General features: G+C 69.7%; 43 protein-coding genes, 1 tRNA gene, 1 pseudogene and 1 riboswitch (1 of these 46 cut by a window edge). Of the genes and pseudogenes, 24 read left to right on the top strand and 21 right to left on the bottom strand.

The window, feature by feature from the left end; all coding sequences use genetic code 11:
* Window positions 1-110: 110 nt before the first annotated feature.
* From LR948_RS06515 to rocF, 3 genes are read right to left on the bottom strand one after another with little or no spacing between them, the layout of a single operon-like run.
* Window positions 111-1,169, bottom strand: coding sequence for an ornithine cyclodeaminase (locus LR948_RS06515; RefSeq protein ID WP_232753167.1), 1,059 nt, complete (start codon window positions 1,167-1,169; stop codon window positions 111-113).
* Entirely contained in the window at window positions 1,166-2,092 is a 927-nt protein-coding gene (ctlX, locus tag LR948_RS06510; protein WP_232753166.1) for a citrulline utilization hydrolase CtlX, read from the bottom strand. Before ctlX ends, LR948_RS06515 begins: the two co-directional genes overlap by 4 nt.
* A 1-nt stretch (window position 2,093) precedes the next feature.
* Window positions 2,094-3,014, bottom strand: a complete 921-nt coding sequence (gene rocF, locus LR948_RS06505) for an arginase (protein WP_232753165.1) — start codon at window positions 3,012-3,014, stop codon at window positions 2,094-2,096.
* A 119-nt stretch (window positions 3,015-3,133) separates the two neighbouring features.
* Here rocF and LR948_RS06500 point away from each other — a divergent pair, with 119 nt between their 5' ends.
* Window positions 3,134-3,577 carry an Lrp/AsnC family transcriptional regulator gene (locus tag LR948_RS06500; protein WP_232753164.1) on the top strand — a complete coding sequence of 148 codons (444 nt, stop codon included), beginning with the start codon at window positions 3,134-3,136 and terminating at the stop codon, window positions 3,575-3,577.
* Between the two features lie 186 nt (window positions 3,578-3,763).
* On the opposite strand, the gene LR948_RS06495 is transcribed toward LR948_RS06500, so the two are convergent.
* Together LR948_RS06495 and LR948_RS06490 are read right to left on the bottom strand one after the other, a co-directional pair.
* On the bottom strand, window positions 3,764-4,222 hold the full coding sequence (locus LR948_RS06495; RefSeq protein WP_232753163.1) for a disulfide bond formation protein B: 459 nt from the start codon (window positions 4,220-4,222) through the stop codon (window positions 3,764-3,766).
* Window positions 4,219-4,797, bottom strand: coding sequence for a YqaA family protein (locus LR948_RS06490; RefSeq protein ID WP_232753162.1), 579 nt, complete (start codon window positions 4,795-4,797; stop codon window positions 4,219-4,221). Before LR948_RS06490 ends, LR948_RS06495 begins: the two co-directional genes overlap by 4 nt.
* A gap of 113 nt (window positions 4,798-4,910) precedes the next feature.
* Between LR948_RS06490 and LR948_RS06485 the strand changes: the two genes are divergently transcribed.
* Window positions 4,911-4,996, top strand: a tRNA-Leu gene (locus LR948_RS06485).
* Between the two features lie 184 nt (window positions 4,997-5,180).
* On the opposite strand, the gene LR948_RS06480 is transcribed toward LR948_RS06485, so the two are convergent.
* Genes LR948_RS06480 through LR948_RS06465 form a run of 4 tightly spaced genes read right to left on the bottom strand, consistent with a single transcriptional unit; the run spans window position 5,181 to window position 8,293 of the window.
* Entirely contained in the window at window positions 5,181-6,227 is a 1,047-nt protein-coding gene (locus tag LR948_RS06480; protein WP_232753185.1) for an iron ABC transporter permease, read from the bottom strand.
* A gap of 4 nt (window positions 6,228-6,231) precedes the next feature.
* Window positions 6,232-7,170 carry an ABC transporter substrate-binding protein gene (locus LR948_RS06475; RefSeq protein WP_232753161.1) on the bottom strand — a complete coding sequence of 313 codons (939 nt, stop codon included), beginning with the start codon at window positions 7,168-7,170 and terminating at the stop codon, window positions 6,232-6,234.
* Entirely contained in the window at window positions 7,167-8,000 is an 834-nt protein-coding gene (locus LR948_RS06470; RefSeq protein ID WP_232753160.1) for an ABC transporter ATP-binding protein, read from the bottom strand. The genes LR948_RS06475 and LR948_RS06470 overlap by 4 nt, the downstream gene beginning before the upstream one ends.
* Window positions 7,997-8,293, bottom strand: a complete 297-nt coding sequence (locus LR948_RS06465) for a hypothetical protein (protein WP_232753159.1) — start codon at window positions 8,291-8,293, stop codon at window positions 7,997-7,999. Before LR948_RS06465 ends, LR948_RS06470 begins: the two co-directional genes overlap by 4 nt.
* Before the next feature lie 126 nt (window positions 8,294-8,419).
* A riboswitch (cobalamin riboswitch) is annotated at window positions 8,420-8,632 on the bottom strand.
* Between the two features lie 261 nt (window positions 8,633-8,893).
* Here LR948_RS06465 and LR948_RS06460 point away from each other — a divergent pair.
* The 5 genes and pseudogenes from LR948_RS06460 (at window position 8,894) to LR948_RS06440 (ending at window position 12,498) form a co-directional block, all read left to right on the top strand.
* Window positions 8,894-9,562, top strand: a complete 669-nt coding sequence (locus tag LR948_RS06460; RefSeq protein ID WP_232753158.1) for a DUF2796 domain-containing protein — start codon at window positions 8,894-8,896, stop codon at window positions 9,560-9,562.
* Window positions 9,559-10,245 carry an ABC transporter ATP-binding protein gene (locus LR948_RS06455; protein ID WP_232753157.1) on the top strand — a complete coding sequence of 229 codons (687 nt, stop codon included), beginning with the start codon at window positions 9,559-9,561 and terminating at the stop codon, window positions 10,243-10,245. The genes LR948_RS06460 and LR948_RS06455 overlap by 4 nt, the downstream gene beginning before the upstream one ends.
* On the top strand, window positions 10,242-11,492 hold the full coding sequence (locus LR948_RS06450) for an ABC transporter permease (protein WP_232753156.1): 1,251 nt from the start codon (window positions 10,242-10,244) through the stop codon (window positions 11,490-11,492). The genes LR948_RS06455 and LR948_RS06450 overlap by 4 nt, the downstream gene beginning before the upstream one ends.
* Window positions 11,489-11,995 (top strand): annotated as a pseudogene (locus tag LR948_RS06445) (DUF3299 domain-containing protein). Before LR948_RS06450 ends, LR948_RS06445 begins: the two are co-directional and overlap by 4 nt.
* Window positions 11,992-12,498: a DUF3299 domain-containing protein gene (locus tag LR948_RS06440; protein WP_232753155.1), complete on the top strand. Its 507-nt coding sequence runs from the start codon at window positions 11,992-11,994 to the stop codon at window positions 12,496-12,498. The pseudogene LR948_RS06445 and the gene LR948_RS06440 overlap by 4 nt, the downstream one beginning before the upstream one ends.
* Window positions 12,499-12,594: 96 nt before the next feature.
* Here LR948_RS06440 and merA read toward each other — a convergent pair whose 3' ends face one another.
* Together merA and merF are read right to left on the bottom strand one after the other, a co-directional pair.
* Window positions 12,595-14,007: a mercury(II) reductase gene (merA, locus tag LR948_RS06435; RefSeq protein ID WP_232753154.1), complete on the bottom strand. Its 1,413-nt coding sequence runs from the start codon at window positions 14,005-14,007 to the stop codon at window positions 12,595-12,597.
* Between the two features lie 12 nt (window positions 14,008-14,019).
* A complete protein-coding gene (gene merF, locus LR948_RS06430) occupies window positions 14,020-14,247 on the bottom strand; it encodes a mercury resistance system transport protein MerF (RefSeq protein ID WP_232753153.1) in 228 nt (75 codons plus the stop codon).
* Between the two features lie 265 nt (window positions 14,248-14,512).
* Here merF and LR948_RS06425 point away from each other — a divergent pair, with 265 nt between their 5' ends.
* On the top strand, window positions 14,513-14,965 hold the full coding sequence (locus tag LR948_RS06425; protein WP_232753152.1) for a helix-turn-helix domain-containing protein: 453 nt from the start codon (window positions 14,513-14,515) through the stop codon (window positions 14,963-14,965).
* 117 nt (window positions 14,966-15,082) lie between these two features.
* Here the strand turns inward: LR948_RS06425 and LR948_RS06420 are convergent, their stop codons facing one another.
* Both LR948_RS06420 and LR948_RS06415 read right to left on the bottom strand, forming a co-directional pair.
* Window positions 15,083-16,111, bottom strand: a complete 1,029-nt coding sequence (locus LR948_RS06420; protein WP_232753151.1) for a proline racemase family protein — start codon at window positions 16,109-16,111, stop codon at window positions 15,083-15,085.
* A 236-nt stretch (window positions 16,112-16,347) separates the two neighbouring features.
* On the bottom strand, window positions 16,348-17,940 hold the full coding sequence (locus LR948_RS06415) for an alpha-glucosidase (RefSeq protein WP_232753150.1): 1,593 nt from the start codon (window positions 17,938-17,940) through the stop codon (window positions 16,348-16,350).
* A 108-nt stretch (window positions 17,941-18,048) separates the two neighbouring features.
* On the opposite strand from LR948_RS06415, the gene LR948_RS06410 reads away from it, so the two are divergent.
* Both LR948_RS06410 and LR948_RS06405 read left to right on the top strand, forming a co-directional pair.
* Window positions 18,049-19,008: a LacI family DNA-binding transcriptional regulator gene (locus LR948_RS06410; protein ID WP_232753149.1), complete on the top strand. Its 960-nt coding sequence runs from the start codon at window positions 18,049-18,051 to the stop codon at window positions 19,006-19,008.
* Window positions 19,009-19,124: 116 nt separating this feature from the next.
* Window positions 19,125-20,486, top strand: a complete 1,362-nt coding sequence (locus LR948_RS06405) for an ABC transporter substrate-binding protein (protein ID WP_232753148.1) — start codon at window positions 19,125-19,127, stop codon at window positions 20,484-20,486.
* Between the two features lie 143 nt (window positions 20,487-20,629).
* Here the strand turns inward: LR948_RS06405 and LR948_RS06400 are convergent, their stop codons facing one another.
* The 5 genes from LR948_RS06400 to LR948_RS06380 form a co-directional block, all read right to left on the bottom strand.
* Window positions 20,630-22,522, bottom strand: coding sequence for a bifunctional sugar phosphate isomerase/epimerase/4-hydroxyphenylpyruvate dioxygenase family protein (locus tag LR948_RS06400; RefSeq protein WP_232753147.1), 1,893 nt, complete (start codon window positions 22,520-22,522; stop codon window positions 20,630-20,632).
* 19 nt (window positions 22,523-22,541) lie between these two features.
* On the bottom strand, window positions 22,542-23,816 hold the full coding sequence (locus LR948_RS06395) for a TRAP transporter large permease (RefSeq protein ID WP_232753146.1): 1,275 nt from the start codon (window positions 23,814-23,816) through the stop codon (window positions 22,542-22,544).
* Window positions 23,817-23,819: 3 nt separating this feature from the next.
* Complete coding sequence (locus LR948_RS06390; RefSeq protein WP_232753145.1) at window positions 23,820-24,344, bottom strand: TRAP transporter small permease; 525 nt, start codon at window positions 24,342-24,344, stop codon at window positions 23,820-23,822.
* Window positions 24,345-24,415: 71 nt separating this feature from the next.
* A complete protein-coding gene (locus tag LR948_RS06385; protein ID WP_232753144.1) occupies window positions 24,416-25,426 on the bottom strand; it encodes a DctP family TRAP transporter solute-binding subunit in 1,011 nt (336 codons plus the stop codon).
* A 23-nt stretch (window positions 25,427-25,449) separates the two neighbouring features.
* Entirely contained in the window at window positions 25,450-26,346 is an 897-nt protein-coding gene (locus tag LR948_RS06380; protein ID WP_232753143.1) for a shikimate dehydrogenase, read from the bottom strand.
* Window positions 26,347-26,487: 141 nt separating this feature from the next.
* Here LR948_RS06380 and LR948_RS06375 point away from each other — a divergent pair, with 141 nt between their 5' ends.
* Together LR948_RS06375 and LR948_RS06370 are read left to right on the top strand one after the other, a co-directional pair.
* Complete coding sequence (locus tag LR948_RS06375) at window positions 26,488-27,147, top strand: TetR/AcrR family transcriptional regulator (RefSeq protein WP_232753142.1); 660 nt, start codon at window positions 26,488-26,490, stop codon at window positions 27,145-27,147.
* Between the two features lie 169 nt (window positions 27,148-27,316).
* Window positions 27,317-28,768, top strand: coding sequence for a fused MFS/spermidine synthase (locus LR948_RS06370; protein WP_232753141.1), 1,452 nt, complete (start codon window positions 27,317-27,319; stop codon window positions 28,766-28,768).
* A gap of 30 nt (window positions 28,769-28,798) precedes the next feature.
* Here LR948_RS06370 and LR948_RS06365 read toward each other — a convergent pair whose 3' ends face one another.
* Complete coding sequence (locus LR948_RS06365) at window positions 28,799-29,479, bottom strand: GntR family transcriptional regulator (RefSeq protein WP_232753140.1); 681 nt, start codon at window positions 29,477-29,479, stop codon at window positions 28,799-28,801.
* A gap of 194 nt (window positions 29,480-29,673) precedes the next feature.
* On the opposite strand from LR948_RS06365, the gene LR948_RS06360 reads away from it, so the two are divergent.
* The 11 genes from LR948_RS06360 to LR948_RS06310 all read left to right on the top strand — a co-directional run bounded on the left by LR948_RS06360 (window position 29,674) and on the right by LR948_RS06310 (window position 43,511).
* Window positions 29,674-30,984, top strand: a complete 1,311-nt coding sequence (locus LR948_RS06360) for a M20/M25/M40 family metallo-hydrolase (protein ID WP_232753139.1) — start codon at window positions 29,674-29,676, stop codon at window positions 30,982-30,984.
* Window positions 30,985-31,053: 69 nt separating this feature from the next.
* Window positions 31,054-31,899 carry an ABC transporter substrate-binding protein gene (locus LR948_RS06355; RefSeq protein ID WP_232753138.1) on the top strand — a complete coding sequence of 282 codons (846 nt, stop codon included), beginning with the start codon at window positions 31,054-31,056 and terminating at the stop codon, window positions 31,897-31,899.
* A gap of 67 nt (window positions 31,900-31,966) precedes the next feature.
* Window positions 31,967-32,695: an amino acid ABC transporter permease gene (locus LR948_RS06350; protein ID WP_232753137.1), complete on the top strand. Its 729-nt coding sequence runs from the start codon at window positions 31,967-31,969 to the stop codon at window positions 32,693-32,695.
* A gap of 25 nt (window positions 32,696-32,720) precedes the next feature.
* Entirely contained in the window at window positions 32,721-33,533 is an 813-nt protein-coding gene (locus LR948_RS06345) for an amino acid ABC transporter ATP-binding protein (RefSeq protein WP_255702843.1), read from the top strand.
* Window positions 33,534-33,544: 11 nt separating this feature from the next.
* Window positions 33,545-34,567, top strand: a complete 1,023-nt coding sequence (locus tag LR948_RS06340; RefSeq protein WP_232753136.1) for a hypothetical protein — start codon at window positions 33,545-33,547, stop codon at window positions 34,565-34,567.
* Entirely contained in the window at window positions 34,564-35,457 is an 894-nt protein-coding gene (locus LR948_RS06335; RefSeq protein WP_232753135.1) for a dihydrodipicolinate synthase family protein, read from the top strand. Before LR948_RS06340 ends, LR948_RS06335 begins: the two co-directional genes overlap by 4 nt.
* A 5-nt stretch (window positions 35,458-35,462) precedes the next feature.
* A complete protein-coding gene (locus tag LR948_RS06330) occupies window positions 35,463-38,285 on the top strand; it encodes an FAD-dependent oxidoreductase (protein WP_232753134.1) in 2,823 nt (940 codons plus the stop codon).
* Between the two features lie 13 nt (window positions 38,286-38,298).
* The gene (locus tag LR948_RS06325; protein WP_232753133.1) at window positions 38,299-38,712 is read left to right on the top strand and encodes a DUF3830 family protein; all 414 of its coding nucleotides are present in this window, start codon (window positions 38,299-38,301) and stop codon (window positions 38,710-38,712) included.
* Window positions 38,713-39,079: 367 nt separating this feature from the next.
* Window positions 39,080-39,421, top strand: coding sequence for a hypothetical protein (locus LR948_RS06320; RefSeq protein ID WP_232753132.1), 342 nt, complete (start codon window positions 39,080-39,082; stop codon window positions 39,419-39,421).
* 224 nt (window positions 39,422-39,645) lie between these two features.
* Window positions 39,646-42,318, top strand: a complete 2,673-nt coding sequence (locus tag LR948_RS06315) for a Hint domain-containing protein (RefSeq protein ID WP_232753131.1) — start codon at window positions 39,646-39,648, stop codon at window positions 42,316-42,318.
* A gap of 530 nt (window positions 42,319-42,848) precedes the next feature.
* Window positions 42,849-43,511, top strand: a complete 663-nt coding sequence (locus tag LR948_RS06310) for a Hint domain-containing protein (RefSeq protein WP_232753130.1) — start codon at window positions 42,849-42,851, stop codon at window positions 43,509-43,511.
* A 240-nt stretch (window positions 43,512-43,751) separates the two neighbouring features.
* On the opposite strand, the gene LR948_RS06305 is transcribed toward LR948_RS06310, so the two are convergent.
* Window positions 43,752-44,378, bottom strand: a complete 627-nt coding sequence (locus LR948_RS06305; protein WP_370634881.1) for an NTP transferase domain-containing protein — start codon at window positions 44,376-44,378, stop codon at window positions 43,752-43,754.
* 226 nt (window positions 44,379-44,604) lie between these two features.
* Between LR948_RS06305 and LR948_RS06300 the strand changes: the two genes are divergently transcribed.
* A complete protein-coding gene (locus LR948_RS06300) occupies window positions 44,605-45,750 on the top strand; it encodes a sensor histidine kinase (protein ID WP_232753129.1) in 1,146 nt (381 codons plus the stop codon).
* Here LR948_RS06300 and LR948_RS06295 read toward each other — a convergent pair.
* A protein-coding gene (locus tag LR948_RS06295) for an HlyC/CorC family transporter (RefSeq protein ID WP_232753128.1) crosses the window boundary here: on the bottom strand, window positions 45,692-46,316 show its end. It continues 692 nt past the right edge of the window; the window shows 625 of its 1,317 coding nt (coding positions 693-1,317); its start codon lies off the right edge, out of view; it ends in the stop codon at window positions 45,692-45,694. The genes LR948_RS06300 and LR948_RS06295 overlap by 59 nt on opposite strands.

The raw sequence follows: 46,316 nt of genomic DNA, 5'->3' as shown, positions 1-46,316 counted from the left end.
GCGGGGCGGGGGGCTGTCTGCCCCCGGACCCCCGAGAGGTATTTAAGGCCCGGTCAAGCCTGTGTGGCGTGGCGCGCGGGCCCTGGCGAGGCGCGCGGGATCCCGGCGGGTCAGGCGGCGGGGGTGGGCGTGGCGCGCATCAGCATGCCGTAGAGGTCGCGCGGCTCGTCGGGGTCGGCCAGAAGGTCGAGCGGCGTGTAATAGGGCGTGCCCTCGATGGCGTTCCGCACGAAGCGCAGGGCGGAGAAATCCTCGATCGCGAAGCCCACGCTGTCGAAGAGCGTGACCTCGGCGCTGCCCTGCCGGCCCGGGATCTCGCCCGAGAGGACCCGCCAGAACTCCTGCACCGGGTGGTCGGGATCGAGCTGCTGGATCTCGCCCTCGATGCGGGTCTGCTCGGGGTATTCCACGAAGATCGTCGAACGGGTCAGGATGCCCGGCGCCAGCTCGGTCTTGCCGGGGCAATCGCCGCCGATGGCGTTCACATGCACGCCGCTGCCGACCATGTTGTCCGACAGGATCGTGGCATATTGCTTGTCCGCGGTGCAGGTGGTGAGGATCTGCGCGCCCTCGATGGCCTCCTCGGCGGTCGCGCAGGAGACCACGCGCAGCCCGCTGCCCGCGAGGTTGCGCGCGCATTTCCTGGTAGCCTCGGCGTCGATGTCGTAGAGGCGGACCTCCTCGAGGCCGACCAGCGCCTTCATGGCGAGGCTCTGGAACTCGGCCTGGGCGCCGTTGCCGATCATCGCCATCACCCTGGCGTTCTTCGGCGCGAGATGCTTGGCCGCGAGGCCCGACATGGCGGCGGTGCGCAGCGCGGTCAGCAGGGTCATCTCGGTCAGGAGCTTCGGATAGCCGGTGTAGACATCGGCCAGGAGCCCGAAGGCGGTGACCGTCTGCAGCCCCTCGCGGGTGTTCTTGGGGTGGCCGTTGACGTATTTGAAGCCGTACATCTCGCCGTCGGAGGTGGGCATGAGCTCGATCACCCCCACCGCGCTGTGGCTCGCCACCCGCGGGGTCTTGTCGAAGCTCTCCCAGCGCAGGAAGTCTTCCTCGATATGGGCGGCGAGGCCGCGGATCGTCTCTTCGATGCCGAGGTGATGCACGAGGCCCATCATCTGGTCGACGGAGACGAAGGGCACGAGGGCCTTGTCGGACGGGGTGGTCATCGGGAATCCTCCGGGCTGTGGCGGCGCGCGAGATGCAGCCCGGCGATCATGCACCGGACCGAGCCGCCCGCGGTTTCAATGGTGGGAATGGAGAGCGGCAGGATGCGCGCATCATCCTCGATGCAGGCGATCTGCTCGGGGGTGAGCGCGGCCAGCGCCCTGGCGGACAGCGCCAGGAGGCGCCCTTCGCGGCCCGCAAGCTCGATGGCATTGCCGGCGAAGGCCTCGATCTGCCGCTCGGAAAGCGCGATCACGTCGCGGCCGGTCTCGGTCAGCCGGTCGCGGACCATGGCGCGGCGCGCGGGGTCGCGGATCATCTCGAGCCCCACCAGCGCCACCCGGGTGCCGATCGCCATGAGCACGTTGGTGTGATAGACCGGCCGGCCCCGCGCGTCCTCGGCCTCGAAGGCGATGGGCTCGAAGTTGAAATGCGTGCAGAAGCGTTCGAGCAGCACCGGGTCGGCGCGATGCGAGCGCGCCACGTAAGCGACCCGGCCGATGTGGTCGAGCACCATGGCGCCGGTGCCCTCGAGCGCCAGCCCGTCGTGTTCGAGCCCCGAGTAGTCGATCACGTCCTGCACCCGGTAGCGCGCCTTCAGCATCTCGATCACATCCGCGCGGCGCTCGCGGCGGCGGTTCTCGGCATACATCGGGTAGAGCGCCACATGGCCGCCCGCATGGGTCGAGAACCAGTTGTTGGGAAAGACGCTGTCGGGGGTCTCGGCGCCGTGGTCGTCGAAGTCGTGCACGGTCACCCCCGCGGCGCGCAGGGCCGCGACGACGCCGTCGAACTCGGCCCGGGCGGCGGGGCCCTGGTCGGCGCCGCCGGCCTTCTGGAAGGCGTTGTCTGCGCGGGTCTCGGGATTCGAGCGGAAGTGATGCGGGCGGATCATCACCACGTCGCCCGGGCTTTGCACCTGCATCTCAATACCCCCGGGTCGGGCGGTCGAAGACCCGCCGGCCCAGCGCCGAGGCGGCGAGGTCGACCATGAGCTGCGCGGTGCGCCCGCGTTCGTCGAGCATCGGGTTCAGCTCCACCAGGTCGAGCGAGGTCATCAGCCCGCTGTCGTAGAGCATCTCCATCACCAGGTGCGCCTCGCGCACGGTGGCGCCGCCGGGCACCGTGGTGCCCACCGCGGGCGCCACGGCGGGATCGAGGAAATCCACGTCGAGCGAGACATGCAGCGCGCCGCCCGCCGCGGCCACCCGGTCGAGGAAGGCCGAGAGCGGCTTGCCGATGCCGTTCTCGTCGATCTCGCGCATGTCGGCGCGCATTACGCCCGCGGCGTCGAAGGCCTCGCGCTCGGGGCCGTCGACCGAGCGCAGCCCGATCACGCAGACCTGGTCGGCGGGCACCGGGGCGGGCACATCGGGAAAGCCCGGGAAGCCCGCGCGCCCGGTGGCATAGGCCAGGGGCGTGCCGTGCAGGTTGCCGCTGCCGGTGGTCTCGAGGGTGTGGAAGTCCGAATGGGCGTCGAGCCAGAGGACGAACTGCGGCCGGCCCTCGCGGGCGGCATGGGCCGCGACGCCGGGCAGGGTGCCGAGCGAGAGCGCGTGATCGCCGCCCATGAAGATCGGCAGGCCGCGGGCCATGGCCTTCTCGGCCTCGCGCATGAGCGCCCGGGTCCAGCCCACGGTCTCGGGCAGGGCGTAGAGATGCGAGTCCTCGGCGATGTCGGTGACATCGGCGGGCACATTGCCGAGGTCGATGACCTCGTGGCCGAGATCGGAGAGGGCGCCCGGCAGGCGGGCGGTGCGATAGGCGTCGGGGCCCATCAGGCAGCCCCGGCTGCGCTTGCCGGAATCCACCGGCGCGCCGATGAGAAGGATGGTCTTCGCGGTCATGTCGTGCCCCCTTTGCTGCCCGTCTTGCGCGAATTATGCGGCGATGTGAGAAGGGGTAAAGGTGACAGATCGGACAAAATGTTCGAGACTTGGCCGAAACGGAGGCAAAGGGTGGCGATATGGACGAGACGGACCAGCGGATCCTGGCGGCGCTGAGGCGCGACGCGCGGGCCTCCTATTCGGACCTCGCGGGGCTATTGGGGCTGTCGCGGACCACGGTCCGGGCGCGGGTCGAACGGCTGCGCGAGGCCGGGCAGATCCTGGGTTTCACCGTGGTTCTGAAGGAGGACGTGCGCCAGGACCCGGTGCGGGCCCTGATGATGATCGGCATCGAGGGGCGCGGCACCGACCGCATCCTGCGCCAGCTCGGCGGCTTCCCCGAGATCCGCGGGCTGCACACGACCAACGGGCGCTGGGACGTGATCGCCGAGCTCGGCACGCAGGACCTCGAGGCGCTGGACGGGGTGCTGCACCGGATCCGCGCGCTTGGCGGGGTGACGACCTCGGAGACCTCGCTTCTGCTCTCGACGAAGCGCAGCGCGGGGGCGCAGAAGGGGCGTTAGGCGGGTAGCGTTGGGTGCGCGCCGGGGGCGTGTGCGTGTTGGGCGCTACGGGCGAGATGGGAGGGCAGGGCCTTGGCCGGGGCGTTGTGACCCCCGAGGGCGCAGCAGGGGCTCCGCGTTGGACCTCCCGAAAAGCCGGGCAGGGCGCACGCACCGGTCTTCCCGGCCGCGCGCCCCGCGCCTCCCTCAGAGCTTGCGATACGCCGCGATCCAGAGGCCCGCCAGCGCCAGCGCGGCCAGCATGTTCCAGCTCGCCATGGAGAGCGTCAGGAACTCCCAGGCGATCTCGTCGCAGCGCACCATGGGCGCGGCCATGATCTGGTCCATCAGCTCGTCGGTCGAGAGCCCGCCGATGGCGCCCGAGGTGCAGGTCGAGGGGCCCTCCCACCAGGCCTTCTCGACCCCGGTGTGATAGAGCCCGACCGCCGCCGTCGTCAGCGCCGCCAGCGCCCCGAGTGCCGCCAGCGCCCGGCGGGGCAGCGCCAGGGCCACCGCACCGATCAGCACGGCGACGACATGCGGATAGCGCTGCCAGTAGCAGAGCTTGCAGGGCGGCAGCCCCCCGAGGTGCTGGAAGCCCAGCGCGGCGATCAGAAGCGCGGCGGAGCCGGCGGCGGCGGCGAGGATCAGGATGCGGGCACTCATATCACGCGCAGAACCATGAAACCGCCGATCAGCGCAATGCAGAAGAGCGTGAAGACCAGCCCGAGGCGGCGCTCGATGAAGTCGCGGATCGGCCGCCCGAAGAAATAAAGGAGCCCCGCCACGATGAAGAACCGCGCCGCCCGCGCGATCAGCGCCGAGACGAAGAAGGGCAGAAGCGGCATGGCGGTCCAGCCCGAGAGGATGGTGATCACCTTGAAGGGGAAGGGCGTGAGCCCCGCCACCAGAACCGCCCAGATCCCGTAGGTGTTGAAGGTCTCGTTGAAGGCCGCGATCTTCTCGCCCTTGCCGAGCGCCTCGAGGACCGGCGCGCCGATGCCCTCGTAGAAGAAGGCGCCGATGATGTAGCCGAGCCCCGCGCCCGCCACCGAGGACAGCGTCGCCACCAGCGCGATCAGCCAGGCCTTGCGTGGTGCTGCGAGGATCATCGGGATCATCATCACGTCGGGCGGGATCGGGAAGACCGAGCTCTCCACGAAGGAGACGAGGGCCAGAAGCCAAAGCGCGCGCGGATGGTCGGCCAGCGCCATGGTGCGGTCGTAGGTTGTGCGGAGCATGCTGCCTGTCCTCGGGGCTCTTCGGCACTTCTCAGCACGGGGCGCGCATGGGGTCAAGAAAGCCGCGATCCCCGCTGGACGCGCGCCGCCCCGAACGGTAGAGGAGTGGCCGGGCCCAAGTGGCGGAATGGTAGACGCAGGGGATTCAAAATCCCCCGGTCGAAAGATCGTGTCGGTTCGAGTCCGACCTTGGGCACCAATGATTTCAAGGGGTTGGGTGATGGGCGCCTGAGGGCGTGGGCTTCTGGTCGCTGTCGCGGCCCACACCCTGTGCCTACTTTTTCTGACCCCTTATTTGAGCCATGCTCACTTCCTGCGCTTCGGTGCGGATTTCGATAACCCTACGCGGCTGGCCTTCTCCCGATACTGCGCCCCGCCGTCCTTCACCGCCGCCGCCCGAGCAGCCACACGAAGAAGATCCCGCCGATCAGGCCGGTGACGATCCCGATGGGCATGTCCTCTGGCGCCATCACGGTCCGCGCGGCGATGTCGGCCCAGAGAAGGAACACCGCACCGCCGAGCGCGGAGAGGGGCAGCACCCGGGCGTAGTCTCCGCCCGCCAGCAGGCGCACGATATGCGGCACCATCAGCCCGACGAAGCCGATGATCCCCGAGAAGGCCACCATGACCCCGGTGATCAGCGCGCCGACCCCGAAGACGGCCAGCCGGAAGCGCGCCACCGGGATGCCGAGGGTCGCGGCGGTCTCGTCGCCCACGGTCATGGCGTTGAGCGCGCCGGCGCGGCTCAGGAGCCAGGCCCCGGAGCCCGCCAGGATCACCAGCGGGTAGATGAGCTGGTCCCATTGCGCCAGGCCGAGACCGCCCAGCATCCAGAAGACCACCGTATGCGAGGCGCGCGGATCGCCGAGGAAAATCAGCACATTGGCCGCCGCCATGACGATGAAGGACACCGCGACACCGGCGAGGACCAGCCGGTCGGCGCTGGTCGCCTCGGTCAGGCGCGACACCGCCAGCACGATGCCGGTGGCCAGGAGCGCGCCCAGAAAGGCCAGGACCGGGACCGTCAGCAGCCCCAGGAACAGCCCCGTGTGCAGAAGCGCCAGGATCGCGCCGAAGGCCCCGCCCGAGGAGATCCCCAGGAGATGCGGATCCGCCAGCGGGTTGCGCGTCACCGCTTGCAGGCTGGCGCCGACCAGCGCGAGGCCTGCGCCGACCATCATGGCCAGAAGCGCCCGGGGAAACCGGATCTCCCAGATGATCGCGGCCTGGCCCTCGGACCATTGCGGGGTGATGCTGCCGGGCGCGACTCTCTCGGCCAGCACGCCCCAGACCGTGGTGAAACCGACCGGGACCGCGCCGACCGAGATGGCCACGGTCAGGGAGGCCACAAGGACCGCCACCCCGGCGACGAGCAGCAGGGGCAGCCTCGACCGGGCGCCTGGGTCTGCATGGAGATCGGTTCCGCGGATCACCTCACTCTCCCCAGAAGCTCTCGGCGAGCGTCTTGACCGCCGCGATGTTGCGCGGACCGGGGGTCGCCTCGACGTAATCGAGCGTGACGAAACGGTCATTCTTCACCGCCGCGATCCCGGCGAAGGCCGGGTTGGACACCAGGAAGGCGCGCTTTTCCTCCGCGGTGACCTCACCGTAGTCCACGATCACCACGATCTCGGGATCGCGCGCGACGACCTCCTCCCAGGAGACGGTGGCCCAGCTTTTCTCGAAATCATCCATGATGTTGCGCCCGCCCGCGGCCTCGATCAGCGCGGTCGGCATGGCGTAGCGCCCGGCGGTGAAGGGCGTGTCCTGCCCGCTGTCGTAGACGAAGACCCGCGGGGGCGCGCCGGTCTCCAACTCGGCGGTGATCTCGGCAAGCTCGGCGCGGTATCCCGCGACCAGCGCCTCGGCGCGGGCCTCCACCGCAAAGATGCGGCCGAGGTTCGTGAGGTCGGCATACATGTCCTCGAGGCTGGCCTTGCCCTTCTCCATGACATGCGTGCAGCTCTCGGTCAGCTCGTAGACCTGGATGCCGAAGGGCGCGAGCGTCTCGGGCGTCACCGCGCCGCCGACCGACATGCCGTAGTTCCAGCCGGCGAAGAGGAAGTCGGCCTCGGCGCCCAGCAGGATCTCCTTGGTGGGCTTGCGGGCGGCCAGTTCCGGCAGCGCCGCGACCCCGGCGCGCATCCCGGCGTCGAGGGATTTCCAGCCGGAGATACCGGTGTAGCCCACCATGCGGTCGGCCAGCCCCAGGACCAGCATCATCTCGGTCAGGTTGACGTCGTTGGAGACCGCGCGCTCGGGCGGGGTCTCGAAGGTGACGCGGCGGTCGCAGCTCTGGACGGTCGTCTGCGCGGAGGCGGTGCCGGCGGTGCCGAGCAGGGCGGCGAGCAGGGGGAGATGGAGGAGTGTCATGCCTGTTCCAGGTCTCGTGTCAGGTGAAAGGAGAGATGATCCGCGCCGCTGTGCGACAGGGTTTCCCGGCGCGTGCGGACCTCGAAGGCGCGCGCGACGCCGGCTTCGGTCAGCACCCGGTCCGGCGGGCCGAAGCCGCAGGTCCGGCCCTCTTTCAGCAGCAGAACCTCGTCGCAGTGGCGCAGCGCCATGTTCAGGTCGTGCAGCGAGGTCACGATGGTCATCGGCAGGTCGCGGATCAGCCGGAGCACCTCGAGCTGGTGGCGGATGTCGAGGTGGTTGGTCGGCTCGTCGAGGATTAGGAGGCGCGGCTCCTGCGCCAGGGCGCGGGCCACCATGACCCGCTGCCGCTCGCCGCCCGAGAGGGTGCCGAGGTGCCGATGGGCAAGCCCGCAGAGTTCCATGCGCGTGAGGGCGTCCTCGACGATCGCCCGGTCGGCTGCGCCGGTGCCGCCGCCGAAGCCGCCCCCGAAGCCACGGCGATGCGGGGTGCGCCCGAGTGCCACGATCTCCTGGACGGTCAGGGCGAAATCGGTCGGCTGCTCCTGCAGGACGGCGGCCACGCGGCGCGCCACGGCCTGGGCGGAGAGCTGCCAGATGTCCCTGCCGTCGAGACACACACTGCCGCTCTGCGGGCGGAGAAACCGGTAAAGGAGCCGCAGAAGCGTGGTCTTGCCCGCGCCATTCGGACCCACGACCCCGAGCACCCGCCCGGGGGGCAGGGAAAAGCTGGTCTCGTGCAGGACCCTCTGGCGGCCACCCCGGGGCGCCCAGGACACCCGGTCCAGCGTCAGCGCGGCGGCGGAGAAGGGCGCGGATGCCCCGCTCATGTCATGAGCCTGCGGGCCTTCGCCCCGCCGCGCCGCACGCGCTTCGGGACCGAGAGCGCAAGGGGTGCGAGAGGTGTCACGAGCGACTCGCTCAGGAGCCTGCAGAATCGCGCCACGGCGGGAGAGCTCGCGGCCAGCGGCAGCGCCACTGCGCGGGCCCGGAGCGCCTCCTGCCGGTATCCCGCGTCGCCGGGCAGGGCGCCCAGCCATTGCAGGTAGCCGAGCTGCGCCATCTCTTCCGCCCGGTCGGGCGGCAGCGGTCCTACGTCGAGTTGCCGTAAGGTCTGTGCCAATAACATCGCGCCCTCCGCGCTTTATCGCGGAGCGAGCGGGATACCGGCGATGTCACAAGCTCTGTCGGGTCCATCTCTGGCACTCCTCCCACGGCACCCCGCCTGGGTTGAAGGTGACTGCAGGGCCCGTCGGGCCCCGGAGATGGCAGGTCTCCTGACTTGCGGGTCGTCGCTGTCCCGAACCTTCCCGAGCCGTATGAGCCCAGTGGTCAACCTCGGGGTGCTCGCCGCCTACAGTTGCGGGGGCAGTCACGGAATTGGCGCCCGAGGCGCCGCACCGCGTTCCCTTTTCATCTCTCGGGCCGTCAGCCGTCGAGAACCATCGCGGGCCACAAGCGCAGATCGGGCGCTGGGGGTCAATGGCGGATCGGGGGTGCGGTGCTTGTCGGCGCGCGGTGAGTGGCCCGGGCCGGGGCGCGCGCGTGAGGGGCGCTCCAGGTCGCGGATCAGGGCAGTGCGGTCGGGTCCGGGCATCTCCAGCACGGTGTCGCGCGCGGCCTGCGCCACGCAACCGACCGCTCTATGCACATCCAACTCCGCGGCGTGGGCCTTGCCATGGCCTGCGCATTTCATCATCCATATCGGGGTAAAGGAGCGCCCATGAAACCGACCGTTCTGACCCTCGTCCTCGCATCGACCGCCGCCTCTGCCGCGACCGCCACATCCGCGCAGGAGGCCCGCGAGATGGGCGCACATGTGCATGGCGTCTCCACGGCTGAAATCGCAGTCGAACACGGCCGGGTGGAGATAACCCTCTATTCGCCGGGCGCGGACATTGTCGGCTTCGAATACCCGGCGCGGTCGGCCGAGGAGAAGGACGCCGTTGCCGCGGCGATCCGCCAGTTCCTTCAACCCGAGACCATTGTGACCCTGCCGGAACCCGCGGGCTGCCGGCTGACCGAGGTCGCGGCGCGCCTGCATGGCGGCGGGCATGACGATGCGCATGGTTCGGACCACGCCGAGAGCGAGGATCACGACCACGACGCGCACGAGGAGCACGAGGACCACGCGCACGAGGCGGGCGAGGATCACGACCACGACGCGCACGGCGACGACCACGACCACGCCGAAGAGCACAGCGCGGACCACAGCGAGTTCCACGTCACCTACGGCTTCACCTGCGACGACGAGGACGCGCTCACGACCCTGGGCTTCCCCTTCTTCGAGACCTTCGGCAAGGCCCGGGAGATCGAGGTGCAATACGTCACCGAGGCGGGCGCCGGTCTGGCGGAGCTGACCCCCGGCGCCGCCGAGCTCACGCTCGAATGACCGAACCGGCGCTGGCGCTCGAGGCTCTGCGCTTCCGCTGGCCGGGGCGGGGATCCTTCGGGCTGTCGGTGCCGGGCTTCACCATGGCGGCGGGCGAGCGGGTCCTGCTTCTGGGCGAGAGCGGCTCCGGCAAGTCGACGCTGCTCTCGCTGATCTGCGGCATCGTCACGGCGGGCTCGGGCCGCGTCCGCGTCGGCGGGCAGGACCTCGCGGCGCTTGGTGCGGGCGCGCGGGACCGGTTCCGGGCGGAGCGCGTCGGCGTCATCTTCCAGCAGTTCAACCTGCTGCCCTATGCCAGCGTGGCGGACAACATCCTGCTGCCGCTGCGCTTCGCGCCGGAGCGCCGCGCGCGGGCCGCCCGGGGCGAAGCCCGCGAACTCTGCGCGGCGCTGGCGTTGCCCGAGCGCGTGCTGGGCAGCAAGGCCGGGCGGCTCTCGGTCGGCCAACAGCAGCGCGTCGCGGTGGCCCGGGCGCTGATCGGCCAGCCGCCGCTGATCGTCGCCGACGAGCCGACCTCGGCGCTCGATGCCGCGACGCAGGACAGCTTCCTGGGCCTGATGTTCGACCGGCTGGAGGCGACCGGGGCCTCGCTCCTGATGGTCAGCCATGACGAACGCCTCGGCACCCGCTTCGACCGGGTGGTGCGGCTGGCAGAGATCGCCCGCATCGAGGCGCCCGCATGATCCTGCGCCTGGCCTTCGCCTCGCTCCTGGCGCGGGCCCTGACCGTGGGCATGACGGTGCTCGCCATCGCGCTGTCGGTGGCGCTGTTCCTCGGCGTCGAGAAGGTGCGGACCGGCGCGCGGGCCAGTTTCGCCGACACGATCTCGGGCACCGACCTGATCGTCGGGGCGCGCTCGGGCTCGGTGCAACTGCTACTCTACTCGGTCTTCCGCATCGGCAATGCCACCAACAACGTCACCTGGCAGAGCTATCAGGACATCGCCGCGCGCCCCGAGGTCGACTGGATCGTCCCGATCTCGCTCGGCGACAGCCACCGCCAGTTCCGCGTCATGGGCACCACCGGGGCCTTCTTCGAGCACTACCGCTACCGCGGCGGGCGCGCGCTGGAGATCGCCCAGGGGCAGGGCCTGGGCGACCTCTACGACGCGGTGATCGGCGCCGAGGTGGCCGCGGCGCTGGGATACGCGGTGGGCGATCCGATCGTGGTCAGCCACGGGCTCGCGTCGTTCACGGATCACGGCGACCAGCCGTTCCGGGTCGCGGGCATCGTGGCCCGCACCGGCACGCCGGTGGACCGGACGGTGATCGTCAGCCTCGAGGCGATCGAGGCGATCCATGTCGACTGGCGCTCGGGCGCGCAGCGGCCCGGGCCCGCGACCCCGGTGGAGCGCATCCGCGAGATGGATCTGACGCCCTCGGCGGTGACGGCGGCCTTGGTCGGCACGCAGTCGCGGTTGCAGGTCTTCGGCCTGCAACGCTGGATCAACCAATACCCCGAGGAGCCGCTTCTGGCGGTGCTGCCGGGCGTCGCGCTGCAGGAGCTCTGGCAGATCGTCGGGGTGGCCGAGACGGCGCTGATCGGTGTCTCCGCCATGGTCGTGGTCACCGCGCTTCTGGGCATGATGGCGATGATCTTCTCCTCGCTGAACGAACGCAGGCGCGAGATGGCGATCTGGCGGGCCATGGGCGCGCGACCGGCGACGATCCTCGGGCTTCTGGTGCTGGAGGCCGCGCTGATGGCGGCCCTCGGCGCGGGCCTCGGGCTGGCATTGCTATACGCCGGGCTCGTCATCGCGCAACCGCTGGTCGACAGCGCCTTCGGGCTCTGGCTGCCGATCGCGCCGCCGACGCTGCGCGAAGCGGCGGTTCTCGCGCTTGTGATCGCCGCGGCGGCGCTGACCAGCCTTCTGCCGGCGCTTCGGGCCTACCGCCTCTCCCTGGCCGATGGCATGATGGTGCGGACATGACACCCGCCCGTCTTTCCCGGCGCCGGCTTCTGGCGCTTTCCGCGGCCTGCCTCGTTCCGGGGCCGGCGCAGGCGGCCAAATACCGGGCGCTGGCCTGGGACGACCTGATGCCGCCCGGTCTGCCCTACGGCGAGATCGTCGGGCCCGGCTTCATCGACGAGGCCAACGACATCTGGAACCCGCAGTATGACGCCAACGGGCTGCAGGTGCGCCGCGATCTCGACGGGGTGCGGATCCGGCTTCCGGGCTACATCATCCCCTTCGAGACCGCGCGCGGCGGCGTGACCGCCTTCATGCTGGTGCCTTACGTCGGCGCCTGCATCCACACCCCGCCGCCGCCCCCGAACCAGCTGGTCTTCGTGCGGACCGACAGGCCCTGGCCCAACTGATCCATGTGGGACCCGGTCTTCGTCTTCGGGCGGCTCTCCGCCAAACCCATGGCGACGCAGATCGCGGACGCGGGCTACCAGATGAGTGCCGAAAGGATCGAGAGCTACCGATGACACCTCCCAGACCCTGCCGGCGGGCGGTCCTGCTTGGCCTCTCTGCATTTGCCCTGGCCGCCCCGGCGCGGGCCGAGACCGTGAACGATCTGACCTGGGACGACCTGCGGCCCGAGGGCGACAGCGCGCCGCCGGCCTTCCTGCGGGACGTGCTGCCGCACGACGAAAGTGCGATGGCGGCCGGGCAGCCGCAGTCCACGGGGATCCGGACGGATTGGAACGGGGCCATCGTGCGGATGTCCGGCTTCGTCGTGCCCATCGACCAGCGCGCCACGGGCGTCACCGCCTTCATCCTGGTGCCCTATGTCGGCGCCTGCGTGCATGTCCCGCCGCCGCCGGCCAACCAGCTTGTCTTCGTGACCACCGAGACCCCCTATGAGACCTCGGGCCTTTTCGAGGCGGTCACCGTCACCGGCATGTTCGGCACGGCCGCGACCTCGACCCAGCTCGCCGAGATCGGCTACGCGCTCTCGGCGGACGAGATCCGGCCGTATCGGCGGTAGGGGGCGTGGTGAGGGGCCGTTCGGGGCGATGAGCTCAAGCGGCTGAGCGCGGGCGGTTTCGCTTCGCGCGTCCTGAGACAGCGGCGAGCCCCACCGTCACCCGGCACAACAACTGAGCGCGGCCACATCCTTCTCGAAGGTCTGGGCGGCGAGCTTCAGCCCTTCGACCGTGGTGAGATAGGGCATGATCGTCTCGCCCAGCTCCTCATATGTCAGCCCCGCCTTCAGCGCCATCACCGCCGTCTGGATGCTGTCGGCGCCCTCGGGGGCGAGGATCTGCGCGCCGAGGAGCCGCTTGCTGCGGGCCTCCGCCACCAGCTTGATAAGCCCGCGCGTGTCGCGCGCGGCGAGCGCGCGGGGCACGGCGTCGAGCGGCAGGACCGAGGTGACCACGTCGTGCCCGGCCGCCCGGGCCTGCGCCTCGCTCAGGCCCACGCCCGCGACCTGCGGATCGGAGAAGACCACCCAGGGCATCGTGGCGTTGTCATAGCTGCGCGCCTCATCCGCCACCGCGTTCCGGGCCGCGAGTTTGGCGCCATAGGCCGCCATGTAGACGAACTGGTCGCGCCCGGTGACATCGCCCGCGGCCCAGACCGTGGGGTTGGCGGTGCGCATCTGCGCGTCGGTCACGATCCCGCCGCGCGCGTCGGTCTCGATGCCCGCGGCGCCGAGATTCAGACCGTCGCTGTTCGGCACCCGTCCGGTGGCGCGCAGCAGGCGCTCGGCTTCGAAGCTCTGGCCGTCCGTTGCGGTCAGCCGCACGGCATTGCCGTTGCGTTCTACGCGCTCGTAGCCCGAGACCCGCGCGAGGCGAATGCCCTCGTCGCTCAGGTAGTGCTTCAGCGCCTCGGAGACCTCGGGCTCGGCCTCCGGCAGCACGCCCCGACGGCTGACCAGCGTCACCGCGACACCGGCCCGGGCGAAGAGCTGCGCCAGCTCCACGCCGATATAGCCGGCGCCCAGGACCAGCAGCGAGGCGGGCAGGGCGGTCATCTCCAGGGCTACGGTGCTGTCGAGGGCCTTGCTCTCCTCGATCCCGGGGATCGTCGGCACATGCGGGCGCGACCCGGTGGCGAGGACGATTTTCCGCGTCGGAAAAGCCGCGCCGTCCACGGTCAGGCGGCCCTCATCGTCGAACCGGGCCCGGCCCGCGATATAGTCGATGTTCTCGTGCCGCGGCAGGACGTCGGCATATTTCGCCGCACGCATCTCCTGCACAAGCTCTTGTTTCTGCGCCATGGTCGCGGCCCAGTCGGTGATCCGGGCCTCTGCCGCGATGCCCTCGAAGCGGCGTGCGGCGCGGGCCTGGTGCAGGCCCTCCACCGCGCGGATCAGCGCCTTCGAGGGCACGCAGCCCGTGTTGACGCAGGTGCCGCCAAGGGTGCCCGTGCCGATCAATGCCACGCGCGCCCCGGCCTCGGCGGCGGTGATGGCGGCGGAAAAGCCGGCGGACCCGGCGCCGACGACGGCCAGGTCGTAGGCGGATTTGTGGGTGTGGGTGTCACTCATGTCTGCCTCCCCTCAGGTCCTGCGCGCGCGCCGCCAGAGCGCGTAGAGCGTGAGGCCGATGAAGCCCGCCAGCGCGGGCAGGAGCACCAGGTCGAGCCAGCCCAGCATGGCGGAGAGCCCCAGGGCGCCCAGCAGGATCACCAGGACCGGCGTGAAGCAGCAGAGCGCCAGAATGACGGTGCCGATCAGGCCATAGGACAGGAGGCGGTCGGTCTTTTCGGAGCGGGGCGTGCGGTTCATTGGGGCCTATCCTCGGTAAGGGGTGCATCGCAGTCGGCGCCCGCGAAGGTGATCCGCGCCTCGGAGCCCGTGAAGGGCCCAGCAAGGTCACCGCCCATGCGCCACGCGCCGTGGCGGCTTGCAGCAGCCTTCCCGGTCCTCTCACTTATTGTCCGGGCCTGCCGCCCCGTCTTCTTCGTCTGCACCGTCATCGCGTCATCCTCGTTGTGGCTCGATGACCGTCAAGATAGGGTCTGTAGCAACTACAGGATCAAGGACAAATCTGATGCCTGACCTTCACGCCACCGCGAGCGCGCTGAGGCGCTCCGATCTCGCCCGGCGGACCGGCTGCAACCTCGAGACCATCCGCTATTACGAGAGCGTCGGCCTGATGCCCGATCCGCCGCGCACCGCGTCGGGGCATCGGCGCTACGGGCCGGCCCATGTGGAGCGGCTGAGCTTCGTGATGCGGGCCAGGGATCTCGGCTTCACGATGGAAGAGATCCGCGGCCTCCTGTCCCTCGTCGATCGCGGCAGCCACACCTGCGCCGAGGTCGCGCGCATGGGGCGGCACCACCTCGAGGTGGTGCGCGCCAAGATCCGCGATCTTCAGGCGATCGAAGCGGTTCTCTCGGGGACCATTTCGCGCTGCACCGGGGCCGACACGCCCGACTGCCCGCTGCTGGATGTTCTCAATGAAGGGCAGGCGGCGGAGATGCCCGCAGGTGGTGCGGAATAGGGTTCATTCGAGGGAGGCGGGGCGGTCCGCCGGGAGGCAGGACCTGCGGTCTACGCGTCGGGCGAACCGCGCGGGCCACATCCGCAGCCCACGTCCGCAATCACCCTCCGCGCCCCGTCACCGAGCGCCCCAGGTGTCCGACAGCCGGTAGCCCTCGGGCCAGGGGTCGGAGGGGTCGAGCATGTGCTGGTGCACGCCGGTGATCCAGCCGCGGCCGGAGATCTCCGGGCGCATCGCCGGGTGGCCCGCGAGCGTGGTCTCTCCGAGGATCTTCCCGGAAAAGGTCGAGCCGATCACCGAGCGCGCGGTGAGCCTCTCGCCGGTCGTCATCACGCCCCGCGCCTGCAGGACGGCCATGCGCGCCGAAAGCGCGGTGCCGGTGGGCGAACGGTCGACCTTGCCGGGCTGGATCGCAACCGCGGAGCCGGTCTCCAACCCCTCGGGGCCGTCGGTCAGCGGCCCGGCGAAAAGGCAGAAGGAGATGTGCCGCCAGTCCGGGTTCTCGGGGTGTTCGAAGCCGAGCTGCGCGTTGGCGGCATTGGTAATCCGCACGCCGAGGGTCGCGAGGTCATGCGCCTCGTCCTCCTTCAGCGTGAAGCCGAGCGCCGCGGCGTCGACGATCACGAAGCTGTCGCCGCCGTAGGCGGTGTCCACCGTCAGGGTGCCCAGCCCCTCGACCTCGAGCGTCGCGTCGAGCCGGGCGGCGAAGGAAGGCACGTTCTCCACGAAGATCCGCTCGGCCTTGCCGTCCCGGCACTCCGCGCGCACCCGGACGAGGCCGCCGGGCGCTTCCATCACCAGATGCGTCTCGGGTTCCTGCATCGGGACCAGCCCGCCGTCGAGCAGCACCGTGGCGACGCAGATCGAGTTCGAGCCGGACATCGGCGGCGTGTCCTCCGGCTCCATGATGATCCAGGCGGCCTGCGCCTCGGGGTGCTTCGGCGGGACCAGCAGGTTCACATGCCGGAAGACCCCGCCGCGCGGCTCGTTCAGGACGAAGTTGCGCAGGGTCTCGTCGCGGGCAATCCAGCGGCTCTGTTCCCAGAGGGTGTCGCCGGGCGGCGGCAGGACACCACCGACGATGACGTCGCCGACCTCGCCCTCGGCGTGGGCGGAGATCACGTGGATGGTCTTGCTGGAGCGCATGGCGATGGGTCCTGGTGGGTTGCGGCAGGGCGATCATGGGCGGCGGGAGGGGGCATGCCAACAGGTGGCGGGATGATACTTTGGGATTAGAGGATCGGGGGGCGGTCCCGGGGGCGGGATGGCACCTGCGCAGGCGGCGCGGGGCAGGGCTCTCGCATTCACCCGGGGGCACGGCCGACGGACCAGCATCGCCACTGTCGTCGGCCCGTCGAGGCGACGCCCCACCACCCCCCCGATCAGGCGACCCGGGCGAGCCGGAACCCGTTGGCGCCGAGGCTCACGGTGCGGCCCGCGACTTCGGCACCTTCGGCGCAGAGCTCCTCTCCGGCGCTCTCGACATCGACCGAGACCGGCGTCGTGCCGAGATTGAAGAGGCAGAGGACCTCGCCGCCACGCATGTAGCCAAGCACCGGCTCGGGCATATCGAGGAAGGTCATCTCGCCGGCCCTCAGGGCCTCTGTCCGAGCGCGCAGCGCGATCATCTCGCGGTAGAAGGCCAGCACGCTGTCGCGTCCGCTCTGGGTGTCGACCGCCCGCGCGGCCTCGGGCGGCTTGACCGGCAGCCAGGTCTCCGCGGAGGTCGAAAAGCCCGCCTGCGCCGCATCCGCCTGCCAGGGCATCGGCGTGCGCGACCCGTCGCGGCCGGGGTTGTCGGGCCAGAAGGTCTTGCCCTCGGGGTCGACCAGCTCGTCGTAGGCCAATTCGGACTGCGCCAGCCCCAGCTCCTCGCCCTGGTAGAGGCAGACCGAGCCGCGCAGGCTCAGCAGGAGCGCCGCGGTCATCTTGGTGAAGCCGTCCGGGGTGGCGGCGTGATCCGCCCAGCGGCTGACATGGCGCGGCACGTCGTGGCTCGAGAAGGCCCAGTTCGGGCAGCCCGCGTAGCCATCGGCGAACATCGCCTCGATCTGCCGGCGGAAGAATGCCGCGCCGTAGGGCTTGTGCATCAGCGCCGTGTGATAGGCCTGATGCAGCCGCCCGGGCCCGGTGTATTCCTGCAGCCGTTCGATGGGGAAATGGCCCTCGCCGATCTCGCCGATCAGGGTGCGGGCCTCGTAGCGGTCGGTCAGGGCGCGCACCCGCTCCATGAAGGCCAGGTTCTCGGGCCGGTTCTTGGAGTGCACCGGATACTGCATCTCGTAGGTCTTGTAATCGGGCTCGGTCTTCTCGCGGAAGTCCGGCGGGTTGTCGCGCAGCAAGGCGTCGTGGACGTAGTGGTTCACCGCATCGAGCCGGAAGCCGTCGACCCCCTTGTCGAGCCAGAAGGCCAGCGTCTCCAGCGCCCAGTCCTGGACCTCGGGGTTGTGGAAGTTGAGGTCGGGCTGCTCCTTCAGGAACTGGTGGAAGTAGTACTGTCGGCGGCGCACGTCCCAGGTCCAGGCGGGCCCGCCGAAGATCGACTGCCAGTTGTTCGGCGGCGAGCCCTCGGGCTTGGCGTCGGCCCAGACGTACCAGTCGGCCTTGGGATTGTCGCGCGAGGCGCGGCTTTCGGTGAAGAAGGGGTGGCGGTCCGAGGAATGCGACAGCACCTGGTCGATGATCACCTTCAGGCCCAAATCATGGGCGCGGGTCACCAGCGCCTCGAAATCCGCCATGGTCCCGAAGGAGGGATCGACGTCGCGGTGATCGGCGACGTCATAGCCCATGTCGATCATCGGCGAGGTGAAGAACGGCGAGATCCAGATCGCGTCGACGCCGAGGTCGGCGACATGTCCCAGCCGCCGGGTGATTCCCCTGAGGTCGCCGATCCCGTCGCCGTTGTCGTCCTGAAAGCTGCGCGGATAGATCTGGTAAGTGACTGATCCGTTCCACCAATCCTGTGTCGCATCCATGTCGAGCCCTCCCGGCAGTTGTGATCCGAAACGTTTCGGTTATTCTGTTTGTTGACCATGACGGGGCCAGGGTGCAAGTCCGTTTTCCCAAGAGGGGGAGTGCCGGGTATGGCGACATTGAAGGACGTCTCGCGCCGCGTCGGGCTGTCGGTGACGCAGGTCAGCCGGGCGCTCAACGCCCATGACGACGTCAGCGAGGCCACCAAGGCGCGGGTGCGCAAGGCCGCCGAGGAGCTGGGCTACGTGCCGAACCTCTCGGCGCGCAAGCTGAAGTCCGGGCGGTCGGGCATCGTCTCGATGATCGTGCCGCCGCGCTCGGAGACCGTGGAGATCGAGCTGCTGATGGAGACCGTCATGGGCCTCTCGGCGGAGTTCTCCCGGCGCGGGCTGCAGTTCGTGCTGCATGTGCTCTCGGACGGGGAGGACCCGGCCGAGGCGCATGGCCGGATGATGCGGGGCGGCTCGATCGACGGCGTGGTGGTGACCGACCCCTTGCGCGACGACCCGCGGATCGCCTGCCTCGAGCAACTCGGCGCGCCTTTCGTGGTGCATGGCCGCGACCGGATCGACGCGGGCTATCCCTTCGTCGACATCGACCACTGGGCGATCGGCCGAATGCTGGCCGAGGCGCTCCTGCGGCGGGGCTGCCGCCGTATCGCGCTGGTGGACGGGCCGGGCGACCGGCCCTACTCGGGCCTGCGCCGCGCCGGGGTCGAAGCGGCGCTCTCCGCGCAGAACCTGGCGCTGGCCGAGACCCACGTTCTGCCGGGGCCGATGACCGAGGCGCGGGGCAGGGCGGCCGCGGGGGCGCTGGCCGAGGCCGACGGCGTGATCGCCGGCAACATGATGCTCGCCGCGGGTCTGCGCGACGGCCTGGGCGCGACCCCCATCGCGGCCCATGACGACGACCTGCTGCGCCACCAGGCGGGCCAGATCGGCGGCCCGCTGATCCGCACACGCGCGCCCCTGTCGGACGCCTGGACGCCGCTTTGCGACGCGCTGGCCGGGGCGATTCGCGGCAAGCCCGCCAGCCAAACCCTTCTGGACGTGTCCTTAATCGAGGACTGATGCGCCGCGCTTGACAGGATCGCCGCGCGCAGGCAGCGTAAATGCCATCCGAAACGTTTCGGTTATCCCGCCGGACAGCGTTTCGACCAATGATGTGGAGACCTTGGGAGGACATCATGACCCATCGCGCAACCGTTCCTTCAACCGCGCTGGCGCTTGTCGTCTGCGCCGCCAGTGCCGCCTCCGGGCAGGAGCTGATCCGCCCCGTGGGCGAGGGGCCCTTCACCTGGTCCGCCTACGAGGCCTTCGCCGCCGCGCATGACTTCGCCGGCGAGGTGCTCGAGGTGCGCGGCTCCTCGACCGGCGACGACAAGACCAAGCTCGGCAACCTCTTCGCCTATTTCGAGGCGGCGACCGGCGCCGAGGTGCGGCTTTCGGGCTCGGACAACTTCGAGCAGGACATCGTGATCGCCGCGCAGTCCGAGACGCTGCCCGAAATCGCCATGTTCCCGCAGCCGGGCCTGGCCGAGGAGATGGCCGCGCAGGGCCACCTGGTGGCGCTGTCGGACGACAACCGCGCCTGGTTCGAGGAGAACTTCGCCGCCGGCGCCTCCTGGGCCGACCTCGTGACCTACGCAGGGCCCGACGGCACCGAGCGGATCTACGGCACGATCTTCGGCGCCGACGTGAAGTCGCTGGTCTGGTATTCGCCGATCGCCTTCGACGAGATGGGTTACGACATCCCCGAAAGCATGGAGGAGCTGAAGGAGCTCACCGAGCAGATCGTCTCGGACGGCGGGACGCCCTGGTGCATCGGCCTGGGCTCCGGCGCGGCGACCGGCTGGCCCGGTACCGACTGGGTTGAGGAGTTCCTGCTGCGCACCCAGCCGGTCGAGGTCTACGACCAATGGGTCGCCAACGAGATCCCCTTCGACGACCCGCGCATCGTCGCGGCGATCGAGGAATACGGCTGGTTCGCCCGCAACGAGGACTTCGTGGTCGACGGCGTCGAGGCGGTGGCCTCGAAGGACTTCCGCGACAGCCCCGCGGGCCTCTTCACCATCCCGCCGGAGTGCTACATGCACCGCCAGGCCTCCTTCGTGCCGAACTTCTTCCCCGAGGGCGTCGAGGTCGGCTCGGACGCGGAGTTCTTCTACTTCCCGGCCTATGCGGACAAGGACCTCGGCCAGCCGGTGCTGGGCTCGGGCGGGGTCATCGCGGCGACGACCGACCGGCCGGTCGCCATGGCCTTTGTCGAGTTCCTGAAGACCCCGGTGGCGCATGAGATCCAGATCAGCCAGGGCCAGTTCCTGACGCCGCATCTCAAGGCGTCGAAGGAGGCCTACCAGAACGAGACCCAGGCCACCCAGGGCGAGATCCTGACCAATGCGACCACCTTCCGCTTCGACGGCTCCGACCTGATGCCCGCCGAGATCGGCACCTCGGCCTTCTGGTCGGCCATGGTCGACTACCAGACCGGCGCCTCCGCCGAGGCGGTCGCCCGCGACGTGCAGGAGCGCTGGTCGCGGATCGACTGAGGCGGCTTCTGCGGGAAGATTGAAGCGCCATCGGAGAGATCCGGTGGCGCTTTTTCTGTGCGGTATGCGGGGGTCGCGCGGGGCAGCGCATCGCGAACCCGCATGCGCCCCGCATCGCGGCGGGCCTCCGCCCACCGCCGACCTCACACCGCCGGCATACCCTTCGGCCGGGCCAGGCGCTTCTGCGCGGCGATGCGGAACGGGGCGTTGGGGCCGCCGAAGCCGCGGTAGCCGGGGGCGCGTTGCACGATCTCGAAGAACATGCCGCCGGCGAAGGCGCGGGAGTAGAGCTGCAGGAATTCCGCCTCGCCCTCGCGGTCGTAAAGCACGTTCCAGCGCCGCAGCCGGTCGAGCAGCCCCTCGGGCAGGTCGAAGCGGGCGGCGAGGTCGCTGTAGTAGTTCTCGGGGATCGGCAACGGCTCGAAACCGCGCCCGGCGAGGGCTTCCGCGGTGGCGAAGATATCCTCGGTCGCCAGCGCCACGTGCTGCACCGAGCCGCCGAAGCTCTCGGCAAGGAAGCTGCCGGCGAGGGTGCGGTGGGTCGCGGCGCCGTTCAGCGTGACGCGCAGGGCGCCGCCCGCGCTCTCGATGGCCTGGCTGCGCACCAGCCCGTCGGGGTCGATCACATCCACCATGGGCGTCTTCGCCATGTCGAAAAGCGTGGTGTAGAACAGCGTCCAGCTCAGCATCTCCTCGTAGGACATGGTCTGGGCGAGGTGGTCGATGCCGGTGATGCCGACCCCGGGCGCGGGATCCTCTTCGGAGACGGGCAGGAATTCGACCTCCCAGACCCGGTCGAGACCGCTTTCGCCGTCGATGAAATGCAGGACCGAGCCGCCGAGGCCGCGGATCGCGGGGATGTCCAGCTCGCCGGGCCCGGTGGGCTGGCGGAAGGGCTTGGAGCCGAGCGCCTCGGCCCGCGCCAGCGTCTCGGCGGCAGAGGTGACCCGCAGGCCGATGTCGCAGATCGAGGTGCCGCGCACGTTCCAGGCATGGGCGGCGTGGCCGGTCTCCTCGGCGTTGACGACGATGCGGACGGCGCCCTGCTGCCAGAGGTCGAGCGCCTTGTTCCGGTGCCGTCCGACGCGGGCGAAGCCAAGGCCCGAGAGCGTGTCCGACAGGCGGTCGAGGTCCGTCCGGCGGGCGGCGAACTCGAGGAAGGCAACGCCTTCGACCTGCACGCGCGGCGGGATCGCGGGCAGGGGCATCGGCGTGTCCGGCTCGGCCCGGCGCACCTCGTCCATCACCGCCGTCAGCGCGCGATAGCCGTCGCCCGCCACGACCCGCGGGTCGCTGCCGCGGAACTGGTCGTTGAAGATCTCCAGGCTCATCGGCCCGTCGTAGCCGGTCGCGGCCACGGCGCGGCAGAAGCCCGCCACGTCGAGGTCGCCCTCGCCGGGCATGTTGCGGAAGTGGCGCGACCAGTAGAGCAGGTCCATCTCGATCGCGGGCGCGTCGGCCAGTTGCACGAAGAAGATGCGGTCGCCCGGGATCGCGCGGATCGACTCGGGCGAGAGGCGGCGGCCCAGCGTGTGGAAGCTGTCGAGGATCAGCCCGACGTTGGGGTGATCGGCGCGGCGCACGATCTCCCAGGCGTCGCGGTGGTCGTTGACGTGCCGGCCCCAAGCCAGCGCCTCGTAGCCCAGGCGGATGCCCTGGGCGCGGGCGATCTCGCCCAGGTCGGACAGGTCGTCGGCCGCCCGGTCGATCCCGCCAAGGCTCTCGGGATGCACCGAGGAGCAGATCAGCATCAGGTCGGTGCCAAGCTCGCCCATCAGGTCGAACTTGCGCCGGGCCCGGTCGAAGGCCTTGGCCCGCAGCGGTTCGGGCAGGCATTCGAAGTCACGGAACGGCTGGAAGAGCGTGATCTCGAGCCCGTGGTCGCGCACCATCCGGCCGACCTCGGCGGGGCCGCCGTCATGGGCGATGAAATCCTGCTCGAAGATCTCGATCCCGTCGAAACCGGCCTTGGCGATGGCCTCGAGCTTTTCCGGCAGCGCGCCCGAGATCGAGACCGTGGCGATGGAGGTCTTCATGCGCGGTTCTCCCTGTCGCTCAGTAGCCCAGCGCGCGCGGCAGCCAGATCACCGTCTGCGGCACGAAGGTCAGGATGATCAGCACCAGCACCTCGACCAGGAAAAGCGGCATGATCGCCCGGATCAGCCGGGCCATGCCGACCTGCGCCACCCCCTCGGCGACGAAGAGGCACAGGCCCAGGGGCGGGGTGATCAGGCCGATCATCAGGTTGAAGATGACCAGGATGCCGAAATGCACCGGGTCGACACCGAGCGAGACCGCGATCGGGTGCAGGATCGGCACCAGCACCAGCATGGCCGCGATGCCCTCGAGGAAGAGCCCGACGAAGAGGAACAGCAGGATCACCGCCAGAAGGAAGGTGGTCTGGCTGTCGACATTGCCGAGCACCCAGTCGGTCAGCATGTTGGGCACGCGGTTGTAGGTCAGAAGCCAGTTCCCGGCCGAGACCGCGGCGATGATGATCAGGATGATCGCGCTGTCCTTCATCGCGCCCGAGAAGATGCGCGGCAGGGCCGAGAGCTGGATCTTGCGGTAGACGACGAGGCCCAGGACAAGCGCATAGGCGACGGCGAAGCTCGCGGCCTCGGTCGGGGTCACCACGCCCAGGAGGATCGAGCCCACCACGAAGACCGGCATCAGCAGCGGCAGGATCCCCTGCAGGAGCGCGGTGCCGGCGGGCGTCTCGTCCAGCGCGCCCATGTCCTTGCTTGGGTCGACCTTGACCGTCGCCATGACGTAGATCGACAGGAAGATGGCCAGCAGGATGCCCGGCACCACGCCCGCCATGAAGAGCGCGGGCACCGAGACGCCCGAGACGATCAGCGCGTAGATGATCACCGGGATCGAGGGCGGGATGATCGGGCCGATCACCGAGGAGGCGGCGGTCAGCGCGGCGGCGAAACTGCGGTCGTAGCCGCGTTTCTCCATCTCGGGGATGAAGACCCGGCCGATGGCCGATGTGTCGGCCACGGCGGAGCCGGAGAGCCCGGCGAAGATCACCGAGGCCCAGATGTTGACCAGCGCCAGCCCGGCCCGCAGCCGCCCGACGATCACATTGGCGAAGGCGATGATCCGCGAGGTGATGCCGGATTCGTTCATCACCTCGCCCGCCAGCACGAAAAGCGGGATGGCCAGGAGCGGGAAGGAGTTCAGCCCCTTGAACATCTCGGTCGGCACGATGCGCAGGGTATAGGGGGCCTCGCCCGTGGACATGAAGACCAGGAGCGCGGCGACGATGGCGATGGCGATGGGGACGCCGGCCAGCAGCCCGACGATGAGGACGGCATAGACCATGGATCAGACCTCCGGGGCGCGGGCGCGCTCGGCGAGTTTCAGGGCGGCGGCGATGGCGAGGATTAGCCCGCCGAAGGCGATCGCGTATTGATAGGGGCCGACGCGGCCGAGCCAGACCAGGGCCTCGATGCCCGTGGTGCTGGCCAGCGCGTCCGCCGTGGCCTTGAGGCCCGAGGCGTCGACATCGCCGCGGCGCACCGCGAAGAGGTGGCCCGCATAGGCCAGCGCCAGGCCCGAGACGACGGTCACCGCATCGGCGACCATGAAGAGCCGCCGCTTGGCGCGGGCCGGCAGCATGTCGACGAGGATGGTGAAGCGGATATGCGCGTCGTGCAGATAGGCGAGCGCCAGGCCGAACATCACGCCGTAGATCGTGAGGTAGATGGGCAGCTCCTCGCCCCAGGGCACGGAGCGCCCGACCAGGTAGCGGCGGGTGGAATTGACGAAGATCACCAGGAACACCAGCGCCATCGAAAGCCCGGCGCCGAAGCCGAACACGCGGCGGGCGATTGCGTTGATCCTGTCCATTGTCTCCTCCCTAGGTCTGCCCGGCCCGGGCGGCGCGGCGGTGTGCACGCGCCGCACGGGCCGGGGTCCGGTCATTCGGTGGCGGCGGCAAGCGCGCTTTGCAGCCGGTCGATCCACTCGGCGTCGTCGCCCAGCTCGCCGCGCAGGTAGTCCACCACGGCGGGCTGCGCCTGGTCGGCGAAGACCTGCAGTTCCTCGGCGGTCGGCGAATAGACCTGCATGCCCTCGGCCTGCACCTTGGTCACGCCCTCGGCGGTGTTCCACTGCTGGATCGCGCGGCCCATGGTGCCCGCGACCGAGGCGGCCTTCTGCACGACCTCCTGCTGGGCCGGGTCGAGACCCTGGAAGAACTCGTCCGAGATCAGGATGAAGTCGGCGGCATAGACGTGGCCGTCGAGCGTCATGTAGCTCTGCAGCTTGTGCAGGCCGTTGTTGTAGATCACGCCGACCGGGTTCTCCTGCCCGTCGACCACGCCGGTCGAAAGCGCGTTCGGCAGCTCGGTCCAGGCGATCGGGGTCGGTTCCCCGCCGAGGCCCTCGACCATCTCGACATAAAGCGGAATGGGCTGGACCCGGAACTTCAGGCCCTCCATGTCCGCGGGGCTGCGGATCTCGCGGGTGTTGTTGGTGAAGTTGCGGAAGCCGGTCTCGCCATAGGCCAGCGTGCGCAACCCGGTCTCCTCCAGGCAGTGCTGGCCGAGGGCCTGGCCGAACTCCCCGTCGAGGACCTCCCAGGCCACCGGGGCCGAGGGGAAGGTATAGGGGATGTCAAGCACCGAGGCGGCCGGGCAGACCTTGGACATGGCGCCCGAGACCAGCACGACCTGGGTGAGGTTGTCCTGCGCCTGGGCGATCAGCTCGTCCTCGTTGCCGAGCGCGCCTGCGGGGAACAGCTCGACCGTCATGTCGGTCTCGCCCTCGACGATGTTCTTGAAGATTTGCGCGGCGGCGCCCTTCTTCGACCCGGTCCAGTCGTCGGGGTCCACGTGGGCGACCCGCAGGGTCTGGGCCGAGGCCGCGCCGGCGACCAGCGTGCCGCAAAGCGCGGCAACGCCAATCAGGGTTTTCGGTTCGATACGCATGGATGCTCCTCCCTTTTGCGTTCTCAGGTGCCCGCCGCGATAGGGGCGGGGTGATCGAAAGTGTCGAAAGTGGCGGCCATGCGCGCGGGATCGGCGGGCCGGCCGGTGAAAAGCTCGAAGGCACGGACGGCCTGCAAGACCGCCATGCCGGACCCCGGCAGGACCCGGCAGCCCGCGGCGCGGGCGGCGCGCAGAAGCTCGGTCTCGAGCGGGAAATAGACGATGTCCGCGACCCAGAGCGCGGGATCGAGAAGGGCGGCCGGCAGCGCCATGCCGGGCAGCTTGGCCATGCCCATGGGCGTCGCGTTGACAAGGCCGTCGGGCCGGTCGGTCTCGAAGAGCGCGGCTAGGTCCGCGACCGCGGCGGTCGTGGTCTCGGGGCGGTTGGCCGCGACCTGCGCGGCGAGCCGCTCGGCCCGGTCGGGATCGCTGTCGTGGATCGAGAGCCGCCGCACGCCGCAATCGGCCAGCGCATGGGCCACCGCGACCCCGGCGCCGCCCGCGCCGATCAGCAGGGCGTGGTCGCGCGGGACCTCGGGCAGGCCGGTGCGGAAGCTCTGCGCGAAGCCCCAGAGATCGGTGTTGTGCCCGACCCGGCGGCCGTCCTTCAGCACCACCGTGTTCACCGCGCCGATGGTGCGGGCGTTCTCGGAAAGATCGTCAAGAAGGCCCATGACCTCGATCTTGAAGGGGTAGGTCACGTTCAGCCCGTCGAAGCCGCTGGCCTCGGCGGCCTTCAGCATGTCCGAGAGCGACAGTTCGGCGCGCTCCGGGGCGTCCATGTCGAGGATCCGGTAGACCGACGAGAGCCCCTGCGCGCCGCCTTCCGCCATATGCATGCGCGGCGTGCGCGAGGCCGCGATGCCCCGGCCGATCAGGCCGGCCAGCAGGGTCTCTCGGGGTCTGTCGAGCTGCGCCACGCCGCCCTCCGTCTTTTGCCGAAGTGATTCTGACGCTCAAAATGAACCCGCAGGTTAATTCTGTCAACGGAATTGATCCCGCGGGTTAATTGTGCTGAACTGCGCGCAGCGACCAGGGGTGGACGGCTGGAGGGACGACAGGTGAACGAGACCGCCAAGTCACGGAGCTGGAAGCAGAATCCCGAAGCGGTGAAGGCCGACATCCTGCGCGTGGCGCGCGAGGAGTTCGCCCGCGGGGGCCTCTCCCGCACGCGGATCGAGGACATCACGGCGCGCACCAAGACCTCGAAGCGGATGGTCTTCTACTATTTCGGCGACAAGGAATCGCTCTACCGCGCGGTGCTCGAGGACGCCTATGCCGAGGTCCGCGCCGCCGAGGCCGAGCTCGACATCGACGGGCTGGCGCCGGACGCGGCCTTGCAGAAGCTCGCCGAGTTCACCTTCGACCACCACCGGGCGCATCCCGATTTCATCCGCCTGGTGATGGTCGAGAACATCCACGGCGGCTGCCACATCGCGGAATCCGACCGCTTCGCCGAGCAGAACGTCGGCGCCATCCGCATGTTGGAGCGCATCTGCCAGGCGGGGATCGAGGCCGGGCTGTTCCGGCCCGACGTCTCGGCCCTGGCGCTGCACTGGCAGATCAGCGCGATGAGCTTCTTCAACGTCTCGAACCGCACGACCTTCGCGGCCAATTTCGGCAACGCGCTCTTCGAGGAGGCCGGCCAGGACATGCTGCGCCGCGAGGCCGCCCGCGCCGTGGTGCGCGGTGCGTTGAAGACGCCCGAGGGAGAGGGCTGAGCGGGCGCGCGGCGGCGGTCGGGGGCTGTCCGGGGCAGGGGGCGTTTCCCCCCGATGCCGCGTCCGGCCCGCTTAACTGCCAAACGCCCCATCCGCTCCGTGACCTCGACGCCCGGGGCCCCACATAGCACCGCACGTCATCGACACAGCGCCGCCCGAGGGAGACCCCATGCGCTTCTGGACCATCATCGCGCTCATCCTTGTCCTCTCGGCGGTCGGGCTGACCTACGAGATCGCGGCGGGCCGGGTGCTGGCGCCCTTCTTCGGCACCTCGCTTTTGACCTGGACCACGGTGATCGCCACGGTCCTCGCGGGCTTTTCGCTGGGCAGCGCGCTCGGCGGGCTGATCGCGGAGCGCGAGCGGCCCGCGGCGCTCTCGGCGATCCGCAAGGCGCTCCTGGCGACGGCGGCGCTCATGGCGCTCTCGCCGGTGATACTGGGGCTGGTCTACACGCTGGGCGCGCGGGGCACGGCGGGCATGGTCATCTCGGTCCTGGTGGCCTTCTTCCCGGCCTCGGTGCTGGTCACGCTGCCGTCGCCCTTCCTCGCCAAGCTGGCCGTCGAGGCGCGCCCGGGGCGCGAGGGCTCCTCGCTGGGCGTGGTGCTGGCGGCGGGTTCGGTGGGGGCCATCGCGGGGGCGGTGCTCTCGGGCTTCGTGACCCTGCCGCTGATCGGCTCGGCGGCGACCTTCACGCTTTGCGGCGCGGTGGCGCTGGCCTGCCTGCCGGTCCTGCGCGCGGCCGACCGCGGGGCCCGGCACGAGGCGCCGGGGATCAATGCGATCGTGGCGACCGTGCTCCTGGTCGGCGCCTCGCTCCTGCCCGGGCCGATCTGCCGCTACGAGTCCGGGCTCTCCTGCATCGACGTGGCGCAACAGGGCAGCGCCACCTACCTGGTCTCGGACGGCACCGCCCAGGCCGCCGAACGGCCGGGCGAGGGGCCGGAGGACGGGCTGGTCCTGAGCTACACGCAATGGCTCTGGCAGCGCATGGACCGCGACCTCGGGCCCGCGCCCTCGGTGCTATTCATCGGCGGCGGGGGCTACAGCCTGCCGACGCGGCTTCTGGACGACCGCCCCGCGGCCCGCGCGCTGGCGGTGGAGATCGACCCGCTGGTCACCGAGGTGGTCCGCCGCCACCTGCCCGAGGCCGGCGCGATGATCGAGAGGACCGGTGTTATGCTCGGCGACGAGGCGGACCCCGGCGACGGGCGGCTAAAGATCCGGCACGCGGACGGGCGGGTCGTCATCAACGAGACCGACCGGCGCTTCGACGCGGCGGTGATGGACGCCTTCTCCTCGGGCTCGGTGCCGGCGCATCTCGCCACGCTGGAGACCTATGCCCGGCTGCGGGAGATCGTCGACGGGCCGGTCTATGTGAACCTCTTGGACTATCCGGACGGGCGGCTCGCCCGGGGCATCCACGCTATCCTGGCCGAGCTCTACCCGCATGTGCGCGCCGTCCAGAGCCCGCTCTGGCAAACCGGCCGCGCCAATATCGTGCTGGTCGCCTCGGATGCGCCGATCGCGCCGCTGGAGGCGATGCCGGAGGATTACGCCGCCGTGCAGATCTCGCAGGCGCGCGCCTTCACCGACGACCGCGGGTGGAGCGGGCACCGGTAACGCGCCCCTCGCAAGGGGCGCGGCGCGCCCTTACGACACCGTCTCGATCGCGAAGCGGAAAAGCGAGCGGATGTGGCCGCCCACGGCCTTGCGCGCGGCGCGGGCGTCGCGGGTCTCGAGCGCGTCGAGGATCGCGGCGTGCTGGCGGCTGTCGGGCTCGAGCCGTTCGGCCAGTCGGTCGATCTCGAACATCTTGGTGCCCGCGCGCAACGCGTGGATCATGTCGGCCATCACCCGGTTGCCGCAGTTCTCGATGAAGAGCCCGTGCACCTCGTCGTCCGAGCGCCAATGCGCCAGCATGTCGTAGGGCCTGCGGGTCTCGACCGCGTGCAGGGTCTCGCGGGCGCGCTGGATGTCGGCGGGGTCGACCCGGTCGACGCAAAGCGCCGCGGCCTCGGCCTCGAGCAGCTCGCGCACCTTCAGGCTTTGCAGGTATTCGCGCAGCTCGACCTTGCGCACCTGGAAGGAGCGGTTGGCGGATTTGACCAGCACGCCCTCGGCCTCGAGCCGCTGCAGCGCCTGGCGGAGCGGCGTGCGCGAGATGCCCAGAAGGTCGGCGATCTGCTGTTCGACGATGACGCTTCCGGCGGCGAGCTGGCGCTGTTCGATCATCGTCGAGAGCGCCTCGTAGGCGCGGCCCGAGAGCGTGCCACGCTTGGCGGCGGCGGGCGATTCGGTGCTGGCCACAGGCGGCGGGCTGGTTTTGCTCATGGCGTCACTCTTCGTTTCGCGGCTGCCCGGAAGCCGGGCAACCAACTGTCGCGGCGATGAAAACCGCGGCGCTGCGGAGGCCTCTGCCGCGGGTCTTCCCGTGTATTTCATGTATGCCACCAAAAATCTATTGCGTTTTGATCGTGCACTATGAATGTTGAATTGTATACCGTCGGGACGCGACGGAGGGGAGAATGATGATGACCACCGCCAGGCCGCCCGAAACCCGCAGCGACAGCGCGATTGCCTTTCTGCGCGAATTGATCGCGCTCCAGCCCAAGGGCGAAGCCGCCGTCCAGGCCGCCATCGCCGCGCGGCTCGCGCAGGCCGGCTGCAGCGTCGAGACCCGCGACTACGATCCCGCCGAGGTGCCGGTGAAAGGCGAGTTCGCCGCCGATGCCTCCCGCGCCACCGAACGGCGCAGCGCCGTGGTGGGCAGGCTCACGGGGCAGGCGGATCTGCCGAGCCTGCTGATCTTCGCCCATCCCGACGGCGAGCCCATGCGCGACGCCGAGGCCTGGCGCCACGACGCCTTCGCCGGCGAGGTCGAGGACGGCAAGCTCTACGGCTGGGGTGTCGCCGACGACCTGGCGGGCTGCGCCGCCGCGGTCCTCGCGATCGAGGCCGCCGCCGCCCATGGCGCGCCGCTCGGCCGGGCGGTCTTCGCCTCCACGCCCTCGAAGCGCTACGCCCGGGGCGTGGCGGCGCTCTTGCACGACGGTCTTTCCGCCGATGCCGCGCTCTACCTGCATCCCGCCGAATCCGGCGTCGGCATGCGCGAGATCAAGGCGCTGGCCTCGGGGCAGGTGGAGTTCCGCATCACCGTGACCGGCCAGGCGCCCGACACCACCGAGCCCGGCCAGACCGCCTTTTCCCATCTCGCGGCCAATCCCGTCGACAAGGCGGTGCTGGTGCATGCCGCGCTGATGGAACTGGCCGAGGACCGCGCCCGCCGCATCCGCCAGCCGCAGATCGAGGCCCGGGTCGGCCGCGCCACCAACCTGCATATCTCGCGCATCCGCTGCGGCGAGATGGGCAAATTCGCCCGCATCGCCGAGACCTGCGAGATGGGCGGGGCGCTGTCCTTCCCGCCGGGCGAGACGCTGGCCGAGGTCCGCGCCGAGGTCGAGGAGGCCGTCGCCCGCGCCGCCGAGGCCGACGACTGGCTGCGCGACAATCCCCCGCGCATCGACTGGCTGACCGGCGTGACCGGCGCGCATGTGCCGGAAGAGCATCCGCTCTACCAGGTGACCGCGCGGGCGGTCTCGGATGTCACCGGCGAGGCGCCGTATGTGAACGTGATGCATACCTCCTCGGACATCCGCAATCCGCCGGTCGAGGCGGGCATCCCCTGCGTCGCTTTCGGCTGTCTCTGCGGCGATCTCAGCCAGAACGAGAAGCGCGACGAATGGGTCGATGTGGCCGACTTCCTGCGCATGGTCGAGGTCACGACCCGGGTCGTGACCGACTGGTGCAGCGGCGCGCGCCCCGGCGCCCCGTCCTGACATTTCCAGATTTAACAGAGGGCCGATGAAGCGGCCCCGACCCCATCCCACCAACAGAGGAACGACACGATGACCAAGACCTTGATGACAGGGACGGCGCTGGCCACCCTTCTGAGCCTTTCGACCGGCGCCGCGCTGGCGCAGGACTGCCCGGCGGATCTGCCGCTTGTCGAGGACGGCAAGCTGACCATGTCGATTAACGCGACGATCCCGCCAAAGCAGTATATCGACAAGGACGGCAATATCGCGGGCCTGCACCGCGACATGGGCGACGAGATCGCCAAGCGTCTCTGCCTCGAGCCGGTCTACCGCAACGTCGACTTCGCGGTGCAGATCCCCGGCCTCGATGCCGACCGCTGGGACATGATCAACACCGGGCTCTATTTCACCGACGAGCGGGCGGGCTTCATGCAGCTCGTGCCCTATTCGGTGAACGCCCTGGCGCTGATCGCCGCGGCCGGCAACCCCGAGGGCTTCTCGGCGCCCAAGGACCTCGCGGGCCATCCCGTCGGCGTGGAGATCGCGGGCTTCGAGGAGAAGAAGCTCAACGAGATCAACGACGCCCAGGTGGCCGAGGGGCTCGACCCGATGGATATCCGCGCCTTCAACACCTACGGCGAGGTCTTCCTCGCGCTTGGCGGCGGGCAGATTTCGGCGGTCTTCGCGGGCGATGCCATCGGCTCCTACTACCAGGAGCAGGGGCAGTTCTCGAAGGCGGCGACGGGGCTTTATCCCGGCACCCCCGGGGCCTTCGCCTTCGACGAGCCCGACCTGGCCCAGGCCGTGGCCGATGCGCTGAACGCGATGAAGGCCGACGGCACCTATGACGCGATGATGGATGCCTATGGCACCACCAAGATCGACGTCTGGGACCGCTGGCCCGGCGAGTTCACCTATTTCTACTCCGGCAACTGATCCGGCCGAGGCATGACCACACCGGGGGCGGCAGCATCCTGCCGCCCCGAATCCGGAGGGAAACCACATGTCCTGGAGCTGGGACCACTTCATGCAATTCCTTTTCAGCGACTACATGCTGAGCGGGGTCTGGACGACGATCTGGCTGTCGATCGTGGCCATGGTGCTGGGCTGTTCGCTGGGGGTCGTCGTGGCCTTCATGAAGATGTCCAAGAACCTCGTGCTGCGGCAGATCGCCAATACCTACATCTGGATCTGGCGCGGCACGCCGCTCCTGGTGCAGATGGTGATCATCTACACCGTCCTGCCCAAGGTCGGGATCAAGCTCGGCGTGGTGGAAAGCGCGATCATCGCGCTCTCGCTGCACGAGGCCGCCTATTTCGCCGAGATCGTCCGCTCGGGCATCCTGTCGGTCAACAAGGGCCAGGAGGATGCAAGCCTCGCGCTTGGCATGACCTGGGCGCAGCGCATGCGGATCGTGATCATCCCGCAGGCGACGCGGGTGATCATTCCGCCGCTCGGCAACCAGTTCAACCTGATGATCAAGACCACCTCGCTGGCCTCGGTGATCTCCATGGAGGAGCTGTTCCGACGCACCCAGCAGCTCGCGCAGCTCGAGTTCAAGGTGCTCGAGGCCTATATGTGCGCCGCCTGCTGGTACCTCCTGATGACCACCGTCTGGGGCCTGGTGCAGAAGCGGCTCGAGGCGCATTACGACCGGCCCTTCGGCCCCGTGGCCGCGGACGACGGCAAGCGCCCCAACCCGGTGCTCACCGGCCAGGCGGCCCAGGTCTGAGATGGAGGACGAGAAGATGACCCATATGAACGCCGAAGTCCTGCCGGTCGCCCCGGCAGGCCCCCGCGACCTCGGCCCGCCCATCGTCGAGATCCGCGACGTCGAGAAGCGCTTCGGATCGAACGTGGTGCTGCGCGACGTCAGCCTGACCGTGCGCACCGGAGAGGTGGTGGTGATCGCCGGCCGCTCGGGCTCGGGCAAATCCACGCTCCTGCGCTGCATCGACCACCTGGAGACCATCGAGGGCGGCTCGATCCTGGCCTGCGGAGAGCTCATGGGCTACCGCCAGGACCAGGGCGGCAAGCGCGTGGCGCTGAGCGACCGCAAGGTCGCGCGCCAGCGCCGCAACATGGGCATGGTGTTCCAGTCCTTCAATCTCTTCCCGCATCTCGACGTGATGAAGAACATCACCGTCGGGCCGGTGAAGATCCTCGGCGAGGCGCCCGCCAAGGCCGAGGAACACGCCCGCGAACTCCTGGCCCGGGTGGGGCTGCCGGACAAGGCCGACGCCTTCCCGAGCCAGCTTTCGGGCGGCCAGCAGCAGCGCGTTGCCATCGCCCGGGCGCTGGCCATGCGGCCGCAGGTCATGCTGTTTGACGAGCCGACCTCGGCGCTCGACCCCGAGATGATCTCGGAGGTGCTCGAGGTGATGATCGACCTCTCGCGCCAGGGCATGACGATGATCGTGGTCACCCACGAGATGGGCTTCGCCCGCGCCGCCGCCGACCGCGTTCTGATGATGGCCGACGGCATGATCGTCGAGGAGGCCCCGCCCGAGGAGTTCTTCACCAACCCCCAGAGCGAGCACACCAAGCTCTTCCTGTCGAAGATCCTGTAAGGGGCGGTGCGGTGATCCGAACGGTATTGGGTGACCTGTCCCCGGACGCGGTCGGGCCGGTCATGCTGCACGAACATGTCCTTTTCGACATCGTGCCGCCGGGGGCCTCGGGCGTTCCCGAGGCGCCGATTGTGCCCGAGGCGCGCTGGCAGGCCGACTACCGCTCGAACGAGCTGGCGGCCAATGCCTGCCAGCGCGACGTCGGGGTGGCCACGCGCGAACTGGCGCTTTTCGCCGAGGACGGCGGCGGGCTGGTGGTCGACCAATCGGTGCGCGGGTTGGCCCGCGACGCGGAAGGTCTGGCCCGCGCGGCGCGCGAGAGCGGCGTGCATCTCGTGGCCGCGGCCGGCACCTATGTCGAGGACCGGGTTCCGTCCGATGTCCGGGCCCTGTCCGCCGAGGCGCTCTGCGATCTTTTCACCGCCGAGGTGACCGAGGGCCTCGACGGCACCGAGGTCCGCGCGGGCATCATCGGAGAGATGGGCTGCAGCTGGCCGCTCACCCCCTTCGAGGCCCGGGCGCTCTCCGCCGCGGCGGGCGCGCAGGCCGCGACAGGTGCTGCGATCTCGGTGCATCCCGGGCGCCACGAAACGGCCTGCGGAGAGATCCTCGACATCCTCGCGAGCAACGGCGCCGACCTGCGCCGGGTGGTCCTCTGCCACATGGACCGCACCCATCCCGAGGGCCGGGGCATCGCGCCGCTTCTGGACCGCGGGGCGGTGGTGGAATGGGATTTCTTCGGCATCGAACAATCGCACTACTGGATGACCGAGACCGTCGAACTGCCCACCGACCTTGGACGCCTGCGCCAGATCGCCGATCTGGCCGCGCAGGGCTTCGGCGCGCAGGTCGCGATCTCGCAGGACATCTGCACCAAGACCCGCCTGCGCCGCTGGGGCGGGCACGGCTACGGCCACATCCTGCGCAATGTCACCGGGCTGATGCGCCGGCTGGCCTTTCCTCCGGGGCTGATCGCGGCGCTGATCCGCGACACGCCCCTTCGACTTCTCAACCTCAAGGAGATCCCGCAATGACCCGATTTCGCGGCACCTATTCCGTGATGGTCACGGCCTATGACGACGCGGGCACCTTCGATGCGGCCCGCATGGCGCGCTTCACCGACTGGCAGGTCCGCGAGGGCATCCACGGGTTGATCCCGCTGGGCTCCACCGGCGAGTTCCTCTCGCTCAGCCCCGCCGAGCGCGAGGCGGTGGCGCGCTGCGTCGTCGACACCGTGGCGGGCCGGGTGCCGGTGCTTCTGGGCGCGGGCGCCGAAAGCACCGAGGCGGTGATCGAGAACTGCCGCATGGCCGAGGCGGTGGGCGCCGACGGGGTGATGATCATCCCGCCCTTCTACTCGACCCCCACCGAGGAGGAGCTCTACCGACATTACGCCCGGATCAGCGAGGCGACGGTGCTGCCGATCATGCTCTACAACAACCCCGCGACGGCCAATGTCGACCTGACCCCGCAGGTGGTGGCGCGGCTCTCGACGCTGCGCGGGGTGGATTACATCAAGGAAAGCACGATGGATGTGACCCGCGTGCGCGACATCCTCGATCTCTGCGGCGACCGGATGACCGTCTTCGGCGGCATCATGGGCTTCGAAAGCTTCGTGAACGGCGCCGAGGGCTGGGTCGCGGTCGGCTCCAACATCCTGCCCAGGGACTGCGCGCGGCTCTTCAGCCTGACCGCGGATGCGCAGGACTACGACGCGGCCCGGGCGCTTTACGCGCGCATCCTGCCGGTGATCCGGCTGGTGGGTGGGCATCGCTACGTCTCGGCATCCAAGGCGGCGCTCGAGATCATGGGCCTGCCGACCGGCGCGCCGCGCAGCCCGCGCCTGCCGCTGCCCGAGGCCGAGATGCCCGAACTGCGCCAGGCTTTGGCGGCGGTGGGGCTTCTGGAAGGCGCCGAGGCCTGACCGCCATGAGGTTCACCTGGAACGGCGCGCCGCTCGAAGGGCGGCCCGGCGACAGCATCGCCGCGGCGCTGACCGCCGCCGGCGTGCGGCGGCTGGGGACGGGCTGTGCCGGGCAGGACCGGGCGATGTTCTGCGGCATGGGCGTCTGCCAGGATTGCCTCATCTCCGTCGACGGCGGCGCGGGGCGGCTGGCCTGCATGACCAAGCTCTCCCCGGGCATGGCTGTCCGCGCCATGGACGACCGCGAAGGGACACCCGACCCCTGGGCGGGCGAGGCGCCGCCACCCGAGGTCCGCCGCGTGGACGTGGTGGTGATCGGCGCGGGGCCGGCGGGCCTGCGCGCGGCGCTGGTGCTGGCCGGGGCAGGGGCCTCGGTCCTGGTCCTGGACGAACGCGATGCCCCGGGCGGGCAGTATTTCAAGCCGCGCAGTGAAGGGTTCCGGGGTGACACCCCCGCCGACGCGCAGCACCGCGCGGGCGATGCGCTCCGCGCCGAGGTCACCCGCGCGGGTGTCGAGATCCTGCAGGGCCAGACCGTCTGGCACGCCCGCACGGAGGGCGGCTTCACTCTTCGCAGCGACGGCGCGCGGTCGCTCACGCTCAGCGCGACGCAGGTCGTTCTAGCGAGCGGCGGCTACGAGCTGCCGCCCGTGGTGCCCGGCTGGACCGGCTCCAATGTCCTCAGCATCGGCGGGGCGCAGACGCTGGTCCGCCGATACGGCGTCCTGCCGCCGGGCCCGGTGCTGATCGCCGGGCAGGGGCCGCTTGGCTGGCAGCTTGCCGACGAGATCCTGCGCCTCGGCGGCGAGGTCGCGGCGCTGGTCGACCGCGCCCGGCTCGACCGCCCCGGGGCCTTCCTGCGCGCCGTGATGCGCGCGCCTGCACTGATCGGCGCGGGGCTGCGGCAGCGGCTGGCGCTGGCCCGTGCGCGGGTGCCCGTCCTGACCGGCTGGGAGCTGCGCGAGATCACCGAGGAGGGCGCGCGCCTGGCCCGGGTCGGCGGGAGCGCCACGCGCGAGATCGCCGCGGGCACCATCTGCATCGGCGCGGGCTTCCAACCGCAGATGGAGCTGGCCCGCCAGCTCGGCGCACGCCTCACGCCCGAGCCCCGAAGCGGGCTGCCGGTGCCCGAGCGCGGCCCCGGGGGCGAGACCTCGGTGCCCGGCTTCTGGATCGCGGGCGACGCGGGCGGCATGGGCGGCGCGCCCGCCGCAGAGGCGCAGGGCGCGCTCTGCGGCGCCGGTGTGGCCCGCGCGCTGGGGCTAACGGCACCCGAAGTCTCGGACGCACCGTTCCGCGCCGCGCGCCGCTTCCAGGCCGCGCTCTGGCAGCTCTTCGACGCCCCGCCGCCGGGCCCGCCCGCGCCTGACGCCATGGTCTGCCGCTGCGAGGCCGTGAGCGCCGGGCAGCTCTCCGAGGCCATCTCTGCGGGCGCCCGCGACCCCGGCGCGCTGAAACGCGCGACGCGCATGGGCATGGGCCGCTGCCAGGGCCGCTATTGCCTGCCCGTGGCGCTGCGGATGCTCTCGGAGGCGGGCACCACGCCCGCGCCCGAGCGGCTCTTCGCGCCGCAGATCCCCGGCAAGCCCGTGCCGCTCTCCGCGCTCTCGCGGGAGAAGCCGGAATGGGGCGGGCACCGCGAAAGCGCCCCTGCGGCCCGGCCCGGCGCCCCGGAGCGCGCGCCGCTTCCGCAGGACGCGGTCGACCTTCTGGTGATCGGCGGCGGCGTGACCGGCATCTCCGCGGCGCTCTTTGCCGCCCGCGAGGGCGCGCGGGTCTCGGTGCTCGAGCGTGGCTGGCTCAACGCCGAGGCCTCGGGCGGCAACGCCGGCAGCCTGCATCTCCAGCTTCTGTCCTGGGACTTCGGCCAGAAGGCCGTGGGCGGCGGCGACCTGCAGCTGCGCACCCTGCCGCTGCAACAGGAAAGCATCGCGCTCTGGCAGGAGCTGGAAACCGGCCTCGGCGCGGATTTCGAGATGGCCACCACCGGCGGGCTCATGGTCGCCGAGACCGCCGAGCAGATCCCCTTCCTCGAGGAGAAGGCCCGCTCCGAGGCGCGGGTCGGCGTCGAGACCGAGATTATCGGCCCCGAGCGCCTCCGCCAGATCGCGCCTGCCATCTCCGAGCGCATGGTCGCCGCCGCCTGGTGTCCGGGCGAGGGCAAGATCAACCCGCTGGCGGCCTCGCTTGCGCTGATCGCCGAGGCCCGCGCCCTGGGCGTGGCTTTCGAGGAACAGACCCCAGTGACGGGGCTGGCGCGCGACGGCTCGGGCTACGCGGCCGAGACTCCGCGCGGACCCCTGCGCGCGCGCCGCGTGCTGATCGCCGCGGGCGGCTGGTCGGCGGAGCTCGGCGCTATGCTGGGCGCCCGCGTGCCCGTGCGCGGCGCGCCGCTGCAGATGGTGGTCACCGAACGCACCGGCCCGGTGCTGCCCTGCCTCGTCGCCCATGCGGACCGGCATCTGACCATGAAGCAGACCCAGGCGGGCACCGTCTTGATCGGCGGTGCCTGGACCGCCGAGACCGGTCCGGGCGGTCAGTCGCGGGTGCTGCCCGAGAGCCTCGAGGGCAACCTCTGGGTCGCCGCCCGCACGGTGCCGGCGGTCGGCGGCCTCCGGGTCCTGCGCAGCTGGGCCGCGATGAACATCGACATCGACGGCGCGCCGCTGATCGGGGCGCTGCCCGGCGCGCCCGGGGTGGTCGTCGCGGCCACGGCCAATGGCTACACGCTCGGCCCGCTCATGGGCCGTGAGGCGGCCGCAGCGGCGCTTTCGGGCCAGTTGCGGCAGGACCTCGCCGCCTTTTCTTTCGACCGTTTCACCACCTGAGGAAAGGATTCCCATGACCAAGCTCAAGATCCACGCCGGGCCCTTCGAATTCGACGCCGTGCTCGAGGAAGAGGACGCCCCGAAGACCTGCGCCGCCTTCAAGAAGACGCTGCCCTACAAGAGCCAGCTCGTGCATGTCCGCTGGAGCGGCGAGGGCGTCTGGATCCCGCTCGGCGACCACGACTTCGGCGTGGACTACGAGAACCACACCTCGCATCCCGCGCCGGGGCATTTCATTCTCTATCCCGGCGGCATCTCCGAGACCGAGATCCTGCTCGCCTACGGCGGCGTGGATTTCTCTTCGAAGATGGGCCAGCTCGCGGGCAACCACTTCATCACCGTGACCAGCGGGCAGGAGAACCTGAAGACGCTGGGCAACCTGGTGCTCTGGGAAGGGGCGCAGGACATCCGATTCGAGCTGGCCTGAGGCCGACACTAAGGGGCGCTGCCCGTTAGCGCGGGCCGGCCCAATGCAGGCGCGCTGCCGTCCGGGCCCCTGGCACTCCCGCCCGGGGTTCGGCGGGGGCCCGCCGGGCGAGACGCACCCAGCGTGCCCGGCGGGCATCCCGCGCGGCTCGCGCCGAATTTTTCCCGACAGTCTACGGTCTTGATGTGCCCCACGCCGGGGCGCCTGCGCCCGCGCGCCGGGGCGCGGGCGCCCGGCCGGCGGCGATTATGGCCGAAGCAAGGCGGGGCACCGCTCTGCCAGTATGGCGGGAATGTGTCGCCGCGCCGCTGCACGTCCCGCGCGATTCGGCGCCTCGGGGCGGCTCGCCCGCGCGAAAGCCGCGCCAATGGCCCGGATTGCCGCGCATTGGGCGGCAAGCGCGAACAAATGGCCGGAGAACTGCGGCGGAGATATGGCACGCCCGCGTCCGGGCAAGCCGCGCGGCACCATCGTCCCCGAAAAAGAAACAAACGGCGGGCGCATCCCGCGAAAACCTGAGTTTATTGGCGGCAGCGCCCGTTTTGGCGCTGCAAAACGGAAACAATACACCCCGTTTCGACGCAAGATTTGGGCGGGATTGCGGCGGCCTGACGGCTCATCGCCCCGATTTCGAACACTTTTCGGACAAATTTTTCTTCCTGCAGGGCACGGCTTCCCGTATTTCTTAATCAAGCCCACTGGGGGGTGACATCTGCTGGCCACGGGGGCGGCCACCGAAAAACGAACATCCTGATGGATGCGTCAGATTGCGGCACGGCCTGGCCGGACGCCGCGTGAGCCTTTGTGTCCGAAATTCGGATCCGGGGGGCGCGTCTTTCGGGATGGTCACGGAGCCTGAGTGCAGCCGCGCGATGCGGCACCCGCGAAGGCGGGACGGGGGTGCACCCCGAGGAACGGTGAGAGGGTGAGAGAATGGCTGATCTCTGTCTTGAGTGGAGAGAACTGGCGGCGGTCGAGTCGCGGCTGAGCCCGTCGAACGGCGTCGACGGAGCGGTCTCGGTCGACCTGGGCGGGCTCGCGGTGGATGTGAACTTCGACGCGATCAGCGACGAGGCGACCGCCTATTACGTGTCCTTCGAGGGCTATGTGGCCCCGGGCGAGGACTTCGATCCGCGCTCGCATCTGAAGCTCTACGCGGGCGGCAACAACACCAACACGCCCTCGCCGGAGCTGACCTCGAAGACCACCTTCGACTTCCGCGCCACCAATGACCTTTACGCCGATGCGGCGCAGAACGTCAGCTTCCGCCTGAACGACGTCGACACCGACGCCGCGGCCTTCGGCGGCATCGGCGCGGGCGACATCGTGACGATCAACGCCTTCGACGCCATGGGCAACCCGGCGACCATCACCATCGACAGTTCCGGCGCGGCCACCGTCTCGGGCAACAGCGCGATCGGCCAGGTCTCGACCTCCTTCGACAGCCCCGACGGCTCGCTCCGGGTCGACATCGAGGGCCCAATCTCGCGGATGGAGATCGACTACGACAACTCCGGCACCGAGCAGCAGGCGATCCTGGTCTCGGACATCAAGATCTCGACCGTGGACAAGAACGCCGATCCCGACGCGCAGGACGACACCGCCTCGGGCGACATCGACACGCCCCTGGTCATCGACGTGCGCGCCAATGACAGCGATCCCGACGGCGACCCGCTGACCGTGACCTCGGTCACCGACGGCAGCAACGGCACCGCGACGATCAACGGCGACGGCGACGTGGTCTACACGCCGAACTCCGGGTTCACCGGCGACGACGAGATCACCTACACCATTTCGGACGGCAACGGCGGCACCGACACCGCCACCGTGCGGATCACCGTGGGTGATCCCGACCTCGAGGGCCGCATCGACACCGATGTCTTCCCCGTGCCGCCAGCCGACCAGCCCTTCGATCCCTTCGACGGCCTGGACGAGGACCCCGATCCGCTCGACGACGCCGAGGACATCCAGGGCACTGGCGGTGCCGACACGATCTTCGGCGGCGACGATGCCGACACCATCCGCGGCGACGGCGGCGACGACCTGATCCGTCCCGGCATCGACGACGATGACGTGCGCGGCGGCGGCGGGGCCGATACCATCATCGACGTGCAGGGCGCCGACACGATCTACGGCGGCAACGGCAACGACAGCATCGTGGCGGGTGTCGACACCTTCTCGGACTACGAGAACGACGACCCGAACCTGCCCCTGAGCGTCGGCGGCACGACCTTCACCAGCGATCCCAACACCGAGGACGGTCGGGACTACGTCGAGGGCAACGCCGGCAACGACACGATCTTCACCGGCGACGACCGCGACACGATCGATGGCGGCGGCGACGACGACTACATCGACGCGGGCATCGACGACGACTCGGTCATGGGCGGCCAGGGCAACGACGAGATCTACGGCGGCCACGGCTCGGACACGCTCGACGGCGGGCAGGGCGACGACACGCTCGACGGCTCGGCCCCGGCCGCGCTCGAGATCCCCGACGACAGCGACCCGCAGACCGAGAACGACCGCGACCTCTTGCAGGGTTTCCTGGGCGACGACCTGTTGATCGGCGGCGATGATGACGACACGCTGGAAGGCGGCTCGGGCAGCGACACGCTGGACGGCGGCATCGACGAGGACCTCCTGGGCGGCGGCGACGATGCCGACACGCTCCTGGGCGGTGCCGGCGACGACACGCTGAACGGCGACGGCGGGCTCGACAGCATCGACGGCGGGGCCGACCGCGACACCATCGTGGTCTCCTCGGTCTCCGATGCCTCGCAGTCCGACGGCGCGGGCGGCTTCCTGGGCGACACCGTGCAGGGCGGCAACGCCGGCGACGACTTCGACACGCTTGATCTCTCGGCCATCGGGGCGCGGGACGTCGACTGGCGGATCGTCAACGAGCGGCCCGACGACGACGGCGGGCGGCCCTCGAACGGCATCGACGGCACGGTCGAATTCCTCTCGGGCGACCGGGTCACCGGCAGCTTCGACTTCTTCAACATCGAGGAAATCGTGCCCTGCTTCACCCCCGGCACCAAGGTCGCCACGCCCAAGGGCGAGCGCCTGGTCGAGGAGCTGCGCGAGGGCGACCGGATCATCACCCGCGACAACGGCATCCAGGAGATCCGCTGGGTCGGGCGCAAGGATCTGACCGGCTTCGAGCTGGCGCGCAAGCCGCACATGAAGCCGGTGCTGATCCGGGCGGGCAGCCTCGGGCACAACCTGCCGGAGCATGACATGCTGGTCAGCCCGAACCACCGGATGCTGGTCAACAACGACAAGACCGCGCTCTACTTCGAAGAGAACGAGGTCCTCGCGGCGGCCAAGCATCTGACCGGCCTGGCCGGGGTGGACGAGGTCACCTCGCTCGGGGTGAGCTACATCCACTTCATGTTCGACCGTCACGAGGTGGTTCTGGCCAATGGCGCCTGGACCGAGAGCTTCCAGCCCGGCGATTACAGCCTCAAGGGCATCGGCAATGCGCAGCGCAACGAGATCCTCGAGCTCTTCCCCGAGCTGGCCGAGACCGAGGGACTGCGCAGCTACGCATCGGCGCGTCGCTCGCTCAAGAAGCACGAGGCACAGCTTCTGACCAAGTGACACGCCATTGCAGCGACCCGGCGCGCCGGGGGCCTTCGGGCCCGCGGTGACGGGCAAGGCGGGGCGGGATGTGTGGGGCATCCCGCCCCGATCTGTTTTGCGGGGTGGTTTGGAGGCTGCGGGCAGGCTGGCGGAGTGCGGTGAAGGTGCGGCGCGTCGGATGATTTTCTGAGAATGACGGCTGTGGTTGGCAGCGTGGCGCTCGGCCTAGGACGCTCTGCTTTCTTAGCATCGGCGCTCCCGCAGGAAGGCCCTTTAGTCACGCGACCCTGCCGAAGACCCGCCGCATTTACCCCGCACCACCCGCGCCGTTTCCGACAAATCGCGCAAAATCCCGAAGATTTTTTGCCGGAAAACCATCTCCTTGCCGCGTGACGCTCAAACAATGCTCACGCTTTGGTCCCATTGTCGCCCCGAAGCCCGGCAATACGGGGGTGGCGAAACCGGGCGCTCAAGGCGCCCGTGGCTTGGCCCGGGATCAGACCGCAGGCGGGGCCGGGTAAGCGGTGAAAGGGGTAAAGGTGAGCCAGGTGATCGACAGGATCGGACCAGAGGGGCAGGCGGATGGCAGCGGGCTCTCGCCCGTGGCTGCGGCCTGCACGCCCTGTTTCACCGGCGGCACGCTGATCAAGACGCTGACCGGCGAACGCCCGGTCGAGGAACTGCTGCCCGGCGACCGCGTGCTGACCCGCGACAACGGCTTCCAGACCATCCGCTGGGTCGGCAAGCGGCATTTCCCGCGCCCCGCGCTCGAGGCGATGCGCTCGCTCGCCCCGGTGCGCATCCCCGCGGGCAGCCTTGGAAGCGGCTTGCCTGCGCGCGACATGATGGTCTCGCCCGAGCACCGGGTGCTGGTCGGCAACGCCTGGACGGAGCTGTTCTTCGCGCAGGAAGAGGTGCTGATCCCCGCCCGCAGCCTGCGCGCCTTCGAGGGCGTCGAGAGCGTGATCCCCGAGGAGGGCGTGCTCTACGTCAACTTCCTCTTCGCCGGCCACGAGCTGGTGCAGAGCGACGGCCTCTGGACCGAGAGCTTCCAGCCCGGAGAGGTGCTCTTCGACGAGGAAGAGGCCCCGGTCCGGGCCGAGATCTTCCAGATCTTCCCCGAGCTCGAGGCGCATCTCGGCGAGATGCGCTTCTCCGCCGCCCGCCCGACGCTCGACGCGCATCAATGCCGGGTGCTGTTTGCGGCGTGAGTGGTGGCGTTCGGGGTTGGGGCGCCAATTCGGGCGTCCACACGCGCTTTCAGGTTTGAGATTGTCTATGAATAGTAGGGCGTTACGCGCCATACTTTCTGCGGCGCAATAACCAAGAAGACTGAGGCGACGAGGCTCTCGGGGCCTGCATTTCTCCCAGTGAGCGCCACCCCGAGCGCCCTGAGTGACGCCACAGCGCCAGTCCAGCCAAACCGCCGCCACAGGGCCGCAGCCCCGCCGTCATTTCCGATCGACCGTCCCTGCTGCCTGCGTCGCGCGCCACTCAGCCCAGTCCTCCGGCGTGTCGAGGTCGACCAGCGCGCGGCGGCCCGGCAGGGCGACGCTCTCCAGCCGGTTGCGGTTGGCCCTCAGCACCTCGCGGGCGCCTGCGTCCCCCGAAAGCCCGAGAAGCGCCGCACGGCAATCGGCGGGAAAGATCACCGGATGCCCGGGCCTCCCCTCGCAATCCGTCGCGCGCACCAGCCGCCGCCCGCCACCAGCCCGGAAGGCCGCGGCCAATAGGGCGAGGTCCTCCTCAGTGATCTCGGGCATGTCGGCGGGCAACACCAGGTAGGCGCTGCCTTCGGGCGCCGCCTCAACCCCCGCGACCAGCGAGGAGGACATGCCGTCCTCGGGCCACTTGACGGTTGCGACTGTCAGGTTCAGACCCGAAAGGGCCTCCGCGCGGGCGCCATCGGGCGCGGGCAGGGCGACCACCACATGGTCCAGAACCCGTCCCGCCATGCGCGCCAGGCGGCGCAACAGGGGCTCGCCCGAGACCTGCTCGAGCAGCTTGTCGCCGCCCCGCATGCGCCGCCCGAAGCCCGCCGCGGGCAGCACCGCGGTGATCGTCAGTGGCTCTTGCACGGAAGCGGGGCTCTCTGCCATGGAAGTCTTGCCCATTTGTATAATATGGAAAATTGACAGAATTAATTGTATCTTTTAACTGACAAGTAACCATTCGTGCCGGTTGACGGCTCGACAGAAGGATTTTCACCTAGGCTCCCAAAGCAGGCAATCCGGCGCGTGGCAAGTCATGCCGCGGGTCAGATACGGACGGCCGCGCCCTCGGGGCACAGGAAAGGCATAGTTGATGCGTGCACCCACGCCCGGAAATCAGAAAGAGCGTCTGGAAGAGCTCCGGGACTTCGAGGTACTCGACACCGGACCGGAGGAGAGCTTCGACGAGATCACCACGCTGATCAAGGATCTCTGCGACGCGCCCATCGCGCTCGTTTCCTTCGTGGATCAGGACCGCCAGTGGTTCAAGGCCCGCTGCGGCTACGATTACCCCGAAACCCCGATCGACCAGGCGATCTGCGCCCATACGATCCTCGAGGACGGCATCCTTGAGATCCCCGACACCCATGCCGACGCCCGCACCGCCGATAACCCGCTCTGCATCGAGGGCGAGGAACCGATCCGCTTCTACGCCGGCGCGCCGCTGGTCTCGGACCGGGGGCATTCGCTGGGCGCGCTCTGCGTGCTGGACACCCGCCCGCGCGAGCTGACAGCGCGGCAGCGGCGCAGCCTCTCGGCGCTGGCCGAACAGGTCATGCGGCTTCTGGAACTGCGCCGCGCGATCCGCAACGAAGAGGTGCTGCGCAGCGAGATGGACCACCGGGTGAAGAACTCGCTGCAGACCGTGGCCAGCTTCATCCGCATCTACACCAGCCGCGCCAAGAGCCCCGAGACCAAGGAGGCGCTGGCCGCCATCTCGCGGCGGGTGAACGCCATCTCCCAGCTGCACGCCGAGCTCTACAACACCAACCAGACCAACCGCGTGCGGCTCGACACCTACATCGACCGCGTGGTGGAGCTGCTGCGCCCGCAGATGCCCGCCAACGTCGGGATCGAGACCCGGCTGGCCCGGCTCGAGACCGAGAGCCGCACCGCCTCGCAGATCGCCATGATCGTCAGCGAGTTCGCGGCCAATGCCGCCAAGCATGCCTTCCCCGACGGCCGCAAGGGCGCGGTGCGGGTGATGATCGAGGACCGCGAGGACGGCGGCTTCCGGCTTCTCTGCGAGGACAACGGCATCGGCGGCGCGGCCACCACGCTGCCCACCGAGGAGACCGAGATCGCCTCGATCGGCATGCGGCTCATGGAAAGCGCCGCCGAACAGATCGGCGCCGAGGTCGAGATGGGCGCGGGCGAGGGCGGCTACCGGCTGGAGCTGGTCACGTCGCCTCAGCCGGACGCGGCGCCATATCGAGCGCGCGCACTTTCAGCCGAGTGATCCGGTTGTTCTCTCGGGCGACCACCTCGAAGCGGAACCCGTGGAACACGAAGGCCTGGCCGACGGTCGGGATCATCTGCGCCTCGTGGATCACCAGCCCGGCGACGGTATTGGCTTCCTCGTCGGGCAGCTGGTGGTCGGTCGCGCGGTTGAAGTCGCGGATCGTCATCAGCCCGTCGATCCAGTAATAGCCGTCCTCGGCCATGGTGATCGCATGGTCGGCGTCGGGGTCGAATTCGTCGGTGATCTCGCCCACGATTTCTTCGAGGATGTCCTCGAGGGTGATCAGCCCCTGAAGCGCGCCGTATTCGTCGACCACCAGCGCGAAATGCGTGCGGCGGCGCAGGAACTGGCGCATCTGGTCGTCGAGCGAGGTGGTGTCGGGGATGAAATAGGGCTTCATCGCCACTTCCGCGATGTTGAAGTCCTGCAGCGCCTGCATCGAGGCCTCGCGGCCCTCCATCAGCTTGTACATGGCGCGCAGCAGGTCCTTGGCGTGCACCACGCCGATGATGTTCTCGGGGTCGTCCCGGAAGATCGGCAGCCGGGTGTGCGGGCTTTCGAGG

Origin of the sequence: Roseivivax sp. GX 12232, from assembly GCF_021272185.1 — a bacterium.
In the GTDB taxonomy this organism is placed as follows: domain Bacteria; phylum Pseudomonadota; class Alphaproteobacteria; order Rhodobacterales; family Rhodobacteraceae; genus Roseivivax.
This window is presented reverse-complemented; position numbering and strand designations above follow the sequence as displayed.

Excerpts from the sequence above, each read along its gene's own strand:
- LR948_RS06345 (WP_255702843.1), top strand. The coding sequence starts at position 32,721 with ATGAACGCCGAAGTCCTGCCGGTCGCCCCGGCAGGCCCCCGCGACCTC.
- LR948_RS06385 (WP_232753144.1), bottom strand. The coding sequence starts at position 25,426 with ATGCGTATCGAACCGAAAACCCTGATTGGCGTTGCCGCGCTTTGCGGC.
- LR948_RS06335 (WP_232753135.1), top strand. The coding sequence starts at position 34,564 with ATGACCCGATTTCGCGGCACCTATTCCGTGATGGTCACGGCCTATGAC.
- LR948_RS06415 (WP_232753150.1), bottom strand. The coding sequence starts at position 17,940 with ATGGATGCGACACAGGATTGGTGGAACGGATCAGTCACTTACCAGATC.
- LR948_RS06400 (WP_232753147.1), bottom strand. The coding sequence starts at position 22,522 with ATGAAGACCTCCATCGCCACGGTCTCGATCTCGGGCGCGCTGCCGGAA.
- LR948_RS06515 (WP_232753167.1), bottom strand. The coding sequence starts at position 1,169 with ATGACCACCCCGTCCGACAAGGCCCTCGTGCCCTTCGTCTCCGTCGAC.
- merA (WP_232753154.1), bottom strand. The coding sequence starts at position 14,007 with ATGAGTGACACCCACACCCACAAATCCGCCTACGACCTGGCCGTCGTC.
- LR948_RS06320 (WP_232753132.1), top strand. The coding sequence starts at position 39,080 with ATGGCCCGGATTGCCGCGCATTGGGCGGCAAGCGCGAACAAATGGCCG.
- LR948_RS06300 (WP_232753129.1), top strand. The coding sequence starts at position 44,605 with ATGCGTGCACCCACGCCCGGAAATCAGAAAGAGCGTCTGGAAGAGCTC.
- LR948_RS06330 (WP_232753134.1), top strand. The coding sequence starts at position 35,463 with ATGAGGTTCACCTGGAACGGCGCGCCGCTCGAAGGGCGGCCCGGCGAC.
- LR948_RS06425 (WP_232753152.1), top strand. The coding sequence starts at position 14,513 with ATGCCTGACCTTCACGCCACCGCGAGCGCGCTGAGGCGCTCCGATCTC.
- LR948_RS06395 (WP_232753146.1), bottom strand. The coding sequence starts at position 23,816 with ATGGTCTATGCCGTCCTCATCGTCGGGCTGCTGGCCGGCGTCCCCATC.
- LR948_RS06405 (WP_232753148.1), top strand. The coding sequence starts at position 19,125 with ATGACCCATCGCGCAACCGTTCCTTCAACCGCGCTGGCGCTTGTCGTC.
- LR948_RS06500 (WP_232753164.1), top strand. The coding sequence starts at position 3,134 with ATGGACGAGACGGACCAGCGGATCCTGGCGGCGCTGAGGCGCGACGCG.
- LR948_RS06475 (WP_232753161.1), bottom strand. The coding sequence starts at position 7,170 with ATGACACTCCTCCATCTCCCCCTGCTCGCCGCCCTGCTCGGCACCGCC.
- rocF (WP_232753165.1), bottom strand. The coding sequence starts at position 3,014 with ATGACCGCGAAGACCATCCTTCTCATCGGCGCGCCGGTGGATTCCGGC.
- LR948_RS06420 (WP_232753151.1), bottom strand. The coding sequence starts at position 16,111 with ATGCGCTCCAGCAAGACCATCCACGTGATCTCCGCCCACGCCGAGGGC.
- LR948_RS06450 (WP_232753156.1), top strand. The coding sequence starts at position 10,242 with ATGATCCTGCGCCTGGCCTTCGCCTCGCTCCTGGCGCGGGCCCTGACC.
- LR948_RS06440 (WP_232753155.1), top strand. The coding sequence starts at position 11,992 with ATGACACCTCCCAGACCCTGCCGGCGGGCGGTCCTGCTTGGCCTCTCT.
- merF (WP_232753153.1), bottom strand. The coding sequence starts at position 14,247 with ATGAACCGCACGCCCCGCTCCGAAAAGACCGACCGCCTCCTGTCCTAT.
- LR948_RS06460 (WP_232753158.1), top strand. The coding sequence starts at position 8,894 with ATGAAACCGACCGTTCTGACCCTCGTCCTCGCATCGACCGCCGCCTCT.
- LR948_RS06325 (WP_232753133.1), top strand. The coding sequence starts at position 38,299 with ATGACCAAGCTCAAGATCCACGCCGGGCCCTTCGAATTCGACGCCGTG.
- LR948_RS06355 (WP_232753138.1), top strand. The coding sequence starts at position 31,054 with ATGACCAAGACCTTGATGACAGGGACGGCGCTGGCCACCCTTCTGAGC.
- LR948_RS06410 (WP_232753149.1), top strand. The coding sequence starts at position 18,049 with ATGGCGACATTGAAGGACGTCTCGCGCCGCGTCGGGCTGTCGGTGACG.
- LR948_RS06315 (WP_232753131.1), top strand. The coding sequence starts at position 39,646 with ATGGCTGATCTCTGTCTTGAGTGGAGAGAACTGGCGGCGGTCGAGTCG.
- LR948_RS06370 (WP_232753141.1), top strand. The coding sequence starts at position 27,317 with ATGCGCTTCTGGACCATCATCGCGCTCATCCTTGTCCTCTCGGCGGTC.
- LR948_RS06390 (WP_232753145.1), bottom strand. The coding sequence starts at position 24,344 with ATGGACAGGATCAACGCAATCGCCCGCCGCGTGTTCGGCTTCGGCGCC.
- LR948_RS06365 (WP_232753140.1), bottom strand. The coding sequence starts at position 29,479 with ATGAGCAAAACCAGCCCGCCGCCTGTGGCCAGCACCGAATCGCCCGCC.
- LR948_RS06455 (WP_232753157.1), top strand. The coding sequence starts at position 9,559 with ATGACCGAACCGGCGCTGGCGCTCGAGGCTCTGCGCTTCCGCTGGCCG.
- LR948_RS06350 (WP_232753137.1), top strand. The coding sequence starts at position 31,967 with ATGTCCTGGAGCTGGGACCACTTCATGCAATTCCTTTTCAGCGACTAC.
- LR948_RS06495 (WP_232753163.1), bottom strand. The coding sequence starts at position 4,222 with ATGAGTGCCCGCATCCTGATCCTCGCCGCCGCCGCCGGCTCCGCCGCG.
- LR948_RS06360 (WP_232753139.1), top strand. The coding sequence starts at position 29,674 with ATGATGATGACCACCGCCAGGCCGCCCGAAACCCGCAGCGACAGCGCG.
- ctlX (WP_232753166.1), bottom strand. The coding sequence starts at position 2,092 with ATGCAGGTGCAAAGCCCGGGCGACGTGGTGATGATCCGCCCGCATCAC.
- LR948_RS06490 (WP_232753162.1), bottom strand. The coding sequence starts at position 4,797 with ATGCTCCGCACAACCTACGACCGCACCATGGCGCTGGCCGACCATCCG.
- LR948_RS06470 (WP_232753160.1), bottom strand. The coding sequence starts at position 8,000 with ATGAGCGGGGCATCCGCGCCCTTCTCCGCCGCCGCGCTGACGCTGGAC.